68 protein-coding genes are annotated in these 57,671 nt (G+C 23.4%); 61 read left to right on the top strand and 7 right to left on the bottom strand.

Going from position 1 to position 57,671, the window contains the following annotated elements; all coding sequences use genetic code 4:
• Positions 1 to 129 precede the first annotated feature (129 nt).
• The 17 genes from AACK94_RS07100 to AACK94_RS07020 all read left to right on the top strand — a co-directional run bounded on the left by AACK94_RS07100 (position 130) and on the right by AACK94_RS07020 (position 12,482).
• A complete protein-coding gene (locus AACK94_RS07100) occupies positions 130 to 642 on the top strand; it encodes a hypothetical protein (RefSeq protein WP_338975225.1) in 513 nt (170 codons plus the stop codon).
• Positions 643 to 849: 207 nt separating this feature from the next.
• Positions 850 to 1,011: a hypothetical protein gene (locus tag AACK94_RS07095; protein WP_338975224.1), complete on the top strand. Its 162-nt coding sequence runs from the start codon at positions 850 to 852 to the stop codon at positions 1,009 to 1,011.
• A gap of 8 nt (positions 1,012 to 1,019) precedes the next feature.
• Positions 1,020 to 1,493, top strand: coding sequence for a hypothetical protein (locus AACK94_RS07090; RefSeq protein WP_338975223.1), 474 nt, complete (start codon positions 1,020 to 1,022; stop codon positions 1,491 to 1,493).
• Positions 1,447 to 1,740: a hypothetical protein gene (locus AACK94_RS07085; RefSeq protein ID WP_338975222.1), complete on the top strand. Its 294-nt coding sequence runs from the start codon at positions 1,447 to 1,449 to the stop codon at positions 1,738 to 1,740. The genes AACK94_RS07090 and AACK94_RS07085 overlap by 47 nt, the downstream gene beginning before the upstream one ends.
• A 3-nt stretch (positions 1,741 to 1,743) precedes the next feature.
• The gene (locus tag AACK94_RS07080; RefSeq protein ID WP_174480528.1) at positions 1,744 to 1,902 is read left to right on the top strand and encodes a hypothetical protein; all 159 of its coding nucleotides are present in this window, start codon (positions 1,744 to 1,746) and stop codon (positions 1,900 to 1,902) included.
• Positions 1,903 to 2,039: 137 nt separating this feature from the next.
• Positions 2,040 to 2,351 carry a hypothetical protein gene (locus tag AACK94_RS07075; RefSeq protein WP_338975561.1) on the top strand — a complete coding sequence of 104 codons (312 nt, stop codon included), beginning with the start codon at positions 2,040 to 2,042 and terminating at the stop codon, positions 2,349 to 2,351.
• Positions 2,344 to 2,619, top strand: a complete 276-nt coding sequence (locus AACK94_RS07070) for a hypothetical protein (protein WP_338975564.1) — start codon at positions 2,344 to 2,346, stop codon at positions 2,617 to 2,619. Before AACK94_RS07075 ends, AACK94_RS07070 begins: the two co-directional genes overlap by 8 nt.
• Entirely contained in the window at positions 2,588 to 3,349 is a 762-nt protein-coding gene (locus tag AACK94_RS07065) for a hypothetical protein (RefSeq protein WP_338975559.1), read from the top strand. Before AACK94_RS07070 ends, AACK94_RS07065 begins: the two co-directional genes overlap by 32 nt.
• 16 nt (positions 3,350 to 3,365) lie before the next feature.
• Complete coding sequence (locus AACK94_RS07060; RefSeq protein WP_174480523.1) at positions 3,366 to 3,524, top strand: hypothetical protein; 159 nt, start codon at positions 3,366 to 3,368, stop codon at positions 3,522 to 3,524.
• 34 nt (positions 3,525 to 3,558) lie between these two features.
• The gene (locus AACK94_RS07055; RefSeq protein ID WP_338975558.1) at positions 3,559 to 3,738 is read left to right on the top strand and encodes a hypothetical protein; all 180 of its coding nucleotides are present in this window, start codon (positions 3,559 to 3,561) and stop codon (positions 3,736 to 3,738) included.
• Between the two features lie 13 nt (positions 3,739 to 3,751).
• Positions 3,752 to 4,129, top strand: coding sequence for a hypothetical protein (locus tag AACK94_RS07050; RefSeq protein WP_338975557.1), 378 nt, complete (start codon positions 3,752 to 3,754; stop codon positions 4,127 to 4,129).
• A gap of 17 nt (positions 4,130 to 4,146) precedes the next feature.
• Positions 4,147 to 5,331 (top strand): hypothetical protein, encoded by a 1,185-nt coding sequence (locus AACK94_RS07045; protein ID WP_338975556.1) that lies wholly within the window; start codon positions 4,147 to 4,149, stop codon positions 5,329 to 5,331.
• A gap of 14 nt (positions 5,332 to 5,345) precedes the next feature.
• Complete coding sequence (locus tag AACK94_RS07040) at positions 5,346 to 5,819, top strand: hypothetical protein (RefSeq protein WP_338975652.1); 474 nt, start codon at positions 5,346 to 5,348, stop codon at positions 5,817 to 5,819.
• 32 nt (positions 5,820 to 5,851) lie between these two features.
• Positions 5,852 to 6,985 carry a hypothetical protein gene (locus tag AACK94_RS07035; protein WP_338975651.1) on the top strand — a complete coding sequence of 378 codons (1,134 nt, stop codon included), beginning with the start codon at positions 5,852 to 5,854 and terminating at the stop codon, positions 6,983 to 6,985.
• Between the two features lie 65 nt (positions 6,986 to 7,050).
• A complete protein-coding gene (locus AACK94_RS07030; protein ID WP_338975590.1) occupies positions 7,051 to 9,129 on the top strand; it encodes a hypothetical protein in 2,079 nt (692 codons plus the stop codon).
• Positions 9,130 to 9,274: 145 nt separating this feature from the next.
• Positions 9,275 to 10,516 (top strand): hypothetical protein, encoded by a 1,242-nt coding sequence (locus tag AACK94_RS07025; RefSeq protein ID WP_338975553.1) that lies wholly within the window; start codon positions 9,275 to 9,277, stop codon positions 10,514 to 10,516.
• Positions 10,467 to 12,482, top strand: coding sequence for a hypothetical protein (locus AACK94_RS07020; protein ID WP_338975552.1), 2,016 nt, complete (start codon positions 10,467 to 10,469; stop codon positions 12,480 to 12,482). The genes AACK94_RS07025 and AACK94_RS07020 overlap by 50 nt, the downstream gene beginning before the upstream one ends.
• 3 nt (positions 12,483 to 12,485) lie before the next feature.
• Here AACK94_RS07020 and AACK94_RS07015 read toward each other — a convergent pair whose 3' ends face one another.
• Together AACK94_RS07015 and AACK94_RS07010 are read right to left on the bottom strand one after the other, a co-directional pair.
• Positions 12,486 to 12,728: a hypothetical protein gene (locus AACK94_RS07015; RefSeq protein ID WP_281749131.1), complete on the bottom strand. Its 243-nt coding sequence runs from the start codon at positions 12,726 to 12,728 to the stop codon at positions 12,486 to 12,488.
• 244 nt (positions 12,729 to 12,972) lie between these two features.
• Positions 12,973 to 14,679 (bottom strand): hypothetical protein, encoded by a 1,707-nt coding sequence (locus AACK94_RS07010; protein ID WP_338975593.1) that lies wholly within the window; start codon positions 14,677 to 14,679, stop codon positions 12,973 to 12,975.
• Positions 14,680 to 14,751: 72 nt separating this feature from the next.
• Here AACK94_RS07010 and AACK94_RS07005 point away from each other — a divergent pair, with 72 nt between their 5' ends.
• From AACK94_RS07005 to AACK94_RS06920, 18 genes are all read left to right on the top strand, one after another.
• Positions 14,752 to 15,912 (top strand): Mbov_0401 family ICE element transposase-like protein, encoded by a 1,161-nt coding sequence (locus AACK94_RS07005; RefSeq protein WP_338975594.1) that lies wholly within the window; start codon positions 14,752 to 14,754, stop codon positions 15,910 to 15,912.
• A gap of 858 nt (positions 15,913 to 16,770) precedes the next feature.
• Positions 16,771 to 17,283, top strand: coding sequence for a hypothetical protein (locus AACK94_RS07000; protein ID WP_338975225.1), 513 nt, complete (start codon positions 16,771 to 16,773; stop codon positions 17,281 to 17,283).
• 207 nt (positions 17,284 to 17,490) lie between these two features.
• Positions 17,491 to 17,652, top strand: coding sequence for a hypothetical protein (locus AACK94_RS06995; protein WP_338975224.1), 162 nt, complete (start codon positions 17,491 to 17,493; stop codon positions 17,650 to 17,652).
• 8 nt (positions 17,653 to 17,660) lie between these two features.
• The gene (locus AACK94_RS06990; RefSeq protein WP_338975223.1) at positions 17,661 to 18,134 is read left to right on the top strand and encodes a hypothetical protein; all 474 of its coding nucleotides are present in this window, start codon (positions 17,661 to 17,663) and stop codon (positions 18,132 to 18,134) included.
• Entirely contained in the window at positions 18,088 to 18,381 is a 294-nt protein-coding gene (locus AACK94_RS06985; RefSeq protein ID WP_338975222.1) for a hypothetical protein, read from the top strand. The genes AACK94_RS06990 and AACK94_RS06985 overlap by 47 nt, the downstream gene beginning before the upstream one ends.
• A gap of 3 nt (positions 18,382 to 18,384) precedes the next feature.
• A complete protein-coding gene (locus tag AACK94_RS06980) occupies positions 18,385 to 18,543 on the top strand; it encodes a hypothetical protein (protein WP_174480528.1) in 159 nt (52 codons plus the stop codon).
• Between the two features lie 137 nt (positions 18,544 to 18,680).
• Positions 18,681 to 18,992 (top strand): hypothetical protein, encoded by a 312-nt coding sequence (locus tag AACK94_RS06975; protein ID WP_338975561.1) that lies wholly within the window; start codon positions 18,681 to 18,683, stop codon positions 18,990 to 18,992.
• Positions 18,985 to 19,260 carry a hypothetical protein gene (locus AACK94_RS06970; protein ID WP_338975564.1) on the top strand — a complete coding sequence of 92 codons (276 nt, stop codon included), beginning with the start codon at positions 18,985 to 18,987 and terminating at the stop codon, positions 19,258 to 19,260. Before AACK94_RS06975 ends, AACK94_RS06970 begins: the two co-directional genes overlap by 8 nt.
• Entirely contained in the window at positions 19,229 to 19,990 is a 762-nt protein-coding gene (locus tag AACK94_RS06965) for a hypothetical protein (RefSeq protein WP_338975559.1), read from the top strand. Before AACK94_RS06970 ends, AACK94_RS06965 begins: the two co-directional genes overlap by 32 nt.
• A 16-nt stretch (positions 19,991 to 20,006) precedes the next feature.
• Positions 20,007 to 20,165, top strand: a complete 159-nt coding sequence (locus AACK94_RS06960; protein ID WP_174480523.1) for a hypothetical protein — start codon at positions 20,007 to 20,009, stop codon at positions 20,163 to 20,165.
• 34 nt (positions 20,166 to 20,199) lie between these two features.
• Complete coding sequence (locus AACK94_RS06955; protein ID WP_338975558.1) at positions 20,200 to 20,379, top strand: hypothetical protein; 180 nt, start codon at positions 20,200 to 20,202, stop codon at positions 20,377 to 20,379.
• A 13-nt stretch (positions 20,380 to 20,392) separates the two neighbouring features.
• Complete coding sequence (locus AACK94_RS06950; protein WP_338975557.1) at positions 20,393 to 20,770, top strand: hypothetical protein; 378 nt, start codon at positions 20,393 to 20,395, stop codon at positions 20,768 to 20,770.
• 17 nt (positions 20,771 to 20,787) lie between these two features.
• Positions 20,788 to 21,972: a hypothetical protein gene (locus AACK94_RS06945; protein ID WP_338975556.1), complete on the top strand. Its 1,185-nt coding sequence runs from the start codon at positions 20,788 to 20,790 to the stop codon at positions 21,970 to 21,972.
• Positions 21,973 to 21,986: 14 nt separating this feature from the next.
• Positions 21,987 to 22,460, top strand: coding sequence for a hypothetical protein (locus tag AACK94_RS06940; RefSeq protein ID WP_338975652.1), 474 nt, complete (start codon positions 21,987 to 21,989; stop codon positions 22,458 to 22,460).
• Positions 22,461 to 22,492: 32 nt separating this feature from the next.
• Entirely contained in the window at positions 22,493 to 23,626 is a 1,134-nt protein-coding gene (locus AACK94_RS06935) for a hypothetical protein (protein ID WP_338975651.1), read from the top strand.
• A gap of 65 nt (positions 23,627 to 23,691) precedes the next feature.
• A complete protein-coding gene (locus tag AACK94_RS06930; RefSeq protein WP_338975590.1) occupies positions 23,692 to 25,770 on the top strand; it encodes a hypothetical protein in 2,079 nt (692 codons plus the stop codon).
• Between the two features lie 145 nt (positions 25,771 to 25,915).
• Positions 25,916 to 27,157, top strand: coding sequence for a hypothetical protein (locus tag AACK94_RS06925; RefSeq protein ID WP_338975553.1), 1,242 nt, complete (start codon positions 25,916 to 25,918; stop codon positions 27,155 to 27,157).
• A complete protein-coding gene (locus tag AACK94_RS06920) occupies positions 27,108 to 29,123 on the top strand; it encodes a hypothetical protein (protein ID WP_338975552.1) in 2,016 nt (671 codons plus the stop codon). The genes AACK94_RS06925 and AACK94_RS06920 overlap by 50 nt, the downstream gene beginning before the upstream one ends.
• Before the next feature lie 3 nt (positions 29,124 to 29,126).
• Here the strand turns inward: AACK94_RS06920 and AACK94_RS06915 are convergent, their stop codons facing one another.
• Both AACK94_RS06915 and AACK94_RS06910 read right to left on the bottom strand, forming a co-directional pair.
• Positions 29,127 to 29,369 (bottom strand): hypothetical protein, encoded by a 243-nt coding sequence (locus AACK94_RS06915; protein ID WP_281749131.1) that lies wholly within the window; start codon positions 29,367 to 29,369, stop codon positions 29,127 to 29,129.
• Positions 29,370 to 29,613: 244 nt separating this feature from the next.
• Complete coding sequence (locus AACK94_RS06910; protein WP_338975593.1) at positions 29,614 to 31,320, bottom strand: hypothetical protein; 1,707 nt, start codon at positions 31,318 to 31,320, stop codon at positions 29,614 to 29,616.
• Positions 31,321 to 31,392: 72 nt separating this feature from the next.
• Here AACK94_RS06910 and AACK94_RS06905 point away from each other — a divergent pair, with 72 nt between their 5' ends.
• From AACK94_RS06905 to rlmB, 5 genes are all read left to right on the top strand, one after another.
• Positions 31,393 to 32,553 (top strand): Mbov_0401 family ICE element transposase-like protein, encoded by a 1,161-nt coding sequence (locus AACK94_RS06905; RefSeq protein ID WP_338975594.1) that lies wholly within the window; start codon positions 31,393 to 31,395, stop codon positions 32,551 to 32,553.
• 261 nt (positions 32,554 to 32,814) lie between these two features.
• On the top strand, positions 32,815 to 33,525 hold the full coding sequence (locus tag AACK94_RS06900; RefSeq protein WP_338975650.1) for a hypothetical protein: 711 nt from the start codon (positions 32,815 to 32,817) through the stop codon (positions 33,523 to 33,525).
• Positions 33,526 to 33,725: 200 nt separating this feature from the next.
• Positions 33,726 to 35,432, top strand: coding sequence for a hypothetical protein (locus AACK94_RS06895; protein ID WP_338975649.1), 1,707 nt, complete (start codon positions 33,726 to 33,728; stop codon positions 35,430 to 35,432).
• A 184-nt stretch (positions 35,433 to 35,616) separates the two neighbouring features.
• Positions 35,617 to 36,948 (top strand): cysteine--tRNA ligase, encoded by a 1,332-nt coding sequence (cysS, locus tag AACK94_RS06890; protein ID WP_338975648.1) that lies wholly within the window; start codon positions 35,617 to 35,619, stop codon positions 36,946 to 36,948.
• A gap of 12 nt (positions 36,949 to 36,960) precedes the next feature.
• Positions 36,961 to 37,701, top strand: coding sequence for a 23S rRNA (guanosine(2251)-2'-O)-methyltransferase RlmB (gene rlmB, locus AACK94_RS06885; protein WP_338975647.1), 741 nt, complete (start codon positions 36,961 to 36,963; stop codon positions 37,699 to 37,701).
• A 58-nt stretch (positions 37,702 to 37,759) separates the two neighbouring features.
• On the opposite strand, the gene AACK94_RS06880 is transcribed toward rlmB, so the two are convergent.
• Complete coding sequence (locus AACK94_RS06880; protein ID WP_338976315.1) at positions 37,760 to 38,998, bottom strand: IS256 family transposase; 1,239 nt, start codon at positions 38,996 to 38,998, stop codon at positions 37,760 to 37,762.
• Between the two features lie 121 nt (positions 38,999 to 39,119).
• Positions 39,120 to 39,674 carry a hypothetical protein gene (locus AACK94_RS06875; protein ID WP_338961609.1) on the bottom strand — a complete coding sequence of 185 codons (555 nt, stop codon included), beginning with the start codon at positions 39,672 to 39,674 and terminating at the stop codon, positions 39,120 to 39,122.
• A 279-nt stretch (positions 39,675 to 39,953) separates the two neighbouring features.
• Here AACK94_RS06875 and AACK94_RS06870 point away from each other — a divergent pair, with 279 nt between their 5' ends.
• The 20 genes from AACK94_RS06870 to AACK94_RS06775 all read left to right on the top strand — a co-directional run bounded on the left by AACK94_RS06870 (position 39,954) and on the right by AACK94_RS06775 (position 56,273).
• The gene (locus tag AACK94_RS06870; protein ID WP_338975646.1) at positions 39,954 to 40,796 is read left to right on the top strand and encodes an ankyrin repeat domain-containing protein; all 843 of its coding nucleotides are present in this window, start codon (positions 39,954 to 39,956) and stop codon (positions 40,794 to 40,796) included.
• Positions 40,797 to 40,907: 111 nt separating this feature from the next.
• Positions 40,908 to 41,165, top strand: a complete 258-nt coding sequence (locus AACK94_RS06865) for a hypothetical protein (protein WP_338975645.1) — start codon at positions 40,908 to 40,910, stop codon at positions 41,163 to 41,165.
• 107 nt (positions 41,166 to 41,272) lie between these two features.
• The gene (locus tag AACK94_RS06860; protein ID WP_174481447.1) at positions 41,273 to 41,425 is read left to right on the top strand and encodes a hypothetical protein; all 153 of its coding nucleotides are present in this window, start codon (positions 41,273 to 41,275) and stop codon (positions 41,423 to 41,425) included.
• Entirely contained in the window at positions 41,407 to 41,820 is a 414-nt protein-coding gene (locus tag AACK94_RS06855; protein WP_338961615.1) for a hypothetical protein, read from the top strand. Before AACK94_RS06860 ends, AACK94_RS06855 begins: the two co-directional genes overlap by 19 nt.
• A gap of 194 nt (positions 41,821 to 42,014) precedes the next feature.
• Complete coding sequence (locus tag AACK94_RS06850; RefSeq protein ID WP_338975643.1) at positions 42,015 to 44,078, top strand: hypothetical protein; 2,064 nt, start codon at positions 42,015 to 42,017, stop codon at positions 44,076 to 44,078.
• Between the two features lie 22 nt (positions 44,079 to 44,100).
• Positions 44,101 to 44,589, top strand: a complete 489-nt coding sequence (locus tag AACK94_RS06845; protein WP_338975642.1) for an AAA family ATPase — start codon at positions 44,101 to 44,103, stop codon at positions 44,587 to 44,589.
• The gene (locus tag AACK94_RS06840; protein WP_338976378.1) at positions 44,571 to 45,344 is read left to right on the top strand and encodes a hypothetical protein; all 774 of its coding nucleotides are present in this window, start codon (positions 44,571 to 44,573) and stop codon (positions 45,342 to 45,344) included. Before AACK94_RS06845 ends, AACK94_RS06840 begins: the two co-directional genes overlap by 19 nt.
• Before the next feature lie 21 nt (positions 45,345 to 45,365).
• Entirely contained in the window at positions 45,366 to 46,697 is a 1,332-nt protein-coding gene (locus AACK94_RS06835) for a hypothetical protein (RefSeq protein ID WP_338975640.1), read from the top strand.
• 72 nt (positions 46,698 to 46,769) lie between these two features.
• On the top strand, positions 46,770 to 47,867 hold the full coding sequence (locus AACK94_RS06830; protein ID WP_338975639.1) for a hypothetical protein: 1,098 nt from the start codon (positions 46,770 to 46,772) through the stop codon (positions 47,865 to 47,867).
• A gap of 213 nt (positions 47,868 to 48,080) precedes the next feature.
• The gene (rpmG, locus tag AACK94_RS06825; RefSeq protein WP_174481441.1) at positions 48,081 to 48,230 is read left to right on the top strand and encodes a 50S ribosomal protein L33; all 150 of its coding nucleotides are present in this window, start codon (positions 48,081 to 48,083) and stop codon (positions 48,228 to 48,230) included.
• A gap of 11 nt (positions 48,231 to 48,241) precedes the next feature.
• Positions 48,242 to 48,673: a preprotein translocase subunit SecE gene (gene secE, locus AACK94_RS06820; RefSeq protein WP_338975637.1), complete on the top strand. Its 432-nt coding sequence runs from the start codon at positions 48,242 to 48,244 to the stop codon at positions 48,671 to 48,673.
• 19 nt (positions 48,674 to 48,692) lie between these two features.
• Positions 48,693 to 49,319 (top strand): transcription termination/antitermination protein NusG, encoded by a 627-nt coding sequence (gene nusG, locus AACK94_RS06815; RefSeq protein WP_338975636.1) that lies wholly within the window; start codon positions 48,693 to 48,695, stop codon positions 49,317 to 49,319.
• A gap of 185 nt (positions 49,320 to 49,504) precedes the next feature.
• Positions 49,505 to 49,951, top strand: a complete 447-nt coding sequence (gene rplK / locus AACK94_RS06810) for a 50S ribosomal protein L11 (RefSeq protein WP_338975635.1) — start codon at positions 49,505 to 49,507, stop codon at positions 49,949 to 49,951.
• Between the two features lies 1 nt (position 49,952).
• A complete protein-coding gene (rplA, locus tag AACK94_RS06805) occupies positions 49,953 to 50,633 on the top strand; it encodes a 50S ribosomal protein L1 (RefSeq protein WP_338958648.1) in 681 nt (226 codons plus the stop codon).
• A 178-nt stretch (positions 50,634 to 50,811) separates the two neighbouring features.
• Positions 50,812 to 51,192: a hypothetical protein gene (locus AACK94_RS06800; RefSeq protein ID WP_338974398.1), complete on the top strand. Its 381-nt coding sequence runs from the start codon at positions 50,812 to 50,814 to the stop codon at positions 51,190 to 51,192.
• A gap of 19 nt (positions 51,193 to 51,211) precedes the next feature.
• A complete protein-coding gene (locus AACK94_RS06795; protein WP_281748740.1) occupies positions 51,212 to 51,577 on the top strand; it encodes a hypothetical protein in 366 nt (121 codons plus the stop codon).
• 139 nt (positions 51,578 to 51,716) lie between these two features.
• Positions 51,717 to 52,712, top strand: a complete 996-nt coding sequence (locus AACK94_RS06790) for an alkaline phosphatase (protein WP_338975634.1) — start codon at positions 51,717 to 51,719, stop codon at positions 52,710 to 52,712.
• A complete protein-coding gene (locus AACK94_RS06785; RefSeq protein WP_338975632.1) occupies positions 52,712 to 53,851 on the top strand; it encodes a hypothetical protein in 1,140 nt (379 codons plus the stop codon). The genes AACK94_RS06790 and AACK94_RS06785 overlap by 1 nt, the downstream gene beginning before the upstream one ends.
• Before the next feature lie 250 nt (positions 53,852 to 54,101).
• The gene (locus tag AACK94_RS06780; RefSeq protein WP_338961647.1) at positions 54,102 to 54,434 is read left to right on the top strand and encodes a hypothetical protein; all 333 of its coding nucleotides are present in this window, start codon (positions 54,102 to 54,104) and stop codon (positions 54,432 to 54,434) included.
• Between the two features lie 219 nt (positions 54,435 to 54,653).
• The gene (locus tag AACK94_RS06775; RefSeq protein ID WP_338975631.1) at positions 54,654 to 56,273 is read left to right on the top strand and encodes an MATE family efflux transporter; all 1,620 of its coding nucleotides are present in this window, start codon (positions 54,654 to 54,656) and stop codon (positions 56,271 to 56,273) included.
• Between the two features lie 150 nt (positions 56,274 to 56,423).
• Here the strand turns inward: AACK94_RS06775 and AACK94_RS06770 are convergent, their stop codons facing one another.
• Complete coding sequence (locus AACK94_RS06770) at positions 56,424 to 56,705, bottom strand: HU family DNA-binding protein (RefSeq protein WP_174481356.1); 282 nt, start codon at positions 56,703 to 56,705, stop codon at positions 56,424 to 56,426.
• Positions 56,706 to 56,959: 254 nt separating this feature from the next.
• Between AACK94_RS06770 and AACK94_RS06765 the strand changes: the two genes are divergently transcribed.
• On the top strand, positions 56,960 to 57,598 hold the full coding sequence (locus AACK94_RS06765) for a hypothetical protein (RefSeq protein ID WP_338975630.1): 639 nt from the start codon (positions 56,960 to 56,962) through the stop codon (positions 57,596 to 57,598).
• Positions 57,599 to 57,671 lie beyond the last annotated feature (73 nt).

Raw genomic sequence — 57,671 nt, 5'->3', positions numbered from 1 at the left:
TCACAATTTATTTTTGAGCCCAGAATTTCTGGAATGAATAAAACTAATAATAGTATTATTAATAATTTAAAAATCAAAATATATGTCCTTTATGCTAGAAGCAACAGGACATATTAGGAAAGGATTATTATGCAAATAGAATTTAAAAAAGAACAAATTGTTAAAGATAAACCACAATCTATTCTTATTGATTATGTTGAATATAAATTATCACTTCCAAAATGAATGATTAAAAATAATTCTTTTATTGTTGATAATAATTACACATATTGGGTTTTTAATTCTGAAAATATTAAAAGAGAATTAAATGGTGATGAATTAACAAAATTATTAGAACCATATATTTCTGAACAGAAAATAACTGTTAATAAACCAGAAACACCCAAAGAATATTATCTTAATGATATAAAACTTGAACCATTAACATTTTATGAACAGCATAATAGTTGATTTATTGGTGAAATAACTGATAGTAAAACAAAGATTACTAATCCTTGTTTTAAATATAATGTTACATGAGAAGAAAACAGAAAAGGTTTTAAACTAAATAATCCATATAACCATAATGATTTGTCAATTAATTATATAGTCACTTCTTATAAACATATTTTAACTCATAATGAAAAGATATTTTATTTATAAAGAAAAAAACTATGAATAATAAAAATAAAAAATGTGAATTAAGAGTTTGTATGGATAAAGTTTGAAAAGAATGTATTAATAATTCTACTAAAACTATTAAATATAAAAATTGACCAATACCTTATTTAATATGTGACAGTTGTTATAACAAAATACCTAAATACCTTAAACAAACAGCAAAAATAATTGAAAAGGATGATTTACATAATGGAAAAAAAGATTATTGAATATAAAGTAGGATTAATCAAACAAATTGATAGTTTACAAAAAAATAATTTAGTTTGTGGACATAAAGAGTTTATCGAAGAATGTAAATATTGCTGAAGTAATTGTGATTTAGAAATTATTAAAACAATTGTTAGAGGTTAATTTGATTAATGCAATATGACTTAATTATTGGAATTGACCCTGCTGGTATTGGTAGTAATGGAATTATTATATACTCAAATGAAACTAATAATATTGTTTTTAATGAAACATTTAAAACTAAAACAGTTTTAAAAAGCAAAAATCTATTTAAAGAATACTTTTTATTAATTAAAAAACATTTTGATAATAAAAAAATATTAGTTATTGTAGAAAATTTCTTTTTAAATTCAAAACAATTATTAACAAATCCATTAGCAACTCCTAAAATTATTGGTGCTTTAATAGTATTAGCAGAAGATGTTATGAATTGAGATTATTTAGAAAGTGAACCAAAAAATAAAAACAAAATAGAAAATTATAAAGGAAATATAAAATTAACAAAACATGAACAAGATGCATATAAGCATATTAAATATTATTTAAGGAATTATAAAAATGAAAGAGAAAGCCAATTATGTCAAATTAACAGTAAAACTGAGTAACACTATTGAAACAAAATATTACGAAAAAGGTAATAAAGAATTATATTATAGTGTTCGAGGTCAATGAAATGGATTAAACTATGTTACTTTAATTTTTAACAACCCAAAATTTTATAGACGCTGTATTTTATTAAACAAAAACGATGAAATTATTGTAACTGGTCAAATTTTTAACACTTTAAATATTCCTAAAAATCGTGCATTTTGTTCAATAAATGTTAAATGATTTAAAAAATGAAAAGAGTAAAAAATGATATTATGAAAAATTTTATTAATAGTACCAATATTAATAACAAGCATAACACTAATAATATTTTTAATATTTATTAGTAAAGAATTAAAAAATGAATATAAAGTATTAAAAATATTAAGTGAAATTGCTAATCAAATTGAAAATAAGGAGAAATAATATGAAATATGAAGATAAATGTTCTATGTACAATAAAGTAAAAGAAAACTTTTTATCCAATACCTGTAATAGTTGTTGATTAGAATCAGTTAATAAATGAAATAGAAGAAGTTGAAGAAATTTAGGAAACATTGATAATGAATAAAGAAAATATACCATGTTGTTTTAGTGAAGTTAATGAACTTGGTAAACATATAACAAATTGTAATAATTTACCAACAAAATTAGATAAAGATAATGTTCAAGTAAGATATTTTTGTGATAAACATATGATAAAAGTTGAAAATATAAGAAGAAAAATTGCCCAAAAATATATTAATGAATATAAAGAAAAATTAATTTTAGATATCGATGAAATTATAAATGATAAAAATCCACATAGAACTTATACAGAATATGTCTTTTCTTTAAAAGAAAGAATTGAAAATGGAGAATTTGATAATGATTAAATTAAAAGATTTATTTGGTGAAGATAAAATAGAAATATTTTCACCAAATCCCAAAGATTTAACAGATAGTAATGATATAAAAGCATTGATTTTATGAAAATATCCCAATGTTATTGCTAAATATTTAATTGTTTCTCAACCACATGCTAATACTGCAATTTTAGTTGGAGATAACTTTAATTATCAAGGTTGAATAGAAGTTTTTATTAAACAGAAAGTAGAAGAAGTAGAAGAAAATGCCAAATGACATAACTGTACAATCAAGTAATTACAATTTATTAAAATTAATAAGAACTGGAGCAAGTCCATTATTTGGTATGATAGGAACTTCTGCATACTATGGTCAACTTATTGGTAATCCAATATTAGGTAGTATAAATGCTTTATTATTTTCTAAAAAATTAGGAATTGATATATGAAATTTAAATCAAATGCCAAATTTAAAAAGTAAACTATTAAATTCAAGTAAAAAAATAGCATTAGGATTAGGAACAATTGGTTTAGCAAATTATAGTAAATTTACTGAAACAATAAATCCTATCACCCCAACTACAACCACTACAGAAACTCCGCCATGACCAGCATTAACATTATCAGTAACTAATAATAATGTTAATGACCAATCTTTAATGGATTGAGATACTTATATATCTTTAAATTCATATGGTATTGCAAATTTGGTTGCTGGAATTACAGAATTAATACCAAGTAAATTTGAAACTATACGTAAAATAGCAAATATGGCAACTGGTGGTTGTTTGATTAGTAGTGGTGTTGCTATGGGTATTAATAATGATTTTATGAATGCTTATGCAGTTCCGACTATTATTGCTGGTGCATCTGAAATTATCCATAATTTACTACCAATGGAAACAACTAATCATGTTGAAGAAATGCAAGAAACAACATTTACTAGTGAAAATGCAAGATTAATTAATGATGTTGTAGATAGAATATCACCAGTATATAGACCAACTACATATTATGACAGTTTATAAAGGAGGTGAGTAATTTATGAATAAAGAAAAATTAATTGAATATTATAATCACGAAATAAAAATACATAAAGAAAGGATGGAACAATTAAATAAAGAAATTTCTTTATTAGTAACTATTATAAGTAATTATCAGTCAATGGTTGAAAGAATTAATGGTGGTCAATTTGACGAATAATTAAAAAATAAATAATTGAAAGGAAAATATTGAAATGAAAGAATTATTGCATGAATTAATCATTATTGGAACAAGTGTAGGAACATTAATTTGCAGAGAATTAATTGTTTGATTTAAACGATTTATTACAACTCCAAAACATGTTCGAGCAAATAATAAAGTAATAAAACATAAAAAAAAATTAGCAAAATTAAATGAAAAAATTAATAAATAAAGGTGTAATGTAAATGTTAGAAAATGAAACTAATGTTCAAGAAACAACTGAACCTTTAACTGAAAATAATGATTTGCAAAAAGAACAAGAAACTAAGATTGTTGAATTAGAAAATAAGTTAAATAAACTTAATGAAGAAATTAAAGAAAAAGAAATGCTTAATATATTTAAAAAATATCAAGTTAAAAAAGAATTTTATGATTTTTTAAAATTTAAAACAAGTAATATAGAAAATTCAAAAGTAGAAGACACTATTAAAAAAATGATTAAAGAACAACCAGTATTTAAAGAACCAATTAATACAGGTGGTAAACAAGAAACAATATTAACAAATCAATCGAATTCAATAAAAAGTAGTTTATTGGATTATAAAAAGAAAAATAATTTATAACAGAAAGGAAAATAAAAATGGCAATTAATATTCAAACAAACTTAAATAATACAGAAAAACTAGTTGAAGCACCAGAATTTATTGAATTTTTCAAACAATCAAATAGTCCATGAGCAAACTTTTTTCCTATTGAAATAGTTAATTCTACTAAAATAGAATTTATTATTAAAGTTCCGAAAGACCCATCAATTAAAGTTATTGCATGAAATGATAAAAGTCAAAGAATAGATGTAACTTATGCACAAACTGATACTATTCCAAAAATAATTGAAAAATTATATGTTGCTGGTGAAACTATTGCAGCAGTTGACTTAAATGCTGAAAATGGACAAAATTTATTAGAAAGTATGCAATATGAAGTCGCTAATGATTTAGCAGATAAATTAGCAACTGATGATATACAAGTAATTAGCGATAACGGAACTAAAGTAATAATTAGTGACACATCACCAACAGGGCATATACAGGCAATGTTATCTGCTTGAAATACTTTATTTCAATTAAGAAATAGTGCAAATTGTCGTTTCTTTATTACAAATAATCTTTATGATACTATTGTTTATTTGGCTAATAATAAAGGTTTAATTACAGATAACCAAATTGCTCAACAACTAAGATTAAATGGTAATGATTTATATATAAAAGGTGTATTATGTCAAATTGTAATGGATGATTATATGACATTTACTGATAGTGAAAATAAAAAACAAATTATACCTTTTATTTTAGCAACACCAAGAGCAATGAAAAGATATATGTTACAACAAACAATTGTTTATGTTCAAGAAATTGCTGATGGCAAACTTGGTAGAGCATATAAAGTTGGTGGTGAAGTACTAGGTCAATCAATTCCTTATATGTCAAAAAAAGAAACAACATCACGTTGAATGCTATGTGGAATTATTACTAAAACAGATTTAAGTAGTAAACTTACAATTTTAACAACTGATATTACTGCTAATACGAATAGAAAAAATCAATTACTAGATACAGCAATAAAAAATGCAAGAGAAATTACTGGTTTGAATCCAGCATTAGATTTAGTACATGCAAATATTAAATATTTTAGTGATGCACAAGGCAAAACTGATGTAAGTAATCAAAATCAAAAAGCAGGAGATTTATATGTAATTATTACTGCAGATATTAATGATGCAAATTATCAAGGTTCAACAAATCCTATAAAAATAACTCTTAAATAATAAGGACATTAATTATGCCTATTGGTACAGCAAATACAGCCACACTCTTAAAAATAAATAAACCCAAACATACCAGAATTAGTCAACAACAAGAACATAAAAGTTTATGATGAGAAATTTTAGAAATGATTGGTGTACAAGTTATAGCAGTAGCACTTGCTCCTTTTACTGGTGGTTTAAGTGAAGATTTAGCACTTGGATTAGGTGCAAGTGATTTAATTGCTAGTATTAGTGCTGTTGGTGTAGAATTTTTAACTGATTTTACTATTAATCAAGTTTATGATTATTTAAAAGGAAATGTAACACCATTAAATACTTTTTTTAATATATTACCAGCATTTGCTGGACTTAATAAAATTAGTCGTGGTTATCGTACAACTAAATTTATTAAGTTAGCACAAAAAACTAAAACATTAGAACAAGTTGGTATTAAAGAAGCAAAAAACTTACAAGAAATTATTAGTCAAGTAAGTGGAAAAGAAATTTAACAGATAAAATTATTGGTAATAAACGTTATTTAATGAAGTATAGTTTTACTCCTAATCGTGAAACAGTATTACGAGATTTAGGATATGTTGCTGAAAGACAATATAAGAATAATTTTCAAAAACTAGAAACAGAAAAATTAATGGAACACTTATTATTACAAAATACATTAATAAAATTAAGTCCACAATTAACTCCTAAATTTAAAATTAAAGATATTGAAAAAGCAAATAACTTTTTAAAAAAATTTAATACTGATTTAAAAGAAGTATTAAAAATGAATCAACATGATTGATTAAATTTAGTTCATACAATACATACAGAAAATAGATATGGAAAAACTTTAATTTTAGATTTACAAAAAATTCGTGCTAATGCTATTAAATTTAATTTTAAAAATAATGTTATTCATCAACTTGTTTTAAAAGCAAATCAAACTTTTAAATATTTTGATATTAGATTTTATTTAAAAAAAGGTTTAAATAAATTTTGAAAAGATACACCATATTTTGAAAAAATACGAGAAAGTATATATAAATTACAAGAAAAATTTGAAAAGTTAGAAAAACAAGTATTTGAAAAAATTCAGAAATTAAAAGACAAAGCAACTGATTTATTTACTAGTGCAGAAAAAAGAGCAATTAAACACGCACAATTAATTCCATTAAATTCACCAGTATTTATGGGTTGTAAAATTCAACCTTTGTCATTAGATAAATGTGCAATTACTATTTATCATCGCAATCCTAAATATAACCCAATTACAGTTGTTGATAGTATTCTTAAAGCAAAAACTTTTGTTACTCAAATACATCCATTCCATTGATATCGTTGATATAGTGGTTGATACATTGGTTATGGAGTTAATCAAAATAAATGATTAAAAGCAATAGCATTTGCTCCACCAGTGGTGCAACAAGTAATTAGAGATAGTTTTAAAGTATATAGAGAAATATTTAGAACTATTAGAACTTATCATAAAGTAGTAAATGTTATTAATAATCCTATTGAAAATATTAACAAATCATTTAAAAATGTTGGTTTAAAATTTAGTGTTAATACTTTATTTGGTACTGGATTATTACATCATTTAGAAAAGTTTGCATATAGTCAAGTTGTAACAAAAAGTAAGAAAAAAATAAAATACAAAAAGAAATTGAACATATAACACATAAAAAAACAAAAAAACATACTCATCATTATAAACAAGCATTTTTTAAGGAATGATAAATTATGATTAATAAACTTTGAACTGATGTCAGTCTTGAAAATTATAATAACTGATATCCATTAACTGGAAAAATTACAGAAACTCCACAACAATATATACAAACATGATCAAATATTAATGATTGATTTATAACTTTTGCTATTCGCGCGCAAAATGATATTAATGCTTATCTTGATTTTATTTTATCTAAATTTCCTTTTGATAGTTTTAAAGATGAATTAATTAAAGAAACATTAAGAGATATGGTTTATGTTATGGTTGAACATTGAGTATTTAATCGTACACCAATTGAATTTAATGTTGATGCTACTATTCAATTTAATAATGGTAATCAATTTAGTGCAAATAGTACTCCTACAATTAATGTTTGAGATTTAGCACCTAGTAGAATGAAAATATGAGCAAGATTAACAGAATTAAAACAAATATTTTCAAGTTATAATAATGATGAAATAGATGTTGAAAAAATTGACTTAAAAGCATTTTATACTAGAAATCAAGTTGATGAATTAATTAAAGAACAAAAAGAATTTACATTATTAAAACAAATTAAATTATATGATGATTTAGTTGATGATAATGAAAATGAAATATATAGAGGTCCTATTAGTAAATTTGTTAATAAAGGTTATGTTGCAACTGGTTATGATAAAGAAACTGAAACAATGATTTTAGATTGACCAGATGAAATTGGAACATTACCACCAGAAGCATTACAAAATAATCCGCAAATTGGTGATTTTACTCATGCACCAACTTGTGATTTTTCTGCTAAACAACAAAAACGAATTACTACTAATGAAAATGAAATTACCAAATTAAATAGTGAATTAACTAAAACAAATGAAAACATTGATGATATCAAAAATAATTGATTTAATATTGAAACTAGTCCTTTATGAAAAAAAGTTGAAAATAATAATATAGAAATGTTGAAATGATATTTTATTAAAATCAGTTATCACTATTCAACAGAAAATAACTTTATGAAATTTTATAAAATAATTAAAATTTATTTAAATAATATTTTTCATGAATTTGAATTGTTAAATGTTGATTCCATGACTTATAAAGAACAAATACAAAATGAAAATATTTTAAATATTGGAACTATTTACTATGACAATAGAAATAAAAAATTTAGTGGTGGAGGTAATTCCTATCCTGAACGTGGAAAAATTAATTTAATTGGTGATATACAAGAAATATATCAATATCAAGGAATAGATACACCAACTGAATTTATAACAGAAGAAAGTACTGAACATGATTATTACACAAAACTAGAAACTAATAATTTATTAGATAAAAAGCAAAATATCAATGATGATGCTTTACAAAAAGTTTCTAAACAAATAGTTCCTGCAATTAATGAAATCAATAATAAAATTCCTAATTTATCTGATTATTATAAAAAAGAAGAAGTAGATAAAAAATTAGAAGATGTAAAATCACAATTTCCTATTGCATTTCAAATAAATGCTATTAGTGCAGAAATTCCTAATTTAGAAACTACTGATAAAACTATTGCCGGTGCTATTAATGAATTAAAAGAAAAAATAAAAGATAAAAAATTTTCAAATGATTATTTTAAATATAATACTGAAACAAATGAAATTGCATTAAATGATGAAGAAAATTCATTACTTTGTAAAGATTTATTAGAAAATAATGAATATAAATTATTAAAAACTCAAAATAAAAAATTATTACAAGCAATTAATGAAATATTAGAAAAACAACCACAACCCAGTCCAAGTGGTTCAAATTGAAAAGAAGTAGGTAAAGTCGTAGTAGATAAAAATAATATTACACATATAGAATATATATTTAAAGATAAAACACATTATAGAATATATTATAGTTTTGGTGATTATACTAGTAAAGAAAATAATAAAAATTATAGTTGACAAATAATTAATTTTTATTATCAATTAGATACAAATGTTTTAAAAAGTAGTTTATGAATATCAAATAATAATGTTAATGCGGATACTGAAATTAATATTTATAATAATAGAATAATGCGGGGTATGGGTAGAGATTATATTTTTAAAAAATTAGAAGAATTACAGGAATAATATTATGTTTTTTAAAATTATAAAAATTATTTTAGGTTTAATAGGAGTAATTTTATCATCAGCAACAGCAGGTTTAATTATATTTATTATTATAAAAATTGTATTAAAAATTAATCAAATATTTTAAAAAAAGGTGGTGAATATTATGTTAAGTCTATTTAAAAGAAAAGAAAAAAGTAATATTAGTGATAATCAAAATGAAAAAGTAAAATTTTTAACTAATAAAAATAAAAGTACTCATGCTTCAATTTTAAATTATTTTGGTTTTAATGATTTTAACCATGAAACTTATTTCACTGATTTTGTAGCAGAAAATAATGCTAATTTATATAATGCTCCATTAGATATTAATAATGAAACTATTAAACAATATTTAATTCAACAAGAATTTTACAGAAAAAATTGAAATTCAATTTTTAAATTAAGTAAATTAGGAATTAGTGCTTATTTAATTTATATTGCTAATGATGACTTATATTTTCAAGTAGTAGATATACAACAAAGAGTTTATGATATTACTGGTAAATTAATTGAATGTACTATTTTTTATGATAGTTATGAACAAAATGCACAAATGGTAAGATTATTTGAAGTTTATACATTAAATAATGAACAAATAACTATTAATCGTGCAATTTATAGTATTAGTGATAATAAAAAACAATTTCCATTAGATTTTAAATCATTCATTAATAACCCTAATTTAGCACAAGAACAAACACTAAATATTAACTATATACCAATAGCAATTATGAGAAATAAAGCAAATGAGCTAGCAGATTGTAATAAAGTAATGGATAAAATTAAAGCATTAGATGTTATTTATGAACAAATTGTTTTAGATACTATTTTAAACTCACCTAAATTTATATTTAGTCAAACTTATGGCAATGTTCAATCTTTAATAGAAGACGCAGTAAGAACATTAGTTACTAAAAATTACATATTTAAAAGCGGTGGAGATAATAATGAACAAAACGAAAATATCAATATGACAAATAGTAATTTTAAAGGTAAAAATTTAACTGATATATATGATTGAAATGTTAATGAAATATTTAAACGTTGTGGTATTCATATACCAAGTCAAAAGAAATCAGCACAACAATCAGTTCCCGAAAGTACAGCAGTAAATATTTCAACTATTAATTATATTGAACAAAAATTATGACAATTTAATATTGATATTCTTAAATTTATTCAAATATTAGTAAGTGTAGATAAAGATTTATTAAATAGTAAAACATTTAATATTAATGATGATCAAGAAATTAATAATTTAACAGTTAAATTAAAATTATTTAATCCCGAAAATAACCAATTAATAGGAGAGAACAATGGAAAACAACAACAAACCACAAACGAAATTTCCACAGAAACAAACTAAACTTAATCAAGCAGAAGTAGAAAATGATTATTTAATTGATAACATTCCTTATGACTTTACTAATATGATGCGTGCTACTAGTGACCCAGATATTAATAGAGCATATGATGAATTTAAAAAAAGAACGATATATATTTATGAAATTGAACGTTTATTTAAAAATAATGAAAATAATAGTTTAAAATTTTCAGCAAATACTATTAAAATAGGTTTTATTGATATTGATAAAGTATTAAAAACTACTGCTGTTGAAACATCTGATTTTACTATGCAATTAAATCAAAGAGCAAGTACTAATATTAATGATAATACAATTGAATATAGTATGACTGATATTAAAAATTTAATATTTCAAGAAATAAATTTATTAAATCAATTTAAGTTATGTGCAGTTAGTATAAATGAACCTTTAACTGAAAATAATATTGATAATTTATATATAATTAATAATTATTCACAACCTTATCAAAATCCAAAAACTAGAAGTACTAAAAGTATAACTATTATTAAAATTAAAGATTTTAAAACAAGAGATGGTTATCCAATCATTATTAAATTACAAAAACCATTAGATAAAGATACAAAAGTTACTGGTTTAAAAATTAAAGCCCCTAGAAGCATGATTTTTGGCAATATAAAGGTACTTGGTGAAGTTGACAATATGGAAGTATACCCAAAGTTATTTGTTAAAAATAAGATAGCATTTCCGCTGTTATCAATGCCTATTGAAACTCAACCAAAAGTTAGAATTTTACAACAATGATTTAGTGAGCAAATATTACCTTGAAATTTAGCAAAACAATTTATCGGACAAGAAAAATCAGTTTTAGATTTAATTAAAATTAGTAGTGGTTCTGTAACAAGAAGAGAAGTTATTAATAATGCAAGAATAACTCATGCTTGATTAGGATATGAGTTTAGTAATGTTTTAGGTGGTAAATGACCATTAAAAAGTCAAAAAGAATTAAAGGATAAAGAAGTTTGAGATTTTGTAGGTGAAAGTCAATTTTATAGTTATATTGCAACTAATAATAAATTTAATGATATTGAAATTGAAATTAAAGATGCACCAACTATTGATAGCTTACAACAATTATTATTAGATATGCTAAGTTATACCTATAATTATAATCGTAATTTTGATGGCGCAGATTATGATGATAAAAATGAAATAGCAAAATTACGTGATAAATTCTCAGGTCAAAAACCTGATGAAGTTATTACTAATTTATTTAGAAAATGAGAACTTGATTATCCAAATTACATAAATTTGCAACAAGTTAAAATATTTAAACAAGTATTTATTATGTTATCAAAGTATATTTATTCAACATTATCAATAAATAAAGGTCTAAATGATGATAATAAAATTTTATTACCTTATTATTTTGAATTAAAATCAAATCCTATACATTCTAATAAGGATAATAGTTGAAAATATAAAGATGTAAAAGTAATACTAAAATCTGAATATTTTGATTTTACAGATATGAATAATATTAAATTAAAAAATAATGATATTAGTCAAAATGAATTATTTAAACTTGATGATAATCAATTTAATTGATTATCTATTACAAATGAATTAGAAAGCAATAATATTCCGTCATTAATTCCAGCAGATTGAACATTAGGAAATGGCGAATATGGAAAATACTTTACAAGAGTAATTATTAGTAACAATAAAATTGAGAATGCTTTAAATTTATATGGTTCAAATAAATCTCAATTATTTTCTAAATTAGAATTTTATGAAGAGATATTACAAATTGATAATAAAAATGAATTTGAATTGCAAATTAAAAATCCAATTAATAATTTAAATCGGATTGAAATTAGTGGAATATTTGGTGCTGGTAATTATTATTTAATTTTAATAACTGACAAACAAGAAATAAACTTAACTAATATTAATTTATTTGACAAATATAATGAAAATATTTCTTATATTAATTTAGAAATTTAAATGTTATTTATTAAAATAACCATATGGATAATTGCCATCTCATGGTATATCTATTCTTTCAATAGTATCTCCACCATTATAAAATTTTGTTTTTTTAGGATTATCAGCAAAGTATATTTTAAATTCACTTTTTATAGAAACTGAAATACCATGAATGTCAGACATTCATATTTTCTGAACACCCATTATAGGTTTTTTATATGAATTTAAATAATATTTAAGTCCACTAAGATTATGGGTAAGCACCTCCCATGATTAATCCTATTGTTCCAGTTGTAGCACCAGTTAGTGCTAATGCTAATGTTATTTTACTTAAATTTGCTTTTATTCATGTTTTCATATTAAATTACTCCTTTTTTCCTTGATTTTACTTATAAACTGTACTATTTTTGATTATTTTTACAAGTACGTTTTTAAACGCAAAATAACGCCTAAATAAAAGGCGTTTATTTTGTGATACCTATACTATTAATGATATTGTAGTTGTTTATTATATGGCAAATGTGAAGATGCTTTTTTTCACAGTAGCATTATTTTTACCCCTAATTACATTTTTATATGGATACAATGCATAAAATAATCCATCATACGGGTCTTGATACATATTTTTATCAGGAATGTTAGTTTTGGTTTGGTCATAACGTAATTCTTCTAAACATTGAGTAGTCTTTGGTAAATCATCTTTATTTGCATAAAAGTTTCCATAACTCATAATGTTTCTCATTCAAACTACTCTATTAGTTAATCCTGCTTCTTGATTTAAATTTGAAGCATGTTTAATAGCAGTTTGTGTGATTAAAATAGTATTATGTTCATCTATTAATTTTTGATTTAATCAATCAATGGCAGTTCGTGCTTTATCATCATAAAAATAAATTGCTTGTTCAAAATTTTCAAAATTATCAATTAATCCTAAAATTTCATTAACATAAGCATTAATTTTTTCATTTTCATTTATAAAATCATTTGGAGTAACTACTAATTCACAAATAATATAAGCATCATAATAACCAGTATTATTATATTCTTTAAAACCCACTACTATAAATACAGTATGGTCTTTATGACCAGTTGCTCAATCCACACCAACTGAATAAAAATCAAATTTATACATATCTTTTTTTGAATTATAAAATTCTTTTAAATCATATGGTTGTCAGCACTTTACAGTTTTTTGAAATGGGAAAATTGTTGCATCACTATCTAAAAATTCAAAACCATAAAAAACAGTATTAAATTCATCAGGATTACTTTTTTTCATTTCTAATAATGTTCTTTTTTGAATATCTGGTAATTTATTTCAAAATGGTTGAATAGTAAATCTTAAAACAAATAAACCTAAACCACTAAACATATCTTGATTTTCATAATAAATTTTGCCATTTTTTTTAAGATTTTCCATCACTTTATCATTTAATGGTAAAAATGGCGTACAGTATTTTAAATAAAATGGATGATATTTATCATAAGGATTACATGTAAAAGTAATAAAGAAACTTTTATAAAAATAGCGAGTAATTTTTTTTCCAAAATTAGGACTATATATATTTTTATCAATAAACGTTCAACTTCATTCTTTAATAGGTTCTTTTGATACTTTAATACGATTACTTCTAAACATAGAGTTTTGTAAACGTTCATATCGATATGTTAATTGCTTTTCTGTTAGTGTTTCTTTTTCTTCTGCCATAATAATTTCATCTGTTCTTGAACCTAAAAAACTTGAACCACCGGCTTCTTTTCCAAAAATCTTATTACCATTAGCATAACCAATAAAGTCAATTTGTTGATTATTAGGAAAAATAATACATCCACCATCCTTAGTTATTTTTCATTTAATACCATGTGGATTATTAGGTAATAAATTAATATTATATGTATCTAATAAAACTTGACAAACATTCATTAAAGCACCAATTGTAGTTTCACTATGAGTATTTTCATATCTTCTTACTTCTTGAACACTACTATCACTAAAATTACAACATATAAATAAATCAAATGCTAAACAATTTCAAGTTTTTCTTGTTCCACGTGCTGTTGGTACAAAACGATAAAAACAATTGGTAGTAAAATATTCTGCTCATTCATCACCAACAAATTCTTTAAAAATATCCCAACTAAAACCATAATTATTATCACTAAAATTAAGATTATATTTTTTATTTAATTGTACATAACTAGTGATAAAAGCCATATTTACTCCTTATTTTTAAAAAAAATTAAACTTAAATTATTAACAAATAAAATTTTGAAAGGAACATTAAAAATGTTTATATTACCATTTGTAAATCATTTTGATTGAGACAAACACAATTTTAATCAAGATGAATTAAATTTACAACAGACAGAAGAATTATTTAAAAAAATAGATGATTATTTATGAAATGCATGTGATAAATCTGTATATAAGTCATATAGATTTAGAAAAAGAAAATTAAAAACAAAAAAAGGTTTATTAACTTATAAACGACGTATTTGTACATATTATAACCCAAAAACACAAAAAATGGAATTTCTTTCATTGTTAGATAATTATCTTGGTGTTAAAAAATATAGTAAACTTGCACCTAATGTTATTAAACAAATTTTGAAATATTTTGCAGATGGTAAAAAGTATCATGATGTTTGTGATACTTTTATTGAAGGTTTAATAAGTAATAGTACAGTTTGTAGAACATATAAAAAGTTTCAATTACCAAAAGCCAATATCCTCAAAATACCATTACAACCATATCAAAATTTATATGTAAATATTGATGATGGACATAGAAAATTTAAGTTTAATGAAAAACATAATACTAAAAATTGTAAAAAATGTTCAATGAGATTATTAGTATTTTGTACTGGTAAAAAGAAGAATGGAAAATTAATTAATAAAAGAGCTGTATGTAAAATTAGAGTATCAAAAACAGAAATTGGTGCTGAAAAAACTGCCAAATTAATTGAAAAATATGGTAATTTATTTTTTGAAAATTTTGACCAAGCAAATTTAATAGTTTGTGGAGATAGTGCAAAATGAATTAGAAAAACTGCTACAATTTTAAATGCTAAATTTATTTTAGATAAATTCCATGCTTTTCATGTTTTATTTCTTGGCATAATGGCTGGAAGAAGAAAAAATAAAATTGCTAAATTACACTATCAAAATGCAATAAATTTATTTTCCAAAGGTCAATATTATGAATTAATTGATTTTTTACAATCATTGACTTTACAATATAAAAAATTAAAAGTTGGTTATTTTGTTAATGCAAAAGATGGCGTATTAAATCAAGCATTAGTTGAAAATATTGGTTGCTTTACTGAAACTAATATTAAACAAATTTTAAAGCATATGATTGGTGATAGAACTTATAACATTGATATGTATACCAAAATGGTTAATTTTAAATGTTATCAAATAAATACAGCAATACAATTATTATAAATTAACCATTTCAATTTAAAGATAACTAAAAATAAAATAAAACTTATTAAAGTAAAATTTAATAAGAATTTTTGAGTTATAAAAGTAAGTATTATTGTTGACTAATATTTTACAAGTGTTAAGATTAACATACAATTGCATATTGATTCTCGTCTAATCTTATAATTTAAAGACAAGTTTGAATATTATTGACAACATCGGTACGCTCCCAATTAGGGAGCGTACCGAAGATGTCGATAACTAAAAAGTTTTAAAAATAGCTCCTTTCTTTTTTAAATCCTTAAATTAAAAATAAATGACAAAAGATGAGAATAAAAATCTTGTCTTTTTTTGTAATTGTAAAATTTTAAAATTTTTAATAACCCTCTTTAACGCTATTATCAACACGTGTTAGGGAACTAAAAAAGTGAACTACAACACAGTTGTTAAAAATAGTAGCTAGCATGTGGACTTGCATGGATAAATAAAAAGTGGAGTGATACCTAATAAAATATACTAACCATTTAATGGTAATTCTTGGGGTGGGAGCGGATTGGAAACTAGTATATATAGACCTGCTTAGGGAACCTACTATATTAATTCTATTCTTTATTTAACCAACCTTGCCACTCACCAGTGAGCAAGTGTTGGTTTTATTTTTTATTTTTTTTGAAAAATTTTTGGGCGAGAAAATAAATTTCAAACTTGTAAAAAAAATTGAACCGGCACCGCTCAATGTTTTTTAAAATTTCACAATTTATTTTTGAGCCCAGAATTTCTGGAATGAATAAAACTAATAATAGTATTATTAATAATTTAAAAATCAAAATATATGTCCTTTATGCTAGAAGCAACAGGACATATTAGGAAAGGATTATTATGCAAATAGAATTTAAAAAAGAACAAATTGTTAAAGATAAACCACAATCTATTCTTATTGATTATGTTGAATATAAATTATCACTTCCAAAATGAATGATTAAAAATAATTCTTTTATTGTTGATAATAATTACACATATTGGGTTTTTAATTCTGAAAATATTAAAAGAGAATTAAATGGTGATGAATTAACAAAATTATTAGAACCATATATTTCTGAACAGAAAATAACTGTTAATAAACCAGAAACACCCAAAGAATATTATCTTAATGATATAAAACTTGAACCATTAACATTTTATGAACAGCATAATAGTTGATTTATTGGTGAAATAACTGATAGTAAAACAAAGATTACTAATCCTTGTTTTAAATATAATGTTACATGAGAAGAAAACAGAAAAGGTTTTAAACTAAATAATCCATATAACCATAATGATTTGTCAATTAATTATATAGTCACTTCTTATAAACATATTTTAACTCATAATGAAAAGATATTTTATTTATAAAGAAAAAAACTATGAATAATAAAAATAAAAAATGTGAATTAAGAGTTTGTATGGATAAAGTTTGAAAAGAATGTATTAATAATTCTACTAAAACTATTAAATATAAAAATTGACCAATACCTTATTTAATATGTGACAGTTGTTATAACAAAATACCTAAATACCTTAAACAAACAGCAAAAATAATTGAAAAGGATGATTTACATAATGGAAAAAAAGATTATTGAATATAAAGTAGGATTAATCAAACAAATTGATAGTTTACAAAAAAATAATTTAGTTTGTGGACATAAAGAGTTTATCGAAGAATGTAAATATTGCTGAAGTAATTGTGATTTAGAAATTATTAAAACAATTGTTAGAGGTTAATTTGATTAATGCAATATGACTTAATTATTGGAATTGACCCTGCTGGTATTGGTAGTAATGGAATTATTATATACTCAAATGAAACTAATAATATTGTTTTTAATGAAACATTTAAAACTAAAACAGTTTTAAAAAGCAAAAATCTATTTAAAGAATACTTTTTATTAATTAAAAAACATTTTGATAATAAAAAAATATTAGTTATTGTAGAAAATTTCTTTTTAAATTCAAAACAATTATTAACAAATCCATTAGCAACTCCTAAAATTATTGGTGCTTTAATAGTATTAGCAGAAGATGTTATGAATTGAGATTATTTAGAAAGTGAACCAAAAAATAAAAACAAAATAGAAAATTATAAAGGAAATATAAAATTAACAAAACATGAACAAGATGCATATAAGCATATTAAATATTATTTAAGGAATTATAAAAATGAAAGAGAAAGCCAATTATGTCAAATTAACAGTAAAACTGAGTAACACTATTGAAACAAAATATTACGAAAAAGGTAATAAAGAATTATATTATAGTGTTCGAGGTCAATGAAATGGATTAAACTATGTTACTTTAATTTTTAACAACCCAAAATTTTATAGACGCTGTATTTTATTAAACAAAAACGATGAAATTATTGTAACTGGTCAAATTTTTAACACTTTAAATATTCCTAAAAATCGTGCATTTTGTTCAATAAATGTTAAATGATTTAAAAAATGAAAAGAGTAAAAAATGATATTATGAAAAATTTTATTAATAGTACCAATATTAATAACAAGCATAACACTAATAATATTTTTAATATTTATTAGTAAAGAATTAAAAAATGAATATAAAGTATTAAAAATATTAAGTGAAATTGCTAATCAAATTGAAAATAAGGAGAAATAATATGAAATATGAAGATAAATGTTCTATGTACAATAAAGTAAAAGAAAACTTTTTATCCAATACCTGTAATAGTTGTTGATTAGAATCAGTTAATAAATGAAATAGAAGAAGTTGAAGAAATTTAGGAAACATTGATAATGAATAAAGAAAATATACCATGTTGTTTTAGTGAAGTTAATGAACTTGGTAAACATATAACAAATTGTAATAATTTACCAACAAAATTAGATAAAGATAATGTTCAAGTAAGATATTTTTGTGATAAACATATGATAAAAGTTGAAAATATAAGAAGAAAAATTGCCCAAAAATATATTAATGAATATAAAGAAAAATTAATTTTAGATATCGATGAAATTATAAATGATAAAAATCCACATAGAACTTATACAGAATATGTCTTTTCTTTAAAAGAAAGAATTGAAAATGGAGAATTTGATAATGATTAAATTAAAAGATTTATTTGGTGAAGATAAAATAGAAATATTTTCACCAAATCCCAAAGATTTAACAGATAGTAATGATATAAAAGCATTGATTTTATGAAAATATCCCAATGTTATTGCTAAATATTTAATTGTTTCTCAACCACATGCTAATACTGCAATTTTAGTTGGAGATAACTTTAATTATCAAGGTTGAATAGAAGTTTTTATTAAACAGAAAGTAGAAGAAGTAGAAGAAAATGCCAAATGACATAACTGTACAATCAAGTAATTACAATTTATTAAAATTAATAAGAACTGGAGCAAGTCCATTATTTGGTATGATAGGAACTTCTGCATACTATGGTCAACTTATTGGTAATCCAATATTAGGTAGTATAAATGCTTTATTATTTTCTAAAAAATTAGGAATTGATATATGAAATTTAAATCAAATGCCAAATTTAAAAAGTAAACTATTAAATTCAAGTAAAAAAATAGCATTAGGATTAGGAACAATTGGTTTAGCAAATTATAGTAAATTTACTGAAACAATAAATCCTATCACCCCAACTACAACCACTACAGAAACTCCGCCATGACCAGCATTAACATTATCAGTAACTAATAATAATGTTAATGACCAATCTTTAATGGATTGAGATACTTATATATCTTTAAATTCATATGGTATTGCAAATTTGGTTGCTGGAATTACAGAATTAATACCAAGTAAATTTGAAACTATACGTAAAATAGCAAATATGGCAACTGGTGGTTGTTTGATTAGTAGTGGTGTTGCTATGGGTATTAATAATGATTTTATGAATGCTTATGCAGTTCCGACTATTATTGCTGGTGCATCTGAAATTATCCATAATTTACTACCAATGGAAACAACTAATCATGTTGAAGAAATGCAAGAAACAACATTTACTAGTGAAAATGCAAGATTAATTAATGATGTTGTAGATAGAATATCACCAGTATATAGACCAACTACATATTATGACAGTTTATAAAGGAGGTGAGTAATTTATGAATAAAGAAAAATTAATTGAATATTATAATCACGAAATAAAAATACATAAAGAAAGGATGGAACAATTAAATAAAGAAATTTCTTTATTAGTAACTATTATAAGTAATTATCAGTCAATGGTTGAAAGAATTAATGGTGGTCAATTTGACGAATAATTAAAAAATAAATAATTGAAAGGAAAATATTGAAATGAAAGAATTATTGCATGAATTAATCATTATTGGAACAAGTGTAGGAACATTAATTTGCAGAGAATTAATTGTTTGATTTAAACGATTTATTACAACTCCAAAACATGTTCGAGCAAATAATAAAGTAATAAAACATAAAAAAAAATTAGCAAAATTAAATGAAAAAATTAATAAATAAAGGTGTAATGTAAATGTTAGAAAATGAAACTAATGTTCAAGAAACAACTGAACCTTTAACTGAAAATAATGATTTGCAAAAAGAACAAGAAACTAAGATTGTTGAATTAGAAAATAAGTTAAATAAACTTAATGAAGAAATTAAAGAAAAAGAAATGCTTAATATATTTAAAAAATATCAAGTTAAAAAAGAATTTTATGATTTTTTAAAATTTAAAACAAGTAATATAGAAAATTCAAAAGTAGAAGACACTATTAAAAAAATGATTAAAGAACAACCAGTATTTAAAGAACCAATTAATACAGGTGGTAAACAAGAAACAATATTAACAAATCAATCGAATTCAATAAAAAGTAGTTTATTGGATTATAAAAAGAAAAATAATTTATAACAGAAAGGAAAATAAAAATGGCAATTAATATTCAAACAAACTTAAATAATACAGAAAAACTAGTTGAAGCACCAGAATTTATTGAATTTTTCAAACAATCAAATAGTCCATGAGCAAACTTTTTTCCTATTGAAATAGTTAATTCTACTAAAATAGAATTTATTATTAAAGTTCCGAAAGACCCATCAATTAAAGTTATTGCATGAAATGATAAAAGTCAAAGAATAGATGTAACTTATGCACAAACTGATACTATTCCAAAAATAATTGAAAAATTATATGTTGCTGGTGAAACTATTGCAGCAGTTGACTTAAATGCTGAAAATGGACAAAATTTATTAGAAAGTATGCAATATGAAGTCGCTAATGATTTAGCAGATAAATTAGCAACTGATGATATACAAGTAATTAGCGATAACGGAACTAAAGTAATAATTAGTGACACATCACCAACAGGGCATATACAGGCAATGTTATCTGCTTGAAATACTTTATTTCAATTAAGAAATAGTGCAAATTGTCGTTTCTTTATTACAAATAATCTTTATGATACTATTGTTTATTTGGCTAATAATAAAGGTTTAATTACAGATAACCAAATTGCTCAACAACTAAGATTAAATGGTAATGATTTATATATAAAAGGTGTATTATGTCAAATTGTAATGGATGATTATATGACATTTACTGATAGTGAAAATAAAAAACAAATTATACCTTTTATTTTAGCAACACCAAGAGCAATGAAAAGATATATGTTACAACAAACAATTGTTTATGTTCAAGAAATTGCTGATGGCAAACTTGGTAGAGCATATAAAGTTGGTGGTGAAGTACTAGGTCAATCAATTCCTTATATGTCAAAAAAAGAAACAACATCACGTTGAATGCTATGTGGAATTATTACTAAAACAGATTTAAGTAGTAAACTTACAATTTTAACAACTGATATTACTGCTAATACGAATAGAAAAAATCAATTACTAGATACAGCAATAAAAAATGCAAGAGAAATTACTGGTTTGAATCCAGCATTAGATTTAGTACATGCAAATATTAAATATTTTAGTGATGCACAAGGCAAAACTGATGTAAGTAATCAAAATCAAAAAGCAGGAGATTTATATGTAATTATTACTGCAGATATTAATGATGCAAATTATCAAGGTTCAACAAATCCTATAAAAATAACTCTTAAATAATAAGGACATTAATTATGCCTATTGGTACAGCAAATACAGCCACACTCTTAAAAATAAATAAACCCAAACATACCAGAATTAGTCAACAACAAGAACATAAAAGTTTATGATGAGAAATTTTAGAAATGATTGGTGTACAAGTTATAGCAGTAGCACTTGCTCCTTTTACTGGTGGTTTAAGTGAAGATTTAGCACTTGGATTAGGTGCAAGTGATTTAATTGCTAGTATTAGTGCTGTTGGTGTAGAATTTTTAACTGATTTTACTATTAATCAAGTTTATGATTATTTAAAAGGAAATGTAACACCATTAAATACTTTTTTTAATATATTACCAGCATTTGCTGGACTTAATAAAATTAGTCGTGGTTATCGTACAACTAAATTTATTAAGTTAGCACAAAAAACTAAAACATTAGAACAAGTTGGTATTAAAGAAGCAAAAAACTTACAAGAAATTATTAGTCAAGTAAGTGGAAAAGAAATTTAACAGATAAAATTATTGGTAATAAACGTTATTTAATGAAGTATAGTTTTACTCCTAATCGTGAAACAGTATTACGAGATTTAGGATATGTTGCTGAAAGACAATATAAGAATAATTTTCAAAAACTAGAAACAGAAAAATTAATGGAACACTTATTATTACAAAATACATTAATAAAATTAAGTCCACAATTAACTCCTAAATTTAAAATTAAAGATATTGAAAAAGCAAATAACTTTTTAAAAAAATTTAATACTGATTTAAAAGAAGTATTAAAAATGAATCAACATGATTGATTAAATTTAGTTCATACAATACATACAGAAAATAGATATGGAAAAACTTTAATTTTAGATTTACAAAAAATTCGTGCTAATGCTATTAAATTTAATTTTAAAAATAATGTTATTCATCAACTTGTTTTAAAAGCAAATCAAACTTTTAAATATTTTGATATTAGATTTTATTTAAAAAAAGGTTTAAATAAATTTTGAAAAGATACACCATATTTTGAAAAAATACGAGAAAGTATATATAAATTACAAGAAAAATTTGAAAAGTTAGAAAAACAAGTATTTGAAAAAATTCAGAAATTAAAAGACAAAGCAACTGATTTATTTACTAGTGCAGAAAAAAGAGCAATTAAACACGCACAATTAATTCCATTAAATTCACCAGTATTTATGGGTTGTAAAATTCAACCTTTGTCATTAGATAAATGTGCAATTACTATTTATCATCGCAATCCTAAATATAACCCAATTACAGTTGTTGATAGTATTCTTAAAGCAAAAACTTTTGTTACTCAAATACATCCATTCCATTGATATCGTTGATATAGTGGTTGATACATTGGTTATGGAGTTAATCAAAATAAATGATTAAAAGCAATAGCATTTGCTCCACCAGTGGTGCAACAAGTAATTAGAGATAGTTTTAAAGTATATAGAGAAATATTTAGAACTATTAGAACTTATCATAAAGTAGTAAATGTTATTAATAATCCTATTGAAAATATTAACAAATCATTTAAAAATGTTGGTTTAAAATTTAGTGTTAATACTTTATTTGGTACTGGATTATTACATCATTTAGAAAAGTTTGCATATAGTCAAGTTGTAACAAAAAGTAAGAAAAAAATAAAATACAAAAAGAAATTGAACATATAACACATAAAAAAACAAAAAAACATACTCATCATTATAAACAAGCATTTTTTAAGGAATGATAAATTATGATTAATAAACTTTGAACTGATGTCAGTCTTGAAAATTATAATAACTGATATCCATTAACTGGAAAAATTACAGAAACTCCACAACAATATATACAAACATGATCAAATATTAATGATTGATTTATAACTTTTGCTATTCGCGCGCAAAATGATATTAATGCTTATCTTGATTTTATTTTATCTAAATTTCCTTTTGATAGTTTTAAAGATGAATTAATTAAAGAAACATTAAGAGATATGGTTTATGTTATGGTTGAACATTGAGTATTTAATCGTACACCAATTGAATTTAATGTTGATGCTACTATTCAATTTAATAATGGTAATCAATTTAGTGCAAATAGTACTCCTACAATTAATGTTTGAGATTTAGCACCTAGTAGAATGAAAATATGAGCAAGATTAACAGAATTAAAACAAATATTTTCAAGTTATAATAATGATGAAATAGATGTTGAAAAAATTGACTTAAAAGCATTTTATACTAGAAATCAAGTTGATGAATTAATTAAAGAACAAAAAGAATTTACATTATTAAAACAAATTAAATTATATGATGATTTAGTTGATGATAATGAAAATGAAATATATAGAGGTCCTATTAGTAAATTTGTTAATAAAGGTTATGTTGCAACTGGTTATGATAAAGAAACTGAAACAATGATTTTAGATTGACCAGATGAAATTGGAACATTACCACCAGAAGCATTACAAAATAATCCGCAAATTGGTGATTTTACTCATGCACCAACTTGTGATTTTTCTGCTAAACAACAAAAACGAATTACTACTAATGAAAATGAAATTACCAAATTAAATAGTGAATTAACTAAAACAAATGAAAACATTGATGATATCAAAAATAATTGATTTAATATTGAAACTAGTCCTTTATGAAAAAAAGTTGAAAATAATAATATAGAAATGTTGAAATGATATTTTATTAAAATCAGTTATCACTATTCAACAGAAAATAACTTTATGAAATTTTATAAAATAATTAAAATTTATTTAAATAATATTTTTCATGAATTTGAATTGTTAAATGTTGATTCCATGACTTATAAAGAACAAATACAAAATGAAAATATTTTAAATATTGGAACTATTTACTATGACAATAGAAATAAAAAATTTAGTGGTGGAGGTAATTCCTATCCTGAACGTGGAAAAATTAATTTAATTGGTGATATACAAGAAATATATCAATATCAAGGAATAGATACACCAACTGAATTTATAACAGAAGAAAGTACTGAACATGATTATTACACAAAACTAGAAACTAATAATTTATTAGATAAAAAGCAAAATATCAATGATGATGCTTTACAAAAAGTTTCTAAACAAATAGTTCCTGCAATTAATGAAATCAATAATAAAATTCCTAATTTATCTGATTATTATAAAAAAGAAGAAGTAGATAAAAAATTAGAAGATGTAAAATCACAATTTCCTATTGCATTTCAAATAAATGCTATTAGTGCAGAAATTCCTAATTTAGAAACTACTGATAAAACTATTGCCGGTGCTATTAATGAATTAAAAGAAAAAATAAAAGATAAAAAATTTTCAAATGATTATTTTAAATATAATACTGAAACAAATGAAATTGCATTAAATGATGAAGAAAATTCATTACTTTGTAAAGATTTATTAGAAAATAATGAATATAAATTATTAAAAACTCAAAATAAAAAATTATTACAAGCAATTAATGAAATATTAGAAAAACAACCACAACCCAGTCCAAGTGGTTCAAATTGAAAAGAAGTAGGTAAAGTCGTAGTAGATAAAAATAATATTACACATATAGAATATATATTTAAAGATAAAACACATTATAGAATATATTATAGTTTTGGTGATTATACTAGTAAAGAAAATAATAAAAATTATAGTTGACAAATAATTAATTTTTATTATCAATTAGATACAAATGTTTTAAAAAGTAGTTTATGAATATCAAATAATAATGTTAATGCGGATACTGAAATTAATATTTATAATAATAGAATAATGCGGGGTATGGGTAGAGATTATATTTTTAAAAAATTAGAAGAATTACAGGAATAATATTATGTTTTTTAAAATTATAAAAATTATTTTAGGTTTAATAGGAGTAATTTTATCATCAGCAACAGCAGGTTTAATTATATTTATTATTATAAAAATTGTATTAAAAATTAATCAAATATTTTAAAAAAAGGTGGTGAATATTATGTTAAGTCTATTTAAAAGAAAAGAAAAAAGTAATATTAGTGATAATCAAAATGAAAAAGTAAAATTTTTAACTAATAAAAATAAAAGTACTCATGCTTCAATTTTAAATTATTTTGGTTTTAATGATTTTAACCATGAAACTTATTTCACTGATTTTGTAGCAGAAAATAATGCTAATTTATATAATGCTCCATTAGATATTAATAATGAAACTATTAAACAATATTTAATTCAACAAGAATTTTACAGAAAAAATTGAAATTCAATTTTTAAATTAAGTAAATTAGGAATTAGTGCTTATTTAATTTATATTGCTAATGATGACTTATATTTTCAAGTAGTAGATATACAACAAAGAGTTTATGATATTACTGGTAAATTAATTGAATGTACTATTTTTTATGATAGTTATGAACAAAATGCACAAATGGTAAGATTATTTGAAGTTTATACATTAAATAATGAACAAATAACTATTAATCGTGCAATTTATAGTATTAGTGATAATAAAAAACAATTTCCATTAGATTTTAAATCATTCATTAATAACCCTAATTTAGCACAAGAACAAACACTAAATATTAACTATATACCAATAGCAATTATGAGAAATAAAGCAAATGAGCTAGCAGATTGTAATAAAGTAATGGATAAAATTAAAGCATTAGATGTTATTTATGAACAAATTGTTTTAGATACTATTTTAAACTCACCTAAATTTATATTTAGTCAAACTTATGGCAATGTTCAATCTTTAATAGAAGACGCAGTAAGAACATTAGTTACTAAAAATTACATATTTAAAAGCGGTGGAGATAATAATGAACAAAACGAAAATATCAATATGACAAATAGTAATTTTAAAGGTAAAAATTTAACTGATATATATGATTGAAATGTTAATGAAATATTTAAACGTTGTGGTATTCATATACCAAGTCAAAAGAAATCAGCACAACAATCAGTTCCCGAAAGTACAGCAGTAAATATTTCAACTATTAATTATATTGAACAAAAATTATGACAATTTAATATTGATATTCTTAAATTTATTCAAATATTAGTAAGTGTAGATAAAGATTTATTAAATAGTAAAACATTTAATATTAATGATGATCAAGAAATTAATAATTTAACAGTTAAATTAAAATTATTTAATCCCGAAAATAACCAATTAATAGGAGAGAACAATGGAAAACAACAACAAACCACAAACGAAATTTCCACAGAAACAAACTAAACTTAATCAAGCAGAAGTAGAAAATGATTATTTAATTGATAACATTCCTTATGACTTTACTAATATGATGCGTGCTACTAGTGACCCAGATATTAATAGAGCATATGATGAATTTAAAAAAAGAACGATATATATTTATGAAATTGAACGTTTATTTAAAAATAATGAAAATAATAGTTTAAAATTTTCAGCAAATACTATTAAAATAGGTTTTATTGATATTGATAAAGTATTAAAAACTACTGCTGTTGAAACATCTGATTTTACTATGCAATTAAATCAAAGAGCAAGTACTAATATTAATGATAATACAATTGAATATAGTATGACTGATATTAAAAATTTAATATTTCAAGAAATAAATTTATTAAATCAATTTAAGTTATGTGCAGTTAGTATAAATGAACCTTTAACTGAAAATAATATTGATAATTTATATATAATTAATAATTATTCACAACCTTATCAAAATCCAAAAACTAGAAGTACTAAAAGTATAACTATTATTAAAATTAAAGATTTTAAAACAAGAGATGGTTATCCAATCATTATTAAATTACAAAAACCATTAGATAAAGATACAAAAGTTACTGGTTTAAAAATTAAAGCCCCTAGAAGCATGATTTTTGGCAATATAAAGGTACTTGGTGAAGTTGACAATATGGAAGTATACCCAAAGTTATTTGTTAAAAATAAGATAGCATTTCCGCTGTTATCAATGCCTATTGAAACTCAACCAAAAGTTAGAATTTTACAACAATGATTTAGTGAGCAAATATTACCTTGAAATTTAGCAAAACAATTTATCGGACAAGAAAAATCAGTTTTAGATTTAATTAAAATTAGTAGTGGTTCTGTAACAAGAAGAGAAGTTATTAATAATGCAAGAATAACTCATGCTTGATTAGGATATGAGTTTAGTAATGTTTTAGGTGGTAAATGACCATTAAAAAGTCAAAAAGAATTAAAGGATAAAGAAGTTTGAGATTTTGTAGGTGAAAGTCAATTTTATAGTTATATTGCAACTAATAATAAATTTAATGATATTGAAATTGAAATTAAAGATGCACCAACTATTGATAGCTTACAACAATTATTATTAGATATGCTAAGTTATACCTATAATTATAATCGTAATTTTGATGGCGCAGATTATGATGATAAAAATGAAATAGCAAAATTACGTGATAAATTCTCAGGTCAAAAACCTGATGAAGTTATTACTAATTTATTTAGAAAATGAGAACTTGATTATCCAAATTACATAAATTTGCAACAAGTTAAAATATTTAAACAAGTATTTATTATGTTATCAAAGTATATTTATTCAACATTATCAATAAATAAAGGTCTAAATGATGATAATAAAATTTTATTACCTTATTATTTTGAATTAAAATCAAATCCTATACATTCTAATAAGGATAATAGTTGAAAATATAAAGATGTAAAAGTAATACTAAAATCTGAATATTTTGATTTTACAGATATGAATAATATTAAATTAAAAAATAATGATATTAGTCAAAATGAATTATTTAAACTTGATGATAATCAATTTAATTGATTATCTATTACAAATGAATTAGAAAGCAATAATATTCCGTCATTAATTCCAGCAGATTGAACATTAGGAAATGGCGAATATGGAAAATACTTTACAAGAGTAATTATTAGTAACAATAAAATTGAGAATGCTTTAAATTTATATGGTTCAAATAAATCTCAATTATTTTCTAAATTAGAATTTTATGAAGAGATATTACAAATTGATAATAAAAATGAATTTGAATTGCAAATTAAAAATCCAATTAATAATTTAAATCGGATTGAAATTAGTGGAATATTTGGTGCTGGTAATTATTATTTAATTTTAATAACTGACAAACAAGAAATAAACTTAACTAATATTAATTTATTTGACAAATATAATGAAAATATTTCTTATATTAATTTAGAAATTTAAATGTTATTTATTAAAATAACCATATGGATAATTGCCATCTCATGGTATATCTATTCTTTCAATAGTATCTCCACCATTATAAAATTTTGTTTTTTTAGGATTATCAGCAAAGTATATTTTAAATTCACTTTTTATAGAAACTGAAATACCATGAATGTCAGACATTCATATTTTCTGAACACCCATTATAGGTTTTTTATATGAATTTAAATAATATTTAAGTCCACTAAGATTATGGGTAAGCACCTCCCATGATTAATCCTATTGTTCCAGTTGTAGCACCAGTTAGTGCTAATGCTAATGTTATTTTACTTAAATTTGCTTTTATTCATGTTTTCATATTAAATTACTCCTTTTTTCCTTGATTTTACTTATAAACTGTACTATTTTTGATTATTTTTACAAGTACGTTTTTAAACGCAAAATAACGCCTAAATAAAAGGCGTTTATTTTGTGATACCTATACTATTAATGATATTGTAGTTGTTTATTATATGGCAAATGTGAAGATGCTTTTTTTCACAGTAGCATTATTTTTACCCCTAATTACATTTTTATATGGATACAATGCATAAAATAATCCATCATACGGGTCTTGATACATATTTTTATCAGGAATGTTAGTTTTGGTTTGGTCATAACGTAATTCTTCTAAACATTGAGTAGTCTTTGGTAAATCATCTTTATTTGCATAAAAGTTTCCATAACTCATAATGTTTCTCATTCAAACTACTCTATTAGTTAATCCTGCTTCTTGATTTAAATTTGAAGCATGTTTAATAGCAGTTTGTGTGATTAAAATAGTATTATGTTCATCTATTAATTTTTGATTTAATCAATCAATGGCAGTTCGTGCTTTATCATCATAAAAATAAATTGCTTGTTCAAAATTTTCAAAATTATCAATTAATCCTAAAATTTCATTAACATAAGCATTAATTTTTTCATTTTCATTTATAAAATCATTTGGAGTAACTACTAATTCACAAATAATATAAGCATCATAATAACCAGTATTATTATATTCTTTAAAACCCACTACTATAAATACAGTATGGTCTTTATGACCAGTTGCTCAATCCACACCAACTGAATAAAAATCAAATTTATACATATCTTTTTTTGAATTATAAAATTCTTTTAAATCATATGGTTGTCAGCACTTTACAGTTTTTTGAAATGGGAAAATTGTTGCATCACTATCTAAAAATTCAAAACCATAAAAAACAGTATTAAATTCATCAGGATTACTTTTTTTCATTTCTAATAATGTTCTTTTTTGAATATCTGGTAATTTATTTCAAAATGGTTGAATAGTAAATCTTAAAACAAATAAACCTAAACCACTAAACATATCTTGATTTTCATAATAAATTTTGCCATTTTTTTTAAGATTTTCCATCACTTTATCATTTAATGGTAAAAATGGCGTACAGTATTTTAAATAAAATGGATGATATTTATCATAAGGATTACATGTAAAAGTAATAAAGAAACTTTTATAAAAATAGCGAGTAATTTTTTTTCCAAAATTAGGACTATATATATTTTTATCAATAAACGTTCAACTTCATTCTTTAATAGGTTCTTTTGATACTTTAATACGATTACTTCTAAACATAGAGTTTTGTAAACGTTCATATCGATATGTTAATTGCTTTTCTGTTAGTGTTTCTTTTTCTTCTGCCATAATAATTTCATCTGTTCTTGAACCTAAAAAACTTGAACCACCGGCTTCTTTTCCAAAAATCTTATTACCATTAGCATAACCAATAAAGTCAATTTGTTGATTATTAGGAAAAATAATACATCCACCATCCTTAGTTATTTTTCATTTAATACCATGTGGATTATTAGGTAATAAATTAATATTATATGTATCTAATAAAACTTGACAAACATTCATTAAAGCACCAATTGTAGTTTCACTATGAGTATTTTCATATCTTCTTACTTCTTGAACACTACTATCACTAAAATTACAACATATAAATAAATCAAATGCTAAACAATTTCAAGTTTTTCTTGTTCCACGTGCTGTTGGTACAAAACGATAAAAACAATTGGTAGTAAAATATTCTGCTCATTCATCACCAACAAATTCTTTAAAAATATCCCAACTAAAACCATAATTATTATCACTAAAATTAAGATTATATTTTTTATTTAATTGTACATAACTAGTGATAAAAGCCATATTTACTCCTTATTTTTAAAAAAAATTAAACTTAAATTATTAACAAATAAAATTTTGAAAGGAACATTAAAAATGTTTATATTACCATTTGTAAATCATTTTGATTGAGACAAACACAATTTTAATCAAGATGAATTAAATTTACAACAGACAGAAGAATTATTTAAAAAAATAGATGATTATTTATGAAATGCATGTGATAAATCTGTATATAAGTCATATAGATTTAGAAAAAGAAAATTAAAAACAAAAAAAGGTTTATTAACTTATAAACGACGTATTTGTACATATTATAACCCAAAAACACAAAAAATGGAATTTCTTTCATTGTTAGATAATTATCTTGGTGTTAAAAAATATAGTAAACTTGCACCTAATGTTATTAAACAAATTTTGAAATATTTTGCAGATGGTAAAAAGTATCATGATGTTTGTGATACTTTTATTGAAGGTTTAATAAGTAATAGTACAGTTTGTAGAACATATAAAAAGTTTCAATTACCAAAAGCCAATATCCTCAAAATACCATTACAACCATATCAAAATTTATATGTAAATATTGATGATGGACATAGAAAATTTAAGTTTAATGAAAAACATAATACTAAAAATTGTAAAAAATGTTCAATGAGATTATTAGTATTTTGTACTGGTAAAAAGAAGAATGGAAAATTAATTAATAAAAGAGCTGTATGTAAAATTAGAGTATCAAAAACAGAAATTGGTGCTGAAAAAACTGCCAAATTAATTGAAAAATATGGTAATTTATTTTTTGAAAATTTTGACCAAGCAAATTTAATAGTTTGTGGAGATAGTGCAAAATGAATTAGAAAAACTGCTACAATTTTAAATGCTAAATTTATTTTAGATAAATTCCATGCTTTTCATGTTTTATTTCTTGGCATAATGGCTGGAAGAAGAAAAAATAAAATTGCTAAATTACACTATCAAAATGCAATAAATTTATTTTCCAAAGGTCAATATTATGAATTAATTGATTTTTTACAATCATTGACTTTACAATATAAAAAATTAAAAGTTGGTTATTTTGTTAATGCAAAAGATGGCGTATTAAATCAAGCATTAGTTGAAAATATTGGTTGCTTTACTGAAACTAATATTAAACAAATTTTAAAGCATATGATTGGTGATAGAACTTATAACATTGATATGTATACCAAAATGGTTAATTTTAAATGTTATCAAATAAATACAGCAATACAATTATTATAAATTAACCATTTCAATTTAAAGATAACTAAAAATAAAATAAAACTTATTAAAGTAAAATTTAATAAGAATTTTTGAGTTATAAAAGTAAGTATTATTGTTGACTAATATTTTACAAGTGTTAAGATTAACATACAATTGCATATTGATTCTCGTCTAATCTTATAATTTAAAGACAAGTTTGAATATTATTGACAACATCGGTACGCTCCCAATTATTTAAGAACAAAGAAAATAATTATGATAAAAAAGGGTGGTAATTAAATGAATGTATTGTTATTGAATATAATTGGTGGAGTGTTAATTTTAATTACTTTTTTATTAATCACAGTTTTTGATTATAAAGATAATAAAAAAAAGATAAAGCAAATAAAATTTATTTGCTTAAGTGGAATAATGTTAGCATTAGCTGTTTCTTTAAATACAACAGGTGCTTGAATGTTAAAAAGTTTACCATTTTCTAAATATTTTGAAATTAAATTGGGTAATTTTATATTAGTTTTAATAGGTTTCTTTTGTGGTGGAATATTAGGTTTTCTTAGTGGTATTGCCAGTGATTTTTTAGGTTTATTATTTAGTACTGGTGGTGCATCACCATGTTTATTTTTTACTTTTACTAGTATTTTATGATGTATATTACCTTACTATTTAGTATTAAATTTTAGTAAAATTTATTATAGTAAAAAGACATTTTATTGATATTTGCCAATTGCTTATGCTATTACTTCATTAATTATTACTGGTACTGATCCTATTGCATTAAAAATATTATTTCCTGGATTACCACCTTTATGATTAATGTATTTTCCATTAAGAGTTATAAAATATCCTATTGATTTAACGGTTAATGTTTTTTTAATTGTTACTTGTTATTCTGCATTAAAGAAAACTTTAAATTTAGAAAATCAATTTAAAAAATATTATTTCGCTACAGATCCGCAATCTTTACAATATAATAGAGTACCTGAAGAATAAACCAAAAAATAATTATTTAATTAAAATTTCTGATATTTTTTGTAACATTTTTAAATTTCTCTCTTTATTGAGAATATATTAAATTAATAGTAATTTTTTAATATTACTATTTTAATTTTAATAGCATGTTTATTTTTATTGATATAGAAATCATGTAAAATGATTGTATTAAAATATTAAAGATTAGTTGGTAAAGATATATGAAGAAATTACTAAGTAGTCTAGCAGTAGTAACTTTAATTGGAGTAACAAGTATAAGTGTCGTCACTTGTGGTGGAGAAAGACCTTCACCAGTAGAAAAAACTGATTTAAATACAGTTATTATTAAAAAGGAATTAGGTATTATTTACATTGGTCAATTGGACAAACCAAATAAATCTGAAATTTTAAAAGCTATTAAAGATAAAAATAAAGAAGCAATTGATCTAACTGAAGATGATTTTGATATTAAAAGTTTTATTGACACTGCAAAAATCATTATTAATGGTAAAGGTACTTATAAAAACGAAGTTTCTTTAACTTGTACTATTACTAATTTTAAAAAAATTTCTAATTGAGAAGATAATAATGGTGCAGTTCATGCTCTAGTAAATATTAATGGTGTGCTTTATGTGGGAACATCAATTTTTGGTAAAGGAAATTTATATAAAAGTAATAGTGATGGCAAATTTGAATTAATGAATAATTGAAAACAAGACAATGGTGCAGTTTGGGGTTTAACAAATATTAATGGTGTACTTTATGTGGGAACATCAATTGCTAATAAAAAGGGAAATTTATATAAAATAAATACTAATGATATTAATGCTAAGATTGAGCCGGTATCTGGTTGAAAAGATACTAATGGTGAAGTTCATGTTTTAGTAAGTACTAATAATGGTGAAGTTTATGTTGGAGCAAAAGATACTAAAGGTGGAAAATTATATAAAATTAATAGTTATGATAAAGTTACTGATCTTACTAGTTGAACTGCTAGTAATGGTGTAGCTTTAAGTATATTAAATGTTAATGGTACAGTTTATGTTGGAACAATAACTAGCAATGGTAATGGAAGATTATATAAAAGCGATACTGGTGATACTTTTAAAAAAGTTTCTAATTGAAAAGATAATAATGGTGAAGTTCATGCTCTAGTAAATATTAATGGTGTGCTTTATGTGGGAACATCAATTGCTAATAAAAAGGGAAATTTATATAAAATAAATACTAATGATATTAATGCTAAGATTGAGCCGGTATCTGGTTGAAAAGATACTAATGGTGAAGTTCATGTTTTAGTAAGTACTAATAATGGTGAAGTTTATGTTGGAGCAAAAGATACTAAAGGTGGAAAATTATATAAAATTAATAGTTATGATAAAGTTACTGATCTTACTAGTTGAACTGCTAGTAATGGTGTAGCTTTAAGTATATTAAATGTTAATGGTACAGTTTATGTTGGAACAATAACTAGCAATGGTAATGGAAGATTATATAAAAGCGATACTGGTGATACTTTTAAAAAAGTTTCTAATTGAAAAGATAATAATGGTGAAGTTCATGCTCTAGTAAATATTAATGGTGTGCTTTATGTGGGAACATCAATTGCTAATAAAAAGGGAAATTTATATAAAATAAATACTAATGATATTAATGCTAAGATTGAGCCAGTATCTGGTTGAAAAGATACTAATGGTGAAGTTTCAAGTTTAACAAATGTTGATAGTACACTTTATGTAGGAATAACAAATAATAATGGTGAAGGAAAAATATATAAAAGTAAAGCTGATAAAAGTTTTGGATTGATGCTTGATTGAGAGAATACTAATGGTGCAGTTTGAAGTTTAACAAATATTAATGATACTATTTATATAGGAACAATAACTTCTGCTAATAAAGGAAATTTATATATAACTGAAAAAAAATAAAAACATAAAAATGATATCTATCAAAAATTATGAAATTTCAAATAATTAATACTTTTTTAATTATTAATGATTCTCTTTGTTAAAGAGAGTTTTAAATTTAAAAAATTATTTTGTTACAGATTGATATTCTTTACAGTATAATAGAGTATATGAAAACTAAACTTTATTAAGAAGGGTTAATTAAATGATTAAAATTTATGATAGTTTTTCACAAAGATTGCAACCGCTTGCCCCTAATAAAAAGCAAGTTAATATGTATTTATGTGGTCCTACTGTTTATAACTATATTCATGTTGGCAATATTCGTGGTGTACTTGTTTTTGATGTTTTACATCGTTTGTTAATTGATCAAAATTATAAAATAAATTATGTTCATAATATTACTGATATTGATGATAAAATTATTAAGAAAGCTGCGGATTTAAAAATAACAGAACAACAAGTTACTGAAAAATATACGTTAGCATATTATGAAGACTTAGAAAAATTAAATATTATTTCTCCTACAAAATTACCAAAAGTAAGTGAATATATTTCAAAGATTATTGAATTTATTAATAAATTAATTATTAAAGATTATGCATATGTTACTGCTGGTGATGTTTATTTTAAAGTTAATAAGTTAAAAGATTATGGAAGTTTGGCACATAAAAATATTGAAGATTTAATTCCAAATTTTAGAATTAAAAATTTAGTTGCTAAAGAAAATAATCTAGATTTTGCTTTGTGAAAATCAACAACAATAGGTATTAGTTGAAATAGTCCATGAGGAAAAGGAAGACCTGGTTGACATACTGAGTGTGCTTGTTTTGTTGAGGCTTTATTTAATGGTCAAACTATTGATTTACATGGTGGTGGTGTTGATTTAAAATTTCCTCATCATGAAAATGAACGAGCTCAATTTGTTGCAGTTAATAATAAAAAAATGTCAAATATTTGATGACATAATGGTCATGTTAATATTGCTAATGAAAAAATGTCAAAATCTTTAAATAATTTTATTTTGGTTAAAGAATTTTGTCAGCAATATCATCCAAATGTATTGCGATATTTAATATTAAATCGTGATCATCAACAACCAATTGATTTTAATAAGGAAACAATTGAAAATGGATTAGTGTCAACAAAAAAATATGAAAATGTTTTAAAACAATGAACATATCAAATATTTATTAACAATATAATATGTAATAATAATCATCATTCAATTTATTATCAACAAATTATTAAAAATTTATCAAATAATATTGATACAACCAATACTATTACTTTAATTGAAAATATGATTAAAAAATTAAATGAAGCACTTATTAAAAAAAATTTTAATGAAGAATTTCAAGAAATTTTTTATACTTTTACCTTTGCTTTAAAAATATTAGGATTTGATTTTAAAGTTGGTAATTATTCTGAAAAAATTAAAAATAAAATTAAAATATGAGAACAACTAAAAAAGGAAAAACAATACCAAGAAGCTGATAAAATTCGTCAAGAATTAAAAGATTTGAATATTATTTAAAGGAGCAAAATTATGGCATTACAATATATTTATGGTTATCACCCTATTATTGCTGCATTATCAACATCGTCATTAATAAAAATTAAAAAAGTTTTTTTAGTTCAAGATAAGTACCAAGAATTGAAAAAAGATTTAAAAAGTGTAAATATTCCTTATGAAATTATTAGTTTACAAGCAATGAATAATTTATTAGGTACTACTAAACATCAAAATATTGCTGCTAATGTTAAAGACTATCAATATTTTTCTTTTGATGAATTAATTAATATTGATTCAACATCTAAATTTTTAAGAATTTTAATTTTAGATCGTATTTCTGATCCACATAATTTTGGTTCAATGTTAAGAATTGCAGCGGGTAATGACTTTGATGGTGTAATTGTTTTAAATCGTAATCAATCTGAAATAAATGGTGCAGTTGCAAAGGCTGCAGCTGGTGCTCTAAGTATTATTCCAGTTTGTCAAGTTAATAATTTAACTTCCGCAATTAATAATTTACAAGAAAAATATAAATTTTGAATTTTGGCTGCTGCTAAAACAGCAAAAGCAATTGATTATTTTACTATTGATTGTAGTAGCAACTTAGCATTAATTATTGGTAATGAAGGTGAAGGGATAAGTCCAAAGTTATTAAAACATACCAATTATATTGTTCAAATACCAATAAGTCCAAAAATAGAATCATTTAATGCTAGCGTTGCTTGTGGTATTATTGCAAACTATATTTACGTTGAAACGTTAAAATTATCGTAAATTTTAAGAACTTATAGAGGCTTTTTAATAATCTGTGTATCTTTGTTTTACAAAGTTACTAATTTAGATTAATTCTGTCTTCAAATTTTATCATAAAATGAGCAATTGCTGTATTTCAATTTTGAATAGGCAATGTTCATTTTTTTGTTATATTTTCAATTGCCAAGTAAAATATTTTGAAAACTGCCATATCATTAGGAAAAACTTTTTTATTTCTGATGATTTTTCGTAATTGACTATTAACAGATTCAATAGCATTTGTAGTATAAATCACTCTTTTGATTTCTACTGGATAACTAATAAAAACCATTAAATTATCTCAATTTTTATATCAAGATTTAGTAATTTGAGGATATTGTTTATTTCATTTACTTTCAAACGATTCTAAAGCTTGCATTGCTTGTTCTTCACTACATGCACTATAAATTGGTTTTAAATCTGCAACTAGACATTTTCGATGTTTGTATGAAACATATTTTAAACTATTTCTAATTTGATGAACAATGCATAATTGATGTTCTGTTTTAGGATAAACTGATTGTATTGCTTCTGACATGCCTGTTAAATTATCACTACAAGCAATAAGAATATCATTTAAGCCACGATTTTTCATTTCTGTGAAATTAGATAATCAAAACTTAGAACCTTCATTTTCACTAATTCATAATCCTAAAACATCTTTTTTGCCTTCTAAATCAACTCCTAATGCTATATAAACTGATTTGTTAATAATCCGTTTATCTTGTCGTACTTTAACTACTATACAATCAAAATAAACAATAGGATAAATACTTTCTAATGGTCGATTTTGTCATGCTTTAACATCATCAATAACATCATCAGTAATTTGACTAATAACACTTTCACTAATATCAGCACCATGATATAACTCTTGCAACTGCATTCTAATGTCAGATAATGTCATTCCTTTTGCATACAAGGAAAGAACTTGTTGATCAAAACCATCAAATCTTCTTTGCCTTTTAGGAACTATTACAGGAGTAAAATTACTATTGCGATCTCTTGGTACATCAATTTCAATTTTACCTTGTTGAGTTATTAATTTTTTTGAACTTGTACCATTACGAGCATTTTCAGTAGTACTATGTTGATTTTTTTCATATCCTAAATAATTTTGCATTTCAGAATTCAACATTTTTTCAACTAATCTTTTTGTTAATTCTTTATATAAACCGCTAGGTTTAAAAACTGTTGTTAAATCTTCAGTATTTTCTAGTAATAAATCTACTGCTTTTGATATTGGATCATTATTATTAAAGTTATCTTTTTTAGCCATCTGTAACTCACTCTTTCTAGTCATTTAATTATATTTACTAGAATTAATTAAACATAGTTATTTTTGTAAGTTACACAGATTACTAAACATTTCCAACTTATATTTTTTTAAAAAGATACTTTTATATTTTAGGTGTAAATGTTTTTTCTTTATTTATTAGATTTGGTTCTGAAAATTTTCATTTTTTTTCTTTTAAATTTTTGCATATATTTATTTGATCAATTAAATGGTTTTCTAATTCTTTACAATTGTTTTTAATATTTGTATAGTCAGAATTTATCTTATTTATTTTATTATTAACACATTTGTTTTTATCTTTAATTCAAAAAGTAAAAAATTTAATAAAAAAATTTTTATATTTATTTATTTTACTTTTTTCTAATTGTTCTATTTTTGTTGTTATTTTCTTTTCTAACATTTCTTCCAAAGCTCAAATTTTTGATCTTAGTTCTAAAATATTTGAAGAAAGTAATATTATTTTGGGAGTGTTATTATTTTCATTAGTTAATTTTTCTAATTCTTTATCTTTTTCTTCACTTAATTTTTTTAATTTTGATAATATTTTTTGTTCATTGTAGAAGAAAAAAAACTCGTTATTTTCAATATCTGTACTGTTATTACTTGGATAATGATTTTTTCTACGTTTAAATAAGTTTTTTAAAATATTTAAATACATCTGTTTCACATTTTCCTTTCAAAATAAAAAAACTCATTTACTTTTTATGAAAGTAATGAGTTAAAAAACTTATTATTAAGTTTTATAAATATTATATATTATTATAAAATTTATTTGTTAAAGTAACTATTAACATAAAGTTGATAATAACATAAGTAGTTTATTATTCTTTAAATTAATCAAATATGTAATGTCAAAAAATTACAAAAATAATTATTTTTATGATAGTTTTTTAAAAAATAAGTGATTTTTATTTTTTGAAAGGAAAATGTGAATAGTATGCAACTAGTAAATGAACTGTTAATTGAAACAGTTGAAGTTGGTGATTTGGAAGCACTTAAAGTTTTATTGGAAAATGGTGCTGATGTTAATTATGAAGATCAAGATGGTAATACGTCTTTAATGTTAGCTGCTGAAAGTGGTTTTTTGGAGGTAGTTAAAGTTTTACTGGAAAATGGTGCTGCTGTTAATTATGAAAATAGATATGGTAGTGCCTCTTTAATGTTTGCTGCTGAATATGGTCATTTGGAGGTAGTTAAGGTTTTATTGGCAAGTGCTGCTGCTGTTAATTATGAAAGTCAAAAAAATGGCAATAGACCTTTAATGTTAGCTACTAGAAGGGGTAATTTTGAGATAGTTAAGCATTTAATAGATAACGGTGCTGATATTAGTTATAAAGATTGTGATGGTAATACTCCTTTAATGTTTGCTGCTGAAAATGGAAGAATTGAAATTTTTAATATTTTATTATTATACAAAGCTCATGTTTATCATAAAAATCAAGGTGGTTTTACTGCTTTAACTTGCTCTATTAAAAATAAAAATTTAATAATAAAAACATTTAAAGAATTTCTAAAATTTAAAAATGAAATAATGATTTTTAAAGGAAATTGTTATGAAAAAATAATCTATATTATAAAGGGAGATGATGATAATAATTGATTAGAAAAAGAAGAATCAGTAATAGAGTCATTAGAATATTTGCAAAATGAAATTAAAAAATTAAATGAAAAAAATAATTCAAATATTGAAATTTTTTGACAAAAAGAAGTTATTAATAGTTTAGTATTTGATGAACTAAATTATTCATTACTACATATAGCGGTAATAAATGATTTATAAAAATTAGTAACTTATTTAATTAATAAATGACCAATTGATGTTAATTATAAAGATAACTCAGGAAATTCAGCATGAAATCACGCTTGTTTACTATTACAAAAAGAAATTGCTTTGACAATTAAAAATTATGATCAGTTAACTATTGAAAATAAAATGTTTTTAAAAGATTTTTTTAGTTTATCATCAAATTGAAATCAAAATCAAGAACAGGAAATTGACAAAGTGGCTAATGAAACTAGAAGAGAAATATTTAAGTACTACATACCACAAACAGAAGTAGAAATCTTTAAAGATAAGATAAATTTGTTAGATTCATCATCAATAGTGAGTCAAACAACTATTAAACGTGATTATGGATCAAATATGTAATATTAAGAATTTCAAAATTAAATACTAATACATCATAACTTTAAATAATTAGTTGATTAGTAATTCATAATTAGTTTGTTATTTGAAATATTTAGGAGGATTTAATTATGAATGATAATGAATTGATTTATTTGTATTGTATTGAAAACAATGAATTTGCTTTTAATTTTTTATATAAAAAATATGAATTGAAAAATGATTTTTTTTACGAAATATTATTAAAAAGTTTTTTGCTATTCCTTTGGAAACAAATGATTTAAAATCAACTTTTTATTTTATTTTTTTAAAGGCAATTTTTAAATTTCAAGAAAGAAAAAACAAGTCATTTCAAAATTTTTTATATTATGAAGTAAAATGAGGAGTATTTACTTATGTTAAAAGTTTTTTAAATAATAATCATAAAATTATTAATTGTGCCTTAAAATATAATGATTATTTATATCAAAAAAATGATTATGAATATACTTCATTTTTGGAAGAAGTTATTAGTATTACAAATTTTACTACTAATGAAAATGAAGTTTTAAAATTAAAGCGAAGAGGATATAATGTTCATCAAATTATGAAAAAATTAAATTTAAGCTATAAGCAAGTTGATAATGCTTGAACACGAGTAAAGTTAAAATTAAAAAATAGTTACAAAAAATATATTTAATAAAAATTACTATGATAGAATTAAGACAACAATAAAATTTATATTTTAATTTTATTTTTTTAATTTTAAAAATTAATTTATAAGTTTTATTGTTATATTTATTATTTATATAATTTAGCTGTTGCTTTGTAGTGATTTTTTAATCATTATAAAGTTTTTTTGTGTTTTATTATCGATTTTTGGTGGAGGAAATAATGTATAAAATTGGCATTAATCAAAATGAAAAATCAAATTATAAGCAAAAACCTAATGTTAAGCAAGAAAAAAAACATTGGTTTAAAATTTTTTCTTTGTTATTTGTTGTGGTTGTTTTAATTATTACTACTATGATTTTAATAATTGCAAATAATCAATGAAATAGTGCCATAAATACTAATAATTCCAACAACTGAAATCCTAATCAAGATAAAACTTGAGAAGATTATTATAAGAATAATTGTCCAACAAATAAAAAATATAATTTGATAGATTACAAGGATAAATTAAACAATATTAGTTTAATATCTACTGATAAAAAACTAAAAAATTTTTATCTTAGTGATTTATTAAAAAAGATTGATAATTTGTTACAAATAAATAAAATAGATATTCCTAATAATTTTTTTGTACATTTACCAGTAAATCCAGCTATTAATATTAAAATTAATGATGAAAATGCACTTAAAAATAATTTTTCAATAAAAATACCATCTTATAAAGAAAAAATAAAACAGTTTAAAATTGAAATGAGTGTTAATCAGTTTGGTAGTAATTATGGTTTGTTTCCTTGTGACTTAAATTTCAATTTTAGTGTTGAAAATGATGTTATTCCGGAAAAATTTAATATTTTTGATTTAGACAATAGAATTACAATTCCATCACAAACAGTAGTAATGTCAGATGCTACAAAAGGAACTAAAAATGAAATAGAATCTCAAGTTAATAAAATTATTGAAGAGAAATTTTTAGAAGAAATTAATAAAGAAAAATCATTATCAGATAAAGTAACAAAAAGTGATTTTGTTATTAATTATGATTCAATAAAAAATTTTGATAATTATATGATAAAAAAGAAAATAACAGTTGTTATTTGTGCTAAAAATAGTAGTGAAATTATTAAAGGTCAATTAAATATTAATTTTAATGTTCAAGGTAGTTGAACAAAAAAATCATTATCTGTTATTAAAACAGTATTGGAAAATGATGAAAGTGTAATTAATCAATTAATAACTATTGAAGATAATACTAATGTTAGCAAAGTGGATATTGATAATCATATTGCTTTCCTTGTTAGTAAAAAAATAAATGAGTTTGGTAAGCAAAAATGACATCAAGATTTTAATGATCAAGATTATATTATTACTAGTAATGCGATTACTGGAAATTATCAAAAACCAAAATCTATAATAGTAACAATTGTTGGTAAAAATCAATTGCAAGATACTATCCAATTGATAATTAATCTAACAGCCAATAATACCGTAAAATCTTTATTTGCTATTAAGTCATCATTGGAAAATGATGAAAGCATAAATACTGAACAAATAGATGTTATTGATGATACTAATGTTAGCAAAGTGGATATTGATAATTATATTGCTTTCCTTGTTAGTAAAAAAATAAATGAGTTTGGTAAGCAAAAATGACATCAAGATTTTAATGATCAAGATTATATTATTACTAGTAATGCGATTACTGGAAATTATCAAAAACCAAAATCTATAATAGTAACAATTGTTGGTAAAAATCAATTGCAAGATACTATCGAGTTTTCAATAAATATTCAATGTCAAAATAAAGAACCAAATGAAAAAATTTTTAAAAATAACAATTTTAATGTTAAAGATTTAAATTCTATTGAATTATATCCAAATGTTCTTCCTAGTGGTGTAATATATCCAATTACTTTTAAAGATAATTCTATTTCACTTATTTCACTATTATTTCAAGAAGATATTAATGATATGAATAATTTTTCTCCTACTAATGACATTAATTTAGAAATGAATATAGGAATTAATATTGATGGCGATAACTATCAAATTCATTTTCAAAAGACAATTAATTTTGATATCATAAAAAAGATAAATAATATTGAACTTGTTAGTGTTTCTGAACAAAATGATAAATATCAGCATTTAAAAAACATTGGTATCATTATTAAATATGATGATGATAAAGAATATAAAATGCTTCAATCCTTGGACGTTAATATTAAAAATAATAATTTAACCTTTATTAATTTTAGTTCTATTGTTAAAATAACTTCACGACGTTAAATTAAAAACAAAGGTGATGAGTATGGATAAGCCGCTGGCAACAATATTAAGACCAACTACCGTTAATGATATAATTGGTCGAAGTCATTTGATAAATGATAAAAATGGAATTATTAATCGAATATTAAATGAGAAGTTTTTAACATCATTAATATTTTATGGTAATCCAGGAACAGGCAAAACCACTATTGCTCAAGCACTAGCTAATGATTTAAAATGTGAATTTGGAGTATTTAATGCTGCCATTGATAAAAAAGAAAATTTAGAAAAATTAATTAAAATAGCACAAAATACTAAACCTTATATAATTATAATTGAAGAAATACAACGCATGAATCGTGATCGTCAAGATTTATTATTACAATATTTAGAACATGGCAATTTTATTTTAATGGCTTGCACTACTGAAAATCCTTATTTTGTAATTAATCCAGCTTTACGAAGTAGATGTCTATTATTAGAATTAAAGCCAATTAGTAATGAAGAAATGTTATTAGGCTTAAAAAAATAATTACTAATAATTCATTTTTTAATTTTAATATTAGTGATGAAATTTTAGAAAAAATCTGTAATTTAGCAACCGGTGATTTACGAATAGCAATTAATATTTTAGAAATATTAATAAAATTATATCCTAATGAAATCATAACTATTGATATTATTAATGCTATTATGCCTAAAGCAAGTAATTGAAATGCTAAAGAGGGAAATGAACATCATGATTTAAAGTCAGCATTACAAAAATCAATTAGAGGCAGTGATGTTAATGCTGCTTTGCATTATTTAGCAAGGTTATTAGCAACTGGTGATTATGAAGTTTTATTAAGAAGAATGTTGGTTATTGTTTACGAAGATATTGGACTTGCTAATCCCGCTTTAGCAATTAGGGTAAAAACTGCTATTGATACTTTTCGTCAAATTGGTATGCCTGAAGGTATAATTCCGCTTGGTTTAGTAGTTATTGAAATGGCACTTAGTGAGAAATCAAATAGTGCTAATTTGGCAGTACAAAAAGCATATAGTGATGTTTTACAAGGAAAAATATATCCAATTCCTGATTATTTGAAGCATAATTGATCTAAAACATTAAAAAAATCAGTAGGTAAAGGTAAATTATATAAATTTCCACATGATTATGCTAACGATTATGTACAACAACAGTATTTGCCAACAAAGTTAAAAGATACGAAATATTATCAACCAAAACTTCATAACATTTATGAAAAAAAATTAAATGAAATTTATAATAGATTTACTAAAAAATAAAATTCTGAGGTGCAAAATAAAATGTTAAAAAATAAACATTTATGGTTGGGACTTAGTTTAACATTAGCAACCACTAATATTGTTGCTAACACTAGTATTACTAATAATTTAACAAGTATTAATAAATTAAAACAAGAAAATAAAAATAAAACTGAAACTAATGAAGTTGTTACTAATACTACGTATGGTAATTTAAGTAATAGTACTATTTTAAATAGTCAGGATGAAAATGGAATATATCATCTTTTTGATGTTAAAAGCATTATTGATAATCCAAGTTTAGAACCTTATGTAAAAGATATTTATATTGAGAATTTTAAATTAACTTATAACCCTGAAAAGATAAATAAAGATGTTATTAATGAGTTTGATAAAGAAATTGCTGCTATTAATTATAAAGAAGAACAATTAACAAGTACTAATGATTTGCAAATTTTTCAAAAACAAAACTTGAGCAAAATATCAACAACAGCTTATATTTCAAATAAAAAGTCTAAAAGTAATTTTACTTTTATTCAATTTGGTGGTGCTAATACTCATATATCATTAACTGGAACAAAAGGTATTATTGATGCAATTAAGAACTATGATAATTTAAGTGAAACATTGGGATTATATTATATTGCTCAATCTCATTCAAAAAATAGTAGGGGAATTTGTCTTGACTTTGTTAAACAATTTATTACTAAAAGTAGTTTAAAAAATAATGAGAGCACTGCAGAAAAAATTTCTGAAAATATTTTCAATAATATGATTGATAGTCCAAATTTAGAATCTGTTATTAATAATTTTTCAATTGAAAATAATAGTAAAAAGATAAGTATTAGATATTTAGTTGATAGTACTGGTAACATTATTAGCGTTGGATATTTACAATATAATAGCAAAAATTTGGATACTAATAATAATTTAACATTAAGTCATAGTTTTCCAAAAGATGGAGGAAAACTAATAGATTATAATTCAGAAATAACTACGCTTTTAAAATGAAGTGATTATGCTGATTCATGAAATAATTTTATGTTTTTATATCCAACAATTTTTGCTAATTCGACAGACAGTATAACTTATAGTGTTATGGATAATACAACAACAATTAAAAGTAATGAACTAAACTTTAATACCAAAAAAATTCAAGACAAAGATAATCAATTACCAGTTTGACGAGTAGTAAATCAGCCACCTGCAGGTCATAAATCACAAGGATTAGTTATTTATATATTTATGTGACATGATGAAAACACTATATATCAACAACTTAGAAGTAGTTCTATATCTCGTGCTTTTGATATTGGGCCATCTTTCTCAATAAATATTAGTAAGTGAACGATTAGTAATATTATTAATGAATAATTATGTATCATCTTATCAATAAAATTAAAAATTTAATTTAAAACTACTTTAACTATGAAAGGAATAAATAAAATGAAAATAAATAAAGAAGAAACATGAAAAGAAATACAAAAAGTGTTGAATAATCTTCATGGTCCAGTTAGAGCAGGAGCATTAAGTGCACAAAATTGAAGTAATACGACAACAAGAGTTCTACTAACAATAGCAGGACTTAAGTCTGTTACTAGGGATAGTAATATTGAAAAACGTTACCAATTAATTAAAAGTGGAGTAGCTGATATATTATATGCTGCATTTGGTGGTTGAGTTATTTGACAAGCGTATAATTTAAATGAAACTGGTGGTAGTACAACTACCGAGCCAAATTTACCCACTTTTCCTACTTTACCACCAAATAATGAAAGACTTTATTCTGAAATTGCTGAACAATTAACAGAAGATGCTGTAAGTAATGAATTAACTCCAGAAATGATTTCTATTGCATTAAATAAATTATTTACTGGTACAAATGGATTAGTTAAAGTGCTTAGTGGAATATCAGGTTTTGATTTATATAAAATTCAAAAAGTAACAAAAACTATTGAATACTTAAAATCACTTACTACTTTTGCAACTGCAGGCATTAATTTTACAAATGGTAATATTGTGGGAGGAAATTTAATGTCAATTTCAGCAATGATGGATGTTAGTCATACATATTTTTCTACAATGAGTAAATCTAATACTTCAAATAGTAAAAAGGAAATTATTATTAAAATTATTAATGAAAGAAAAGAACACATTACAAAAAGTTTTTCTTTATATAAAGGTATTTTGAGTAATAAAGATTTAAAGGAAATATATGAGTATTTAGAAAAAAATAATTGAGATAAGTTTGAAATGAGACATTCAGATAAAACAATTCCTAGTTTTGTTAAACTCGGAAAAATAAAAGATTGAAGACCAACATTAACAATGTTTAAAGAATGAATAGATAATTATACTCCCGAAAATAAAAAGGTAGAATTAGTAACAGAGATTGAAGATAATAGTCAACAGGAAAGAATAAAGTTAAAAATTCCTGATTATGAGTTTGAGCCGGAATTTGTTACAAATGCAAATAATGATATGTCAGAAGTTATCATAGAACCTAATGAAAGACAACCACTTTTAGGAAGTATTAATAGTTAATTAAAATTATTTTTTATATTATAATGTTTTTTTAAAAAAACATTATTTTTTATTTATTATTTTATTTTTTCTTGTAAAATTATTTTAGAAATGATGAATTTTAAAGAAAGATTAAAAATTTAACTTTGTTTTTAAAATAAAAATATTTTAAAATTGACACTTATTTTAAATAATAATATAATTAAAAATGGTTAAATTTTCTAGGTGAATTTAATGAACGAAAAAATAATTTTAATTTGTACTGTGTGTTTAAATCGTAATTATCATACATACAAAAATAAGATTAAATATAAAGAGCGTATGGAACTAAAAAAATATTGTGAACATTGTCAAAAACATACTTTACATAAGGAATCACGTTAGGAGAAATTTTCATGAGTGCAGAAGACAAATTAAAAGAAAAACCAAAAATTAATCCTGAAAAATTGGCTCTTTTAAAAAGTAAATTTAATATTTTACGTAAAATTAAACCTTTAAGAACAAAAAGAACTTCTGAAGGAAAACCAAGTTTTGATCCACGAACAGCCGATAAAAATAAAAAGGTTAATATTAGCGAAATTTGAGAAAAAGAACGTAAAAATCGTACGCCTGAAGAACGTTTTTATTATAAAAAAGAAGCGAGAACTTATCATAAATATTTTTTCTTATACTTATCAAGAGAAATTAGAAGAACTCGTTGAACACCAAGAAAACAATTAAATAATAAATTTATTACAACAGTATTATTTATTGCTGTCTTAGCACTATTCTTTTATGGAATTGAGCAGTTATTACTATTTGTATTACCTTTATTAAAAATAATGTAAAAAATGGAGATGCCAAAAAATGAGCGAAAGAATAAAAAAAGAAACCCCTTTAGTGAAAACTACATCATTAGAAGAAACACATAAACATCGAATTGAGCAAGCACAATGATATATTGTTAATTGTAACAAAGGTCATGAAGATAAAGTTGCTGCTGATTTGAAAAATAAAATTGAAAAAAAATTAAATTTAAAAGATAATATTTTTCAAGTTAGGGTTGTTAAAGAAGCAATACCAGATAAAGATAAAAAAATAACTGAAAAAAATATTTTTCCTGGTTATATTTTTGTTCATATGATTTTAACCGAAGATACTTGATATGATATTCGTAATACAACAGGGATTAATGGTTTTATTGGTTCTAGTGGTAAAGGTGTACCACCGACTCCACTTTCTACTAAAGAAGTTAATGAAATGTTATATCGTAATTCTAAAAATTCATCACAACCTAAAGTTAAAGAGACAAAAAAAAATATTCGTGATTTTGAGTTAAATGATTTTGTTCATATTACTTCTGGTGCTTTACAAGGCCGAGAAGGACAAGTTATTAAATTAGATGAAGATAAGGGTGTTGCAACAGTTTCTGTTGATATGTTTGGTCGTCAAACCGAAATTAAAGTAGAATATGATAGTTGTAAAAAAAATTAAAGTTTAGTTTAAATTATTTAATTTTTATGTAAAATAAAATTAAAATATATTTGACTACTAATTATAATGATGTTATTATTTGTAAAGTACTATTTATATATATAAATAGACTTTAATTATGTTTAAACTTGTGGAAGATTTATTCGTTTGGACCACAGTGAGAATCCATTTAGGAGGAGTTGCTCATGGCAGATAAAAAAAATATTAATCGTGAAGGTATTATTCAATTACCAGCTGGTAGTGCCAAACCAGGTGCTAGTTTAGCATCATTCGGTATTGATATGCCACGTTTTTGTAGAGAATTTAACGATAAAACCAAAGATCAAAAAGATGATGTTAATCCAGTTCCAATTCCAGTTTTTATTACAGCATATAAAGATAAAACTTTTGACTTTAAAATAAAAACTGCACCAACAACATTTCTTTTAAAAAGAGCATTGAAACTTGTAAAAGGTTCATCAAATGCTAAATTAACAAAAGTAGGAACACTTACTATTGCTCAAATCACAGAAATTGCTCAAATTAAATTACCTGATTTAAATGCTTATTCTTTAGAAGATGCAATTAAAATTGTTGCAGGAACAGCCAAGAATATGGGTATTACTGTTGAAGATGGAAAGCAAGGTGTTTAATATGAATAGAAGTAAAAGATATCTTGCAGTTGCAAAATTAGTTGATAACACTAAAGTTTATCCAATTGATCGTGCTTTAGAATTAGCTAAACAAACTTCATCATTAAAATTTGATGCAACAGTTGAAGCAGCATTTCGTTTAAATGTTGATCCAAGACATGCTGATCAAATGTTACGTGGTTCTATTGTTTTACCAGCAGGGACCGGAAAAACACAACGTGTTTTAGTAATAACTACTACTAAACAAAAAGAGGCAATGGAAAGTCAAGCTGATTTTGTTGGTGGTAAGGAAATGATTGAAAAAATTCAAAAAGGTTGATTTGATTTTGATGTTATTATTGCAACACCCGAAATGATGGGTGAATTAGGAAAAATTGGTAGAGTATTAGGACCAAAAGGGTTAATGCCTACAGCAAAACTAGGAACAGTAACAATGGATGTTCAAAAAGCAATAGCTGATATTCGTAAAGGTAAAGTTGAATATCGTGTTGATAAACAAGGTAATATTCATGTTATTCTTGGTAAAGTATCATTTGCACAAGAAGGGTTAAAAGATAATTATTTAGCAATTCTTAACACTTTAAGAAAAGTTAAACCCGCAGCAGTTAAGGGTGCTTATATTAAAAATATAAGTATTACTACAGCAATGGGCCCTGGTATTAAAGTATTAATTGAAGAATAATATAATAATATAGAAAAAATCATTAGTAAAAGTACTAATGATTTTTTTATGTTTTTATTCATAATTTTTTTAATATTTAAAAAAATTTTACGCTATAATTTATTTATTGTGATAATACCAATTAATACATTATTTTGGTAAAACAATAAAATAATTAGGTAGTAAAGGAGAAACCTTAATGAAAAATCTTATAAATCTTTTTAAGAAACAAAATTGAGGAATAAAAATTGGCTTTGCCTCACTGGTAATTAGTTTGCTCTGTTTAGCATTAGGACTAATTTTAATTGCAACAGCCAATTTTAAAGCCCCAAGTGGAGGAAGTTCACAATATGCCGGAAATGGCTTTCATGCTATTTCTGTATGAGGACTTGATAGTTTTCTAAGCAAAGCTGGCTATGATCAAATGTGAACAGATGCTACTAGTGATAAACTTTTAACTTATCCTCTTGCGCAAGTAGTTGTCGGAATTGTATTTACAGTAATTTTAACTGCTATCTTTCTTGGTGTTAGTGTTTTATCTTTAATATTTGGTTATTTTAAACGTTGATTATATTCTTAGTGTTTAGTAAGTGTTAAATATGGATAAAAATGTAGAATATAAAAAAGTTACATCTTGGGATTGAAAGCAAAAACTAGGATTATTCTTATGTATTTTAACTTTGCTTTTTCTAATAATTAGTTTAATACTATTTGGAACAGCTATTTTTAATGATCACTATAATAATTTTCTTGGTAACGGTTTTTGAAGTTTAAAACACTATGGTATTATTAATTTGTTTTATAATTGAGATCAACTAGATATAGAAGCGGCTAAAAATACTTATGTTTCTCATCCTTTTGAACAAGTTTATTTTGCAATTATTTTTTTAATCATTATTGTACCAATATGTTTTGTTCTTGGAGTTAGTTTATTAGTTAGAGGATGATGAAAGTCAAGAATTTAATATATAATTACTTCATAAATTTATTTATGGTAAAATTTAACAATCATTATTTCATTAAAAAGGGTGTATTATGATGTTTAATTCTAAAAAAATAATTGTTTTTTTACTAATAAATATTGTGTGAGTAGTAGTTTGGATTATGATAACTATTAGTTACGATAGTTATCGCGATCCAATTTTAAATTATGTACCACATAGTAACGATTATTTAACAAATGAACCAACTAATCAATTGGTTCCTAAAGCAAAAAAACCTAAACATGTAGTTATGGTGGGTATTGACGGTATGGCCAGTTATGCATTAAAAAGTGGTTATAGTCCAAATATGAACTATTTAATGCATCATGGTGCATATACATTGGAAGCACGTGATGTTTTACCAACTTCTTCTGCTGCAAATTGAGCAAGTGTTATGTTTGCTACAGATCCTATTAAGCATGGTGTTGTTGATCAAGATTTGTGGAATATTCATCATACTGTTCATGCTGAAGTAAAAGCTGATCAAGTAAGTATTTTTAGTTCTATTATTGATAAGTATGGTTCTTCAAAAAATTTATTTGGTTATGCTAGTGAAGGTGAAATGATTGCTAATTTTCAGCCCAAAGGGCAAGAAAATATAAAAACTTTAATTAGTAATAATGGTAATTATTATGCAACAGAAAATGATAAACAAACTTTTGAAAATACGAAAAATGTATTAATTAATAAACCTTTATTTTCATTTTTTTATTATGTTAATCCTGATTTAGCAGGTCATTCACGTGAATGAAATAGTGAAGAATATTATCAAGCAATTAGTCAGACTGATAAATATATTGGAGGTATTATTGAAAATTTAAAAGATTTAGAAATGTGAGAAGATACCTTATTAATTATTAGTTCTGATCATGGAGGTGTTTCACAATATCATGGTCATTCTTCTGATGCTGAACAAAAAATTCCTTTGCTTTTTGCAGGAAATTGTATTCCAAAATACGGAATTATTCCAGATAAAATTAAAATTTATGATATTCCAGCTACTATTGCTTGATTATTAGATATTAATTCACGACCAATAATTTGAGATGGTCAGCCAATTTTAACACCTTTTTTTGATATGACAAATATGTATGATCATAGTGAGGAGTTTAAGTAATGGATATTATCAATTTTAAACAAATTAACTTTCGAGATAATGGCATTAGATTACTTATTGTGCTTGCTACTATTTTTATTGTTTGAAATAATGTACAAAATGTTACTTTAAATATTGGTGGTAGTTTACATGCTTTTAATGCTTATTTTTGCTCACCAATGTTATTTGTTATATTGATATCATTTGGTTTTTTAAGTGCCAATAATAATTTTAGTTGAAAAGAGTATAGTAAATTAATACTAGCTATTATGATTTTATCTTTAATTACAAGTTTTATGTATTTAGATTTTTTTGCTTTTAAAGAAGGATATGTAACAACAGGTTATATGATAGGATTATGATTTAAATTATTATTTTTTGATTATGGTAAATGAATGATATGAATTATTATTGGTGGTAGCGCATTAGTAAAAGTTGTTACTAACCATTTTTCTTTAAGTAATAAAAGTTGAAATATTGTTAAAATAATAACTTTAGTTATTACTAGTATTTTTTTAATAATAGTTTTAATATTTAGTATTAACTTGCAACTTACTAGTAAGTTATATTGATATGATAACTTTAATTGAGATTTATTTTATGTATCATTTCGTGAGGGTGGATTTTTACAACTGATACTTGGGTTATTAGCTTTTTTAGTTGGTCTTAATTTTCAGTGATGAATAAATTGAGAAAAGATAAAAGATAATGTGGTTTATTCATTACTTAGTTTTTCTTTATTTATTGTTATTATTAGTTGTCGAATGATATTTTATTTTCCTTTAATTTATTGAGATATTATGGAAATTTTGCAAGCTTTATTTTTATTTATTCCTTTTATTATGTTAAATATTAATTATAATAAAATTTTAGCCTTTTTATTTCATGGTACTACTTTTATTTTATTTTTCCATATTGCTTTTAATAAAGTAATTAGTGTTGAATTTATGACAGGTTTATTATTGCGCTTAATATTTGGATTAAATGTTGCTAGAAGAGCAGTGGAATTTGTAAATAATAATTTTTTTGTTACTATAATTTACTCATTTGTTAAGATGTTAATTTTAATTTTCTTTTGTGCTTTTTTATCAAGACAGTATGTAAAACTATTTAAATTTAAAGTATTTGCTATAGAAAAAAAGAAAGCAATTATTCATTAAATTATTATAATTAATCTTTTTCTCTTATAATAAAATAATTATTATCTTTTAATTATTAACGATTTTCCTCATTTTATAATCAACCATCTTTATTTGAAAAAATAAGTTAGCAGTTGGTTTTACTGTTAATTATTTTAGTGATGAAGAAGGAAAAGTAGCAGCAGATGATGAAGAACAGGTTGCTGGTGATATTTGAGTTAAAATTACAGCAGATGTTAATGATCCTTATTGAACAGGAACAACAGCCATTTTGAAAGTAACTTTAACAGATAAGCGTTCTGATTTAAATACAATTAATGATTTATCAGGAATGGATCCAATTATTGTTAATCCTAATTTAACATATCAACAAATTAATAAGAATGTTATTAATACTTCTAATCAATTAAAGAGTGATCCTTTAACTGGTAATTTCACAATTCAATATTTTAGTGATAAATTTGCTAAACATGTAATTAATAACTATTATCAACAAGTTGGTATGGTTTATGTTATTATTACTCCTGATTTTCATACAGGAACTAAGTGAAAAACTAATAAAATACCAATTGTTTTTTCAATTGAAAGTAATGATAGTTTTTAAATAAAAATAAATTAAAGAGATTATTTTTAAATATTTATTTATTATTAGGTTATAATGTAATTATATTTTTTATAAAAATTTATATTTTAATTTTTTTCTTCTAACATTTTTTAAAATACTAAACATGTTTTTTATTTGTGACAGCAATAGATATTTTAGTTATGAGCTTTTATAAAATATAATATTAATTAGATTAATTTTGTTAGAAAGGATAATATTATGGAAAAAGAAAATCTTGCTAAAGTTACTTTCAATAAACGAACAGAAAGAAATTCAATAAACAAGTTGAAAAGACAAGCTATTTTTAGCACGGCAAATCCATGAAAAGCAATCTTTATTATGGTCACACCACCTTTAATTGCTGTAATTATTTTTTCTACTTATCAAATTTTTGATAAATGAATTGCTACACAATGAGGTGGACAAAGTATTATTGATCGTTATAATAATTATCAAAATTCAGGAATAATGATAACTGCTGAACAAGCATTAAAAATTATTAATATTGCTACTACTTATGCTGCTGTTCCTTCTTCAATGATGGTTTCCTTTGCTTTAATGGTTGCTACTGGAACAGGTATTAAGTTTTCAATTGCATATGGTCAAAATAAACGAGAACAAATGTCAGAATATTTAGGAAATGGGTTTCTATTATCTTTTTTAGTTTCTATTGTTCTTATGATCATTATGTATTTTAGTTGTCAGGGTATTATTGAATTTCAAGCTGGAAGTGATGCTGGAAGTAATCCAGTAATTAGGGAAATAATAATTAAAGAAGCAGTTAGATTTTCACAAATTTTAATTCTTGCTACACCATTACTTTTTTTTGCTTATTTTTTAGTTTCATTGTTACGTAGTGAAGGAATGATGTTATGAACAATTTTAATTAATGTTGCAGCTTGTTTAGTAAATATATCTTTAGATTTTATTTTTGTTATTCCTGGTAAATTAGGAATGGAAGGCACTGCATATGCAACTATTATTGCTTGAGCAAGCATTAATTTATTTTCAATAGATATTATTTGATATAGTGCCGATAATTTAAGATTTAAAGTAGCACACTTAAAACTTAAATGAGTAATAGTAACGGGCATTTTATTAATTGGTGCAACTTCTTTATTACAAAATATTGCCCAAAGTATTTTGGCAATGGTTACTACTAAAATTTTAAATACATTGCCACCTCCAGACTATCATGGTGGAGGAAGTACTGGTATTCCGGTTTTTGTTCAATTATATGGTGGTATTATGCCTTGGTTAATTTTAATTAATGCACCTATTATTGGAATTACGCAGGGAGCAAGAGCATTAATTGGCTATGTTTATGGTTCAAAGGACTTTAGTCGTGTTTGACAATTGATGTGACGTTTAACTTTATTACTTTTATTGTTGCTAATTGCTTCAGTATTATTATTAGTAATAGCGGGGCAATATATGATGCATTTCTTTGGCGTAGATTTAGAAATGGCAAGATTCTTTAAAGTTTATATTATTATGCAGTTTGCTTTTTATCCATTAGCTACACTACATTATGTTGCTGTTATTTTCTATCAATCAATTAATCGTGGTAAATTGTCATTATTTGCTAGTTTACAACGAACAATTATAATGCCAATTATTTGTTTAGGTTTAGGATATTATGTTGCACATGTTTCTCATAATGGTTTTTATTTTTATTTATTTCTTGACTTTATTGATTTATTTGCTGCTTTTATATTATTACCATTATTAATTTATACATTTTGAAAATCTAAACCATTTATTCATACAACTAAAGATAAAAAAACGCAAATATCTAATTTATCAGAAAAAAAAGTACTTAATAAAAATATATCTTAATATTAATATATGAAGAAAATAAAAAATACTCATTTAAAACAGAGTATTTTTTTTAATTATTTAAGATTAAAAAAGGTTGTTAATTTTACAAATTAAAAGGAATGAATATACAATCTATATTTGATTGAAGTCATTCCTAAAATAAAATATTTATTTACCTTCATTAACTCTCTTTTTTAATGCTTTACAAGAATTAAATTTAACTACTCGCTTTCTAGGAATAGCCATCGGTTCTGAATTTTGTGGATTTACTCCCGGTCGAGCTTTGCGGTATTTAATAGTAAAAGTTCCAAAGTTACGTAGTGTTACTTTTTCTCCTTTAATTAAAGCAGTAGCAATTTTATCTAAGATAAATTCTAACACTTCTTTGTATTCTTTTTCTGATAATTCTAATTTTTTTTGTACAGCTCGTGCTATCTGACTTTTTTGCATAAAATTTTCAACCCTTTCTTCACCAATTACCATAAGTATGCTATAAAAACATGCCTTAAATGATACTTATTATTATATAACATTTTTTAAAAAAACCTTATTTAATGAAAATTAAAGACTAGTAAAAAAATAAGATTTGAATATATAAATTTATATGTTAATTAATAAGTACAAGGGAAAAAATCTTTACATTCATTTTCTTGTATGTTAAAATTCAAAAAATAAGTAAATAACTATTTCGGAGGTACTAAGATATGCAAATGAAAAATTTATTAAGACTTATGGGTGCATTAGCCCTAACAACAGTAGCTACTACTTCAGTTGTAGCTTGTGGTGATCAAACTGTAGTTAATTTAGATACAGTATTAAAAAAGAAAGAATTAGGTCCAATTTCAGTTGTTGATATTACTAAACCAACTGAGAAAGAACTTAAAGAAGCTATTAAAGCAGTTCCAGAAAATAAAAACATTGATTTAAATGGTATTACAGTTAAAGTTAATACTCCTGAAAAAGAGGGAGATCCAATTACTAGTGCAGTAGTTACTCCTGATGGTAAAATTTATAATGGTGATTCAATAACTATTACATTTACATTAGCACATAAAAAGACAGATGTTGAAGTTACAACTGATATTAAAGCAGCTTTAGAAAAAGGTGTTGATGGTAAATCATTAAATGATTCACAAAAACAAAGTGATGCTAAAGATATTATTACAGCAGCAATTAAAAAAGTTACTGATGAAGATAAAGCTAGTGAAGCAACATTTACTTTTGATAAAGAAGATACAGATTTAACTGTAGGAGATAATACAGTTAATATTAAAGTTACACTTGGGCAATCAAAAGATGTTTCAGTTGCTGTTAAATTAACTGGTGTAACAGCACACGAATAAGAAATATAATATTTTATTATAATTAAAATGACACAATTTAAATTGTGTCATTTTTTTCTAATTATTTTTCAAA

Source organism: Spiroplasma endosymbiont of Monopis laevigella, from assembly GCF_964019975.1.
Lineage (GTDB): Bacteria > Bacillota_I > Bacilli_A > Mycoplasmatales > VBWQ01 > Spiroplasma_E > Spiroplasma_E ixodetis_A.
Note: the sequence above shows the minus strand (reverse complement) of the source record. Positions and strands in the feature narration are given on the sequence as shown.